This window comes from Sphingomonas sp. CBMAI 2297 (assembly GCF_029870595.1).
Taxonomy (GTDB): Bacteria; Pseudomonadota; Alphaproteobacteria; order Sphingomonadales; family Sphingomonadaceae; genus Sphingomonas.
In genome coordinates, this window is record NZ_JAPDIR010000020.1 from 1 (window position 1) to 57,671 (window position 57,671).

Genomic DNA, 57,671 nt, shown 5'->3' on the forward strand with positions numbered 1-57,671 from the left:
GCCCCGGATGCGCCCGCGGCTCCGGACGCGGCGACGGCTCCCACCCCGCCCGCGCCGCCGGCCCCTCCGGCAGCGGCTCCGGCGCCACCGCCGCCCGAGGCCGCCGCGCCGATGCCTTCGGATCCAAAGAGCTATCCGCGCTGCTCCAAGACCATCAAGGATCATTGCCGCCAGTCGCGGTAAGAGAGGTGGTGCGGCCCTTGCGGCCGCCCCTTTCCATCACCCCGGCCGCCCATTGCCGTCATTCCGGCGCAAGCCGGGATGACGGATGCTGTTGCGAGATGACGGTTATTGTTGCGGCGTGACGGTTGTGGCTAAGGTCGCTCCAGCATCGGGAGAGACCAATGACCATCGACTTCAAGGACCGCGTCGCCATCGTCACCGGCGCGGGGGGCGGCCTGGGCCGCGCCTATGCGCTCGAACTGGCGAAGCGCGGGGCGAAGCTGGTGATCAACGACCTGGGCGGCGCCCGTGACGGCACCGGCCATTCGGATGCGGCGCTCAAGGTAGTCGAGGAAATCGAGGCGCTGGGCGGCGAGGCGATGTCGAACGGCGGCAGCGTGACCGATTACGATCATATGGTCGCGATGGTCGAGGCGGCTAAGGCCAGATGGGGCCGGATCGACATCCTGATCAACAATGCCGGCGTGCTGCGCGACAAGAGCTTCGTCAACATGGAGCCCGCCGATTTCCGCTTCGTGGTCGACGTCCATCTGATCGGCTCGGCCAATTGCACCAAGGCAGTGTGGCAGACGATGCGCGACCAGAATTACGGCCGCATCCTGATGACGGCCTCCTCCACCGGCCTGTTCGGGAACTTCGGCCAGGCGAATTATGGCGCGGCCAAGCTCGGCCTGGCCGGGCTGACCAAGACGCTCTACCTCGAAGGCGCCAAATACGGGATCAAGGTCAACACGATCGCGCCGGTGGCGGGGACGCGGATGACCGAGGACCTGTTCCCCGAGGAAGCCTTCAAGGCCTTCGCTCCCGAGAATGTCGCCCCCGCCGCGCTGTTCCTCGTCTCCGAGGACGCGCCGACCAACCAGATCGTCGGCGCGGGCGGCGGCGTGGTCCAGGCCGCCTATGTGACGCTGACCCAGGGCGCCAGGCTCGAGGCGCTGACGCCCGAGGCGGTGCAGGCGCAATGGGCGCAGATCACCGACCGGACCGGTGAGATCGTGCCGGGCTCGGGCGCGGAGCAGACCATGCTGATCCTGGGGAAGCTGCAGAAATGAGCATGCGGGCCGCGCTCGCCGGGGCGCTCCTGGCGGTCGCGCCGAATGCCGCACCCGCACGGGACATGCGCGCGGGCGAGGCAATGCCGGCTTCGATCCTGTTCCTCGACCTGCACGGTGCCACGCCCTTCCAATTCTGGATCGACGACAGGCTGGTCTTCGATGGGAAATTTCCCGCGGACAGCCCATCCACCGGCCTTACCGCCACGCTCCACCGGGTCGTTGCCGCGGGATCGCATCGCTTCCGGCTGCGCGCGGGCACGCTCGACGTGACGCGGAAGCTCGACATCGACGGCAAGCATCACATTGTGGTGGTCAGCAAAGTGCCTGGCCGCGAGATCGAAGTGACCGACCAGATGATGCTCGACTGATAACTGACTCACCGTGTTGCATCACTAATACACATATGGTAGAACCTCCCCACAGGAGGAAACTGCCATGTACAGCGAAAGCGATCTGGCCAGTGCCGTGGAAGCGGGGGCGCTTTCCCCCGCCGCCGCCAATGCGCTGCGCAACTATGTCGCCGAGCGCCGATCGGCGCCCGCGGTGGACGAAGAGCATTTCAAGCTGCTCACCGGCTTCAACGACATCTTCGTGGCGATCGCCGCCGCGCTGATCCTGGTCGCCGCGGCGCGTATCGGCGCCTATTTCGGAGTGATGCTGATCGGCACGGGGCCGGAGGAGCGCGTCGTCGGCGGCAACATGATCGGCGGGGGCTTCGCCGTCGCCGCGACGAGCTGGATGCTCGCCGAATATTTCACCGCGCGCCGCCGCATGGCGCTCCCCTCGATCCTGCTGCTGCTCGGCTTCACCGGCGGCGTCGCGGCGGGCCTCTCGGGCATCTTCGCCGCCAATATCCCCTGGATCGAGGAGCAGATGCACCTCGCCAGCGACCCGCAGAAGCAGCAGCTGGCCGGCGGCGTCGCCGCGGTGGTGGGCCTGCTCACCGCTGCCGCCACCTGGATCCACTGGAAGCGCTTCATGGTGCCGATCACCGTGGCGGCCGGCGCGCTGGCGCTGGTCGGTGTCGGCGTCTCGCTGGTGCTCGCCTTCGCGCCTCAGGCCAAGGACTGGGTGAACGAGATGCTGCTCGTCGCGGGCGTGGCGATGTTCTTCTTCGCGATGCGCTGGGACATGAGCGACCTGGAGCGCCGCACCCGCCGCTCGGACGTGGCCTTCTGGCTGCACCTCGCCGCCGCACCGCTGATCGCGCACCCGGTGTTCCACATGCTCGGCGTGTTCGATGGCGAGGTGACCGGGCCGACCGCGGCGATCGTGATCGCGCTCTATCTGGTCTTCGCCTTCGTGGCGCTGGCGGTCGACCGCCGCGCGCTGCTCGTCTCCAGCCTCATCTATGTCCTCTGGGCAATGTATGCGCTGTTCCAGGCGACCGGCGCGGTCGAGCTGGCGGCGGCGCTCACCGCGCTGGTGATCGGATCGGCGCTGCTGCTGCTCTCGGCCTTCTGGCAGCCGGTGCGCCGCCGGGTCGTCGGCCTGCTCGGCGGGCTCGAGGAGCGGCTGCCGCCCACCCAGATCGTGACGGCCTGATCCTGACATAGGCCTTCACGCGGAGAGCAAGGTCCCCAGCCCGGCTTTCCAAACCCTGCCCCTCCCGCGCGCCCGGCGCGGGAGGGTTTTTCCCGTCTAGGGCTGCTCGATCGCCGCGCCGGGCCGGGCGCTGATCGCGGTGCCGATCGAGGAGACGACGATCAGAAAGACCGCGAGCCACTGGGTGCCGGTGAGCACTTCGCCCAGCAGCAGCAACCCCATCAGCGCGCCCACCGCGGGCTCGGCGCTGAGCAGGGTGCCGAAACTGTTGGCCGGCAGCCGCGGCAGCGCGATCATCTCGAGCGCATAGGGGATGGCGCTGGAGACGATGCCGACGAGCAGGCCGAGCATCAGCGCCTCGGGCCGCAGCAGCGCCGCGCCGGCATGCGCCACGCCGATGGGGAGAGCCAGGAGCGCCGCGATCAGCATGCCTCCGGCCGCGGCGGCGGGGCCGTGCGCCTGGCCGGCATGGCGGCCGGTGAGGATATAGCCCGCCCAGCAGGCGCCGGCGATCAGCGCGAGCACGACGCCGCGCCAGTCGAGATGCGCCGCGCCCTTCCAGACCGGCAGGAGCAGCAACAGGCCAAATACCGCGATCCCGATCCACAGAAAGTCGATCCGCCGGCGCGAAGTAAGCACCGCGACCGCAAGCGGGCCGGTGAACTCGATCGCGATGGCGATGCCGAGCGGAATATAGGCCAGGGCCTTGTAGAAGCTGAGGTTCATCACCCCGAGCACCAGGCCGTAGCCCAGCAGCGAGCGCCAGCCGGCATCGAGCCGCAATCGCCACGGCCGGAAGATCGCCGAGAGGATCACGGCGGCGACGACCAGGCGCAGCGCGGTGGCCCCTTCCGCGCCGACCAGCGGGAAGAGTTGCTTGGCGAAGGTCGCGCCGATGGTCACCGAGAACATCGACAGAAACAGTGCGCCGATGCCGAATGCATCGAGGCGCGAGGAAATAGGCCGCAGGGCGGCGACGCTGCTCATCGGGCGGTACTCGAACTGGATGTGGAAGGAACGCCCCGAGAGATAGGGGTTTCCGTCGATAAGAGCGGTTTATTTTTGCGGTTATGCGATAAACTTTATCGACCTATGCTGCCGCGATGACGAAGATTGAATCGCTCGATTCGTTCGACCTGAAGCTGCTCGAACTGCTTCAGGTCGATGTGCAGCAGCCGGTGGCGATACTGGCGGAGAAGGTCGGCCTTTCCGCCCCCGCCTGCTATCGCCGCATCCGCCGGCTGCGCGAGACCGGCGTGATCGAGCGCGAGATCGCCGTGGTGCGGCCCAGGACGCTGGGCTGGCCGCTGTCGATGATCGTGCTGGTGACGCTGGAGCGCGAGAATGCCAACACGGTGGCGGAGATGTTCGAGATCTTCCGCGCCGAGCCCGAAGTGATGGAGGCCTGGAACGTCACCGGCGACCATGACTTCGCGGTGCGGGTCATCGCGCGCGACATGGAAAGCTATGACGACCTGGTCCGCCGGCTGTTCTCGGCCGACGAGCGCGTGCGGACCTTCGAGACTCTGGTGGTGATCCGCGAGACCGGAGGCATGAGTCCGATCCCGGCGGCCTGGGAGCGCTGATCCGGGCGATCGCCGAAAGCGCGCGACGTCAGGTGCCGCTGACCCCGGCCTTCGCCATCACCTCGGCTCCGGTCATCCGCTCGCGCTCGCCGGCAAAGTCGTAATAGTCCGGCTTCTCGTCGATGAAGATCTCCTCGGCCAGGTCATGGCCTTGCAGGTCGTCGAACAGGCCGGCCTGGAAGGAATAGCCCGATTGCGGCTTGTAGAAATAGAAGAGATGCGTGCCGCACGTCCGGCAGAAGCCGCGCTCCGCCCAATCGGAGGACGGATAGCGCACGATGTGCTCGGCGCCCTCGATCTCGGGGTCGGGCACCAGCCTGAGCGACAAGGCGGGGCCGCCGCCCCAGCGCCGGCACATCCCGCAATGGCAGGCACCGATATGCGGCTCGGACGGCGCGACCCGCACCTGCACCGCACCGCACAGGCATTGGCCTTCGAGCTTCACGCCATTCGTCACGACAATCCCCTTTCGATTGGCTCGCCGGCATAGCGCGGCGCGGAGGGCCCGGCCATCCCGCAAGTGGGCGTCTGCGACATCCTTATCCGTCACCCCGACCCAGTACCGGGTGAGAGCCCAAACAAGCCCTCGAAGCTACCTCCGTCATCCCCGCGCAGGCGGGGATGACGGAGGAGAAGTGGGGATAACGGAGGAGAATGCGGGAGGACGATGGAGAATATTGGCCCCCGGCCTCCAGCCCCTCACTCCCCGACCAGCTTCATCAGCCGCCGCTCGACCGGGGCGAGCACCGGGCCCAGTTCGTGCCCGCGTTTCAGGATCATGCCGCTCTCGTTGACCAGCGCCCACATGCCCTGGCGGTTGCGCAGCGCGGGGCGCTTCTCGATCCGGTATTCCGGGCGCTCGGCGGCGCGGCGGAAAGCGGCGAAGATCGCGGCATCGGTATCGAAGTTCATCGCATAGTCGCGCCAATGCCCGGCGGCGACCATGCGGCCGTAGAGATCGAGAATGCGCGTGAGTTCCGGGCGCTCGAAGCCGACCTGGCCGGGACGTCCGATAGGGAGCGGGGTTACGGTACCCATCTAGGCGCTGTCGCGCTGCTCCCCTTGCTCGCGGCGCTCGGCCAGCACGGCATCGAGCCGCTTGCGCATCGCCTCCAGCTCGCAGCGCATGATCTCGAGCTTCTGGGTCTGCGGATCGAACAGCTCGCTGCAGGGCGTGCCATAGGGCACGAAATCCTTCTGCCACTTCTGCGCCTCGACCAGCGTGGGCTTGGCCGGAATGCCGACCATCACGGCGCCCTCGGGCACGTCGCGGGTGACCACGGCATTGGCGCCGATGCGGGCGCGTTCCCCCACGATGATCGGCCCCAGCACCTGGGCGCCGGAGCCCAGGATCGCGCCGTTGCGGATGGTCGGGTGGCGCTTGCCGCCCACGCCATTGTCCGGGCTGGTGCCGCCCAGGGTGACGCACTGGTAGATGGTCACGTCGTCGCCGATCTCCGCCGTCTCGCCGATCACGACGAAGCCATGGTCGATGAAGAAGTTGCGGCCGATCTTCGCGCCGGGATGGATGTCGATCGCGGTGACGAAGCGCGACCAGTGGTTGACGACGCGGGCGAGGAAGAACAGGCGGTTGCGGAACAGCGCGTGCGCGATCCGGTGATAGGCGAGCGCCCACACGCCCGGATAGAGCAGGATCTCGGCATGGCTGCGCGGCGCGGGATCGCGGGCGCGGATGGAATCTAGATACGCCTTAAGACGCTGGAACATGGCCGGTTCCCCTTTGCCGCGTCCATTTAGTGCATGATCCCTCCGATTTCCAGAACGGCCCATCCCAGGCTTTGCCGCGCTAAACACTATGTATCTTGTTGGAACGCGTCGCGGCCGTCATCCATTCCGTCCCGGCCCAAACTTCAAGGTGCGAATGATCTTTGGAATCGACCTTTCCGCCCTGCTGCCGTTCATTGCCGTGGGCTTCGCCGCCCAGATGGTGGACGGCGCGCTGGGGATGGCGTTCGGAGTGATCAACTCCACGCTGCTGGTGAGCGTGATGGGCGTCCCGCCCGCCCAGGCATCGGCGATGGTGCACACCGTCGAGACCTTCACCACCGCCGCTTCGGGCGCTAGCCATATCTGGCACAAGAACGTGAACTGGAAGCTGTTCGGCCGGCTGCTGATCCCCGGCGTGATCGGCGGCGTGCTGGGCGCCTATGTGCTGAGCAACATCGACGCGTCGATCGCCCGCCCCTTCGTCATGACCTATCTCGCCTCGATCGGCGTCTACCTGCTCTACCGCGCCTGGCGCGGCAAGGTGGAGCCGCGCGAGCCCAAGATCATCGAGCCGCTGGGCCTGGCCGGCGGCTTCCTCGACGCGGCCGGCGGCGGCGGCTGGGGCCCGGTGGTGACGAGCAACCTGCTCGTCCAGGGCGCCAGCCCGCGCACCACGATCGGCACGGTGAACACAGTGGAGTTCTTCCTCACCGCCACCGTCTCGGCCGCGTTCATCGCCACGCTGGGCTGGGCCGCGTTCTCGCTGCATACCGTGGGCATATTGATCGGCGGACTGATTGCGGCGCCGTTCGGCGGGCTCTTGGCGAAACGCGTCCCCACCCGCGCGCTGATGACGCTGGTGGGCACGCTGCTGACCGTCACCAGCGCCTATTCGGTGTACGTCGCGCTCACCCGCTGAACGGCGCGCGCCGGACTTTACGTGATCCTTATGCCCAAGCGCGCTTTCCCTATCGAAGCTTAATGCCCGGCCAGCCCATATCTCGGCCATGTTGGACCGTAGCAAAGCGCGCCGCCGCGCACGCATCCGGCGCCTGGGCGCCTATGAGGGCCCGTGGCAGCGGCGCTGGACCAGGATCGTCGACTGGCTCGGCGCGCGCCGCCCGCTCGACCTTATCCTGGGATGCATGATCCTGATCACGGTGATCTCGATGATCGCCCGGTCGATCTGATTTCGGGCAGGGCCGTCGCGGCTCGGCTTCCGGCACGCCGCGCAAGGACTGGCCTTCATATCTTGCAGCGCAGCAGGCTTGCCCCTGTAAGCCGCGTTGCCGCCCCGTGTGAAGAACCAGGTGTGGCGGCCATAGCTGCACGGCATTGCAGATAAATTACTCAATCAATCATTAGGTCGCAATTGATCGATTAAAGCGATCATCGCGAACGGGCTTTCCAATTTCACATTGCGCCGCAGCAGCTCTATCTCGCTGTTGCAACAACAACCCCCCGTTCTGGAGGAATACCAAGCAATGGCTCTCATCGGCAGCACCATCAAGCCGTTCACCGCCCAGGCCTATAAGGAAGGCAAGTTCGTGACCGTCACGGACGCGGACACGAAGGGCAAGTGGGCGGTGTTCTTCTTCTACCCGGCGGACTTCACCTTCGTGTGCCCGACCGAGCTCGAGGACCTGGCGGACATCTATCCGCAGCTCCAGAAGATGGGCGTCGAGGTGTATTCGGTGTCGACCGACACCCATTTCAGCCACAAGGCCTGGCACGACACCTCGCCCGCGATCGGCAAGATCAACTATTACATGCTGGGCGACCAGAACCACGTCCTGTCGACCAATTTCGACGTGCTTCGTGAGGGCCAGGGCCTGGCCGATCGCGGCACCTTCGTCGTCGATCCGGAAGGCGTGATCCAGCTGGTCGAGGTCACCAGCGAGGGCGTCGGCCGCAACGCGACCGAGCTGCTCCGCAAGATCAAGGCCGCGCAGTACATCGCCGCGCATCCGGGCGAAGTCTGCCCCGCCAAGTGGGAAGAGGGCGCCGAGACGCTGGCGCCGTCGCTCGACCTGGTCGGCAAGATCTGATCCCCCAGGCGCCTGCCAGCCCCCTTGCGGGCGCCACCATGCGGCCCGGGACGAACACCATCCCTCGTCCCGGGCCGTTTTGTATCCGAATTCTGTGGAGTTTCCGCCATGCTCGACGCCAACCTGACCCAGCAGCTCAAGGGCTATCTCGCGAATATCCGTGAACCCATCGAGCTGGTCGCCTCGCTGGGCGACGATGCCAAGTCGCGCGAGCTGGCGGAGCTGCTGGGCGAGATCGCCGCGCTTTCGGACAAGGTGACGGTGGTCCGCACCGGCGACGATGCGCGCAAGCCCAGCTTCCAGATCCGCCGCACCGGCACCGATGTCGCGGTGGCCTTTGCCGGCATCCCGATGGGGCATGAATTCACGTCGCTGGTGCTCGCATTGCTCCAGGTCGGCGGCCATCCGAGCAAGGCGGCGCAGGAGCTGATCGAGCAGGTGCGGAACCTGGACGGCGACTTCGCCTTCGAGACCTATTTCTCGCTCTCCTGCCAGAACTGCCCGGACGTGGTGCAGGCACTCAACCTGATGGCGGTGCTCAACCCGCGCATCACCCATGTCTCGATCGACGGCGGGCTGTTCCCGGCCGAGGTGGAGGCGCGCAAGGTGATGGCGGTGCCCAGCGTGTTCCTGAACGGCGAGCCCTTTGCCAGCGGCCGGATGGAGCTGGAGCAGATCGTCGCGAAGATCGACACGGGCGCCGCCAGGCGCACCGCGGCGAAGATCGCGGCGAAGGAGCCGTTCGAGGTGCTGGTGGTCGGCGGCGGCCCCGCCGGCGCGGCGGCGGCGATCTATGCCGCGCGCAAGGGCATTCGCACCGGCATCGCCGCCGAGCGTTTCGGCGGCCAGGTGCTCGACACCATGTCGATCGAGAATTTCATCTCGGTACCGCATACCGAGGGGCCGAAGCTCGCCGCGCATCTGGAGCAGCACGTCAAGGACTATGACGTCGATATCATGAACCACCAGCGCGCCGCGAAGCTGGTGCCGGCGCGCCAGGAAGGCGGGCTGCACGAAGTGGTGCTGGAAAGCGGCGCGAGCCTGCATGCCCGCACCGTGATCCTCTCCACCGGCGCGCGCTGGCGGACGATGGGCGTGCCCGGCGAGGAGGAATATCGCAACAAGGGCGTGACTTATTGCCCGCACTGCGACGGCCCGTTGTTCAAGGGCAAGCGCGTGGCGGTGATCGGCGGCGGCAATTCGGGCGTCGAGGCGGCGATCGACCTGGCCGGGCTGGTCGCGCATGTGACGCTGATCGAATATGACAGCCAGCTGCGGGCCGACGCGGTGCTGCAGCGCAAGCTCGGCAGCCTGCCGAACGTGAAGGTGATCACCTCGGCGCTGACCACGGCGGTGGAAGGCGATGGCGAGAAACTCACCAGCCTGACCTACAAGGATCGCAGCCACGGCACCGAGCACCAGATCGAGCTCGAGGGCATCTTCGTGCAGATCGGCCTGGTGCCGAATACCGAGTGGCTGAAGGACGCGATCGCGCTGTCCAACCGCGGCGAGATCGAGATCGATGCGCGCGGCGAGACTTCGCAGCCGGGCATCTTCGCGGCGGGCGACTGCACCACCGTGCCCTACAAGCAGATCGTGATCGCGATGGGCGCGGGCTCGACGGCGGCGCTCTCGGCATTCGACTACATGATCCGCCTGCCGGACGAGCTGAGCGAGGCGGCCTGACCTCTTTCCGTCATCCCCGCGCAGGCGGGGATCCAGGGTTTGCAGCTACTGCGCCCTTGGCTCCGGCCCCCGCTTGCGCGGGGATGACGATTGAGAGGAAATCACTATATAAGCCAGAAATCATCGATACAGGCGATCAATGGCGCAGACCACCTATCTCCCGACGCTCAAGCAGCTCCAGTATCTCGTTGCGCTCAAGGATCATGGCCATTTCGGCCGCGCGGCGGAGAGCTGCTACGTCACCCAGTCGACACTCTCCGCCGGCATCCGCGAGCTGGAGACGCTGATCGGCGTGGTGCTGGTCGAGCGGACGCGGCGCGTGGTGCGCTTCACGCCCCTGGGCGAGCGCATCGTCGAGAAGGCGCGGCGGGTGCTGCGCGAGGCGGACGAGCTGGGCGACCTGGCCCGCGCCGCGGGACGGCCGCTCTCCGGCGAGATGCGGATGAGCGTGATCCCCACCATCGCTCCCTTCCTGCTGCCGCGCATCCTGCCCAAGCTGCGCCGCGACTATCCGGATCTGAAGCTCTATCTGCGCGAGGAGACCAGCGGCCAGGCCTGTGAAGGGCTGCACCATGGCCGGACCGACTGCGTGCTGCTCGCCTTGCCCTATGCGTGCGGGGACGTGGAAACGGCGTCGCTGTTCGACGACCGGCTGTTCGTTGCCTTTCCGGAAGGCGAGATGGATCCCAGCGCCTCGATCCACCCGGCCGAGATCGACGAGACGCGGCTGCTGATGCTCGAGGACGGCCACTGCCTGAAGGAACATGCGCTGGCCGCCTGCAACCGCCCGGAGCTGCGCGCCGAGGCGACGATGCTCGGCACCTCGCTCCACACGATGGTGCAGATGGTCGACAATGGGCTGGGCGTGACGATGCTGCCCGAGATGGCGGTGGATTCCGGCATCCTAGACCATACCCAGGTCACGGCGCGGCCGCTCGAGGCGGAGAATGCGTCGCGGCGGATCGCGCTGGTGTGGCGCAAGGCATCGCCCCGCGAGCGCGACTTCCGGTTGCTGGCGGACGTGCTGGCCGAGGCGCGGCCTTAGGGCGAGAATGCCGCCCGGACCGTGTCCGCCTGTTCCATGCGCTCGTGGAGGACGGTTACAATGCCAACCGTGCCGCCCCCATCGCTCTCCAATAGATGAAATGCCGTTCGTAACGGCAGTAATAGCCTTCGACGCCAAGCCATGCGGGGATTGGCCGCCATGGGAGACCACGCGCGGCAATTGCCTCGAAACGCGCGATCAGTCCGTCCAGATAGATGCCAGCTTGTCGTTCGCCCCATCGCGCATGCGTATAGTCCAATATCTCGTCGATACGCGCATTGGCCTCATCGGAGACCGTATAGGGGTTCATCCCTGCCAGCGGCGACGGGCGCGCGCGAGAACTTCCTCGCGATCGAAGGGCTTGTAGCTGCTATCCGGCTGGGCGAACGCCCGCTGCAGCTCCGCCTTGAGGGCTTCGAGCTTCTCGCGCTCGGCCCGATCCAGATCGCGGCGGATCAGATCCCGAACATATTCGCTGACATTCTCGTAGCTGCCATCCTCGCCGACATTGGCGGCAACGAACTCGCTCAGCCTGCCGCTGACGCGCACGTTCAGGTTCATCGGCTTGGTCATAGCGTAAAGATAAGCTGTAATATCCTGTATATCTATCGCCAGTGCGCCGCCGCCGCCGCGTCGCTTTCCCGCGCCTCCACCCAGCGCGCCGCGTCCCCCTGCCATTCGCGCTTCCAGAAGGGCGCATCGGTCTTGAGCCGGTCGATCAGGAACGCGCAGGCTTCCAGCGCCTCGCGGCGATGCGCGGCGGCGGTGCCGATGAAGACGATGCGCTCGCCCACTTCCATGCGGCCGACACGGTGGAGGATGGTCACGCCGAGCAGGTTCCAGCGCTCCATCGCCGCCTCGGCCAGGGTGCACAGCGCGTCCTCGGTCATGCCGGGATAATGCTCCAGCTCCAGCGCCGTCACGCCGCCATCGCCGCGGACCACGCCGGTGAAGCTCGCCACGCCGCCCGCGCCGCGTTCCTCGAGCGCAGCCAGCTCCAGCGCCAGCTCGATCGGCGCGGGATCGATCGAGACGCGGATCATCCGCCCGTCACCGGCGGGAAGAGCGCGACTTCCCGCGCATCGCCGAGCGGCGCGTCGAGGGGAACGAAGCGCTGGTCGATCGCGGCGCGGAGCCGCGCGGGATCGGCAAGGGCGGCGGCATGGCCGGGGCTGCGGGCGGCCAGCCAGGCGACGAGATCGGTGACGGTGCGGACCGTCTCGGGCGGATCGACGGATTCATGCCCCACGCCCACCGCCTCGCGGACCCAGGCGAAGTAGAGCAGGTCCATCAGCTGTCCATGTGCCGCAGGCCGACACGGAGATAGTCCCAGCCGGTGATCAGCGTGAGCGCGGCGGCGAGCCAGAAGGCGGCGAGCGCGGTGTCCCACAGCCAGGCGAAGGGCAGCGCCCCGGCAAGGATCAGTCCGCCCAGCGCGACGAGCTGGAGCGTGGTCTTCCACTTGGCGAGACGCGAGACGGGCAGCGAGACCTGGATGCCGCCCAGGAACTCGCGCAGGCCCGACACGGCGATCTCGCGCACCAGGATCACCAGCGCGGGGATCAGGTGGAGATCGGTGATCACGCCGCGCCCGGCGAGGATCAACAGCACCGCGGCGACCATGATCTTGTCGGCGATCGGATCGAGGAACACGCCGAGCTTGGAGACCGTCCCCTGCGCCCGGGCGAGATAGCCGTCGAAATAGTCGGTGATGCCCATCAGGCAGTAGAGCGCGAAGGCGATGCCATAGCCAAGCCGCCATTCCGGCCACCAGAGGAACGCTGCGAGGAGCGGAACCGCGAGGATGCGCGAGAGCGTCAGGATATTGGGCAGCGTCAGCATCGGGCATGCTGTACCACCCCACTTACCCTTCCGTCATCCCCGCGCAGGCGGGGATCCAGGGTAACAGAGAGATGCCCTGCCTTTCTCTGGATCCCCGGTTGTGCGGGAACGACGGGAGGATATTGGGCCGGCCGGTGAGACGCTATTTCAGCAGCTTGAAGCGGATCGCCTGCCCGCCCCCCGGCGCAAGATCGAGATCGAGCGTGTCGGCGCTGCTCACCACTCGCTTCTCGATCGCATAGGCGACCGGGTTCTTCACATAATCGGCATCGGAGGCGTCACGATAGATCTGCGCCTCGTATTTCCGCCCCGGCGCGAGGAAATCGAGCTTCACAGGCAGCTTGCGCGCCATCTCGTCGGTGATCGCGCCGAGATACCAGTCGCCGCCGCCGCGCGGCTGGCGGGCGACCACGACATAGTCGCCGATCTCCGACGCCAGCGTCCGCGTCGTCTCCCAGTCGGTCGGCACGTCGAGGATGAACTGGAAGGCGTCGCGATGCTTCTCGTAATTCTCGGGCAGGTCCGCCGCCATGTGGATCGGCGAATAGAGCACGACATATTCGGCCAGCTGCGCCGCGAGCGTCGACTGGTTGCGCTCGGTCAGCAGCGTCTTGCCATGTTCGAGATCGAAGATGCCCGGGGTGAAGTCCATCGGCCCGCCGAGCATGCGAGTGAAGGGCAGGATCGTCAGATGCTCGGGCGGGTTGGTCGGGCGGCCCCAGGCGTTGAATTCCTGGCCGCGCGCGCCTTCGCGGCTCACCCAGTTCGGCCAGGTGCGGCGCAGGCCCGTGTCCTTGACCGGCTCGTGCGTGTCCATGACGATGTGGCGCTTCGCCGCAGCCTCGATCACCTTGAGGTGGTGCCGGACCATGAACTGGCCGGCGAACCACTCCTTGCCGCCTTCGCGATCGAGGATGTCGCCCGAATGGCGGACATAGCCGGTCTTCACCGCCGGCACCCCGACCCTGGCGTAGAGATCGAGCGCGTCGTCGAGCTGGTCCTCATAGTTCACCACCGCGCCGGCGGTCTCGTGATGGCCGATCAGATGGACGCCCTTCGACTTCGCATAGGCCGACAGCATCGGCAGGTCGAAATCGGGATAGGATTTGGTGAAGCTGAACTTTTCGCCGTTATCGATCCATTCGCCGTCCCAGCCCTGGTTCCAGCCTTCGACCAGCACGCCGTCGAACCCGTATTTCGCGGCGAAATCGATGTAGCGCTTCACATTGTCGTTGTTGGCGCCGTGGGTCGGCCCGCTGCCCCAGGTGGTGCGGTTGAGGTGCATCTCCCACCAGACGCCGACATATTTGCCGGGCTTGAACCATTTGCCGATGTCCGGGAGCTTGCTCGGCTCGTTGAGGTTCAGCTCGATGCGGCTGTCCGCCAGCGCGCCCGGCGTGGTGCCGATCAACAGGGTGCGCCAGGGCGTGGTGAAGGGCCCGGTCTTCTTCGCGCCGACGCCGTCCGGCCAGGGCATCAGCCAGGCGGTGAGCCCGCCCGCGCCATCGCCCTGGAGCAGCATGCTCGGGAAATCGACCAGCGCGGCTTCGTGGAACGACAGATAGAGCCCGTTGTCGCCCTTCAGTGTCAGCGGCGTCTCGGCCAGCGTGATCCGGCGCGCGTCGGTCTGGGTATAGAGATATTCGTCACGCTCCTGGCCCAGGCCCTGATACCACCAGGCCTGATACGCGCCCTTCGTCCTGAACTGGGTGCGATCCGCCATGACGCTCACCTGCTGGCCATCGGCGATGCCGGCATAGGCATAGCGAAAGCCGATCCCGTCGTCGAAGATGCGGAAGGTGACCTGCATCGCCCGGTTCAGCGCGGTGTCGCCCGCGATCGTCACGGCGAGCTCGCTATGATGGTCACGGATCAGGCGCTGCTCGCCCCAGGGCTGCTCCCAGCTGGTGTCCGAAGCGGCGCGGCGGGCATCGGTGATCGCCGTATAGCGCGCCTGGGGCTCGCCGGCGAAGCTGAGGCCGAGATTCGAAGGCGCGATTACAAGCTGGTCACCGCGCCTGACTTCGTAGCGCGCCGCCCCATCTTCGACCGAGACACAGACTTCGAGCACCTTGCCCGGCGACTGGGCGCATTCGCGGCTCCCGGCAAAGGCAGTGCCGGGCAGCGCGAGCGCGAGGAGCGTGACGAGGGTGCGAGAGGTCATCCGGTTTCTTTCCTGTGGGGAGATCATGACTTGAGGAATGCGGCGCGCAGGCGCTGGCGGAGCGCGGCGCGTTCGCTCGCGCGCATCTCGCCGAGCGGCCCGCGCTGGGAGGGCGGGATATGCACGGCACCGTCCTCGGCGAAGACATGGGTTTCGAACATCGCCCGCCAATAACCGCGCTCGGCGGGCGGCAGCCGGCGATAGGCCAGCAGCGCGGCGAGAAAGACGTCGTGCGGCTGCTCGACGCCCATGGCATCGTCGCCCCACCAATAGTTCACCATCGCGTTGAACGGGCTCAGCGAGGTGACGTGGTGCCACCAGTAGCGCGGCAGGAAGAGCGCATCGCCGGGATCGAGAAACGCAACCCGCGCCGTGGCCAGCGCATCGGCGAAGCGCGGGAAGCGGGCGAGATCGGGTGCCTCGGGATCGACCAGCGAGAGCGGCGGCGGATTGTCGAGCGGGCCGACATAGAGGTTCGCCACCTGGTCCGGCGGGAAGAGCAGGAAGCGCCGCCGCCCCGCCAGCACGCAGGCGAGGTTGTGGTCGCGATCATTGTGCGTCCGGGTGTGGACCGGGCCACCGACCCACAGGCGCGGCGCGACGTCCACCGGGAGCAGCGGCATCGGATTCTGCGCGACGAAATCGGGCATCTGCACCGCCAGCGGCAGCATCTGGACCGCGACATGGGGCGCATTCTCTTCGCCGGCGAGGCGCAGGATCCGGTCGAGCGCATCGCTCAGCCGGGCGCTGCGGCGCGTGAAGTTGAACTCGCGCAGGTCGATGCCATAGCCGAACTTGCCCAGGGTGCGCGCCGGCGCCTCCATCACCGGCACCGGCGCGCCGCGATCCAGCCCCTTGAGATAGGCGGGCAGTTGCCCCGCCTGCCCGGCGGCCAGCGCCGGCCAATGCGCGAACAGGCCTTTCAGGACGATGGGCACGCCAGCGGCGATCAGGTCGGCCAGCCCGGCAGCCGGCGGCGCGGCGCGGGCCGAGACGCGCGGCAGACCATCGATCAGACCCGGCTCGGCGGCGGCGGCACGGCGGAGCGGCTCAGCCATGGGCAAGCCCGGCGAGATATTCCTCCTGGGTCGGCTGGCGCAGCACCTGCTCGCGCACGAAGCCGAGCATGCGGCGGAACTGGGCCTTCATTTCCTCGGGCGGCACCTGGTCGATCGCGGGCGGCCAGCTTTCGGGCTGCACGCCATGGCCGAGGAAGAGCGCCCGCCAGCTGTCGGGCGGCAGATTCTCCTCCTCGAACGGCGCGAGCTCGGCCCGGGCCCGAAACAGCGCCACGGCGTGGGCAAGATCGGGCGAGACCGTGCCGCCGCGCGCGGCATCCCAAAAGGGGCCGGCATATCGGGCAAGCGCATAATGCGCGGACTGGAAATCGCGGATGCGGTCCAGCGCCGCGGTGGCCACGCGATTATATTCGTCGCGCTCGGCGGCGAAGCCGGTACGGGCAGGGAAGTTGGCGAGCAGTTGCACCAACCCGGCCTGAAAGCCGAGCAGGTCGACGCCGTGCACCGGATCGAAGCTGGCGCCGAGCGTGACGACATTGCCGCGCCAGGGCAGGATCGGGCGGCCCGGAACCACCGGCCGAACCACCGCATCCGCGAGGGGCAGGCCCGATGCCGCAGCGGCAGCCGCGAATGCCTCGGCATCGTCGCCATGGGTGCTCGACCAGCCATGGGTGACGAAAGTCGCCGGCCGGCCGGGGTGCAGCGCCGTCCATCCGGCGGGACCGGCACGGCACTCGGCATAGACCGGGATGCTCGCGAAGGGCCGCGCCACAGCGGCGAGCACGCGATCCACGGGAAAATAGTCCCGCCAGCTCAGGAAATTGTCGCCCTGCGGCAGCGCCCCGCCGGCATCGACCAGGAGATCGGCCGTCAGCCGGCGCCCCCCGTCCAGGTCGAGCGCCGCAACTGCCCCCTCCCCCGACACCGCCGTGACCGAGACGGCCGGATGGACGACCACGCCGTGGCGATCCGCCACGTCGCGCAGCATCCGGGCATAGGGAATGGCCGGCAGGTGATAGCCATAGTCGCAGCGGCCGTAGATCTCGCTCTCTTCGTCGGGCAGCATCAGCCGGCCCTGGCGCGCGGCGGCGGCGGTGAGCGAGAAATCGTCCAGGGGCACGCCCAGGCCATGGGCCCGCGCCTTCACCCAATAAGCGAAGAAGTCCCGCCCGCCGATCTGGGTGCCCGCCGAGCCATAGGCATGGAGGAAGCCGGGCCAGGTACCGGCAATATCCGTGAAGTTCCGGCCGAGCGTGAGGCTGCCGCCCGTCACCCGGAGCAGCATGGCCTCGTCGATGCGAAGCTGGTTGTGCAGCGCCTCCAGTGCCGGGAAGGTCGCATGGGCATCCGCCGGCGCGAGCGCGCTGGGCAGCTCCACTGCCTCCACCCGCACGCCCGAAGCGCCGAGCCCGCGCGCCAGCGCGGCGGCGGCGAGCCAGAGCGGAGCGTCGCGGCCCATGACGATCACGGTGAACGGCCGGCTCATGCCACCACCGCCTTGTCGTCCGCGGAACCGCGCGCGGCGGAGCAATAGCCATGGATGAACTCGGCATGCGCCGGCAGGGCGGCGGCATTGGTGGCGATGCGCTCCCGCAGATCCGCCAGGCGCTCGGCCACTTCGTCGAGCGGCGCGCGATCGGCCAGCCGGTCATGGGCCTGGGGCAGTATCCCCTGCCCCATCAGCACCGCCAACCAGCTGTCGCGCGAGAACAGGCCGAGCTTGTAGTCCGGCGCGCGGCCGCTCGAGCGGAACAGCGCGATCTTGTGCGCCAGGCTGTCCGGCAGCGCCATGTTGCGCACATGATCCCAGAGCGGTTCCCCATGGCGCGCATTGGCCGTGTAGTGCAGCACCAGGAAATCGCGGGTGCGATCGTAATGGATCGCGAACAGCCGGTTGAACTCGGCCGCCAGGCGCGGATCGGGCGGGCCGCCGCCGGGCGCGGGCATCAGATTGGCAAGGTCGGTGACCGCGGCCTGGATCAGGAAGATGCTGGTCGATTCCAGCGGCTCGAGAAAGCCCGACGACAATCCGATCGCGACGACATTCCCTTCCCAGCCCCGCGCCCGGCGGCCGGCCTGGAAGCGGAGCAGCCGGGGATCGGCGAGCGGCGCGCCGTCGATCGCGCCCAGGACCGTCGCGCGCGCCTGCTCCTCCGAACAGAAGCTGCTCGAGAAGACATAGCCGTTGCCGATGCGGTGCTGCAGCGGGATGCGCCAGGTCCAGCCGCCGGCCTGGGCGGTGGAACGGGTGAAAGGCGTGATGCCCGCCACGCTGGCGCAGGGCACGGCCATGGCGCGGTCGCAGGGGAGCCATGCGCTCCAGTCGTGCCAGGCGACGCCCATGGCCTGGCCGAGCAGCAGCGAGCGGAAGCCCGAGCAGTCGATGAACAGGTCGCCTTCGATCCGCGCGCCGGACTGGAGCGCGACGCTCTCCACCAAGCCGCTTTCGGCATGGCGGGCGACGTCGACGATCCTGCCCTCGATCCGCCGCACGCCGCGCCGGGTCGCCCAGCCGCGCAGATATTCGGCATAGAGGCCGGCATCGAAATGATAGGCATAGGAGAAGGTGGAGCGGATCGAGCGCGGGTCCTCGTTGGGAAGGTCGAACACGCCTTCGCGGCACATCGCCACGGCGAAGCTATGGTCGAACCAGTCGCCGACATCATGGCCGGCGGCCCGGGCGCGCAGCCAATGGTGCTGGAAGTCGATGCCGCCCCAACGCTCGCCGAAGCTGCCAAAGGGATGGACATAGCGGCCGCCGGGCCTGTCCCAGCCGACGAACTCGATGCCGAGCTTGAAGCTGCCCTGGGTGGCGCGCATGAACTCGGCCTCGTCGAGCCCGAGCATCGCGTTGAACTCGCGGATATGCGGCAGCGTGGCTTCGCCCACACCAACCGTGCCGATCTCGTCGGACTCGATCAGCGTCAGCGCATAATTGGTCTGCGGCAGCAGGCGCGTAAGGCCGGCCGCGCACATCCAGCCCGCGGTCCCGCCGCCGACGATGACGACGCGCAGCGGCGCCGGGGATGGGTTCGACCTGGGTTGCATGACACCCGCTCGTGAAATGGAAAAACTGGCGCCGCCGGGAATGAAGGGTACCGGCGGCGCCGAGGGGAGTTAGAATTTGAACCGGGCGCCGAACTGGAAGCGCCGGTCGACGCGGCTCCAGTTCGCGTCGCGGAACACCGGCTTGGCGTTGGGCGTAGCGCTCGAGTCGCCGAAGATCTGCTGCTGGAACACCGTGGTGGTGCCGAGCAGGTTCGATCCTTCGATCGACAATTCGACCCATTTGGCCAGCGAGACGCGCAGCGACCCGTCGAGGAAGCCCGCCGCCTTCTGGAACACCGGCAGGCCGATGCAGCAGTCGAGATTGTTGGTGAGGAAGCGCGAGCGCCAGTTATAGGCGAGGCGCATCGCCACCGGGCCCTTTTCGTACAGCGCCACGGCATTGAACGTGTGCTTGGAGATGCCCGCCAGCTGGTGCGAGTCGATCACCACGCCGCGTCCGCCGGAGACGTCGAGGCCCGCGCCGAAGCCGCCGGTCCCGCCCGAGTCGAGCGCGCCTTGCGTCACTAGGTTGGAGTTGCTGATGCCCGACTGGTCGACAAAGGTATAGTTGAGCTGGGTGCCGAAGCCGCTCAGCACGCCGGGCAGGAAGTCGAAGAAGGTCTGGAACGCGACTTCGAAGCCCTTCAGCTCGCCGCCGCCGGCGCCGTTGCGCGGCCCGCGCATCAGCACCGTCTGGGTAGAGCCGTTGTTGGTGAAGCTGCGCAGGAACTCGCCATAGGCGATCGTGCCGTTCAGCTTCTTGTAGAAGCCGTCGATCGTGAACGAGCTGCTGCGGCCGAAATAATGCTCGAAGGTGAGGTCGAACTGGTCGGCCGTGATCGGCTTCAGCGCCGGGAAGCCCGATTCCGCGCGGAACACGAAGTTGTAGCCGGTCACCGTGCCCGCCCCATTCTTCACCAGATAAGGCGAGTCCGGCCTGCCGTTGAGGTCCGGCCCCAGGATCGAGACGAAGTTGCGCAACAGGCCGAAGTCCGGGCGCGACATGCCCCGCGAATAGCCGAAGCGCACGAACGTCTTGTCGTCCAGGCCGAGGCGGAGGTTGAAGCTCGGCAGCCAGTTGTCATAGCTCGCCGTGTAGCTGTTGGGGCTGCCGCCACCGCTGGCGAAGGCCGCCACCGCCGGCGTGACGAAGCACATCGGGTTCACCACCCAGCCCGTCGGCAGCGGGCCGCCGCAAGGGACATAATTGTTGAAGGTGGTGGTGAGCGGATAGCCGACGCTGCCGTCCGAGGCGATCTCGGTGCGGACGAAGCGCAGGCCGATATTGCCGCGCACGTTGAGCCCGCCGATGTTCATGCCGTCCCCGCCGAAGCGGAGCATCGCATAGGCGGCCTTGGTCTTCTCCTTGACGTGCATCACTTCGGACGGGAGATAGCAGCCCTCGATCGTGGCATCGGCGCGGTCGCAGATCGGCTGCCAGCTCATCGGCGAATTGGTGGTCGCGCCGCTGACGCCCTGCACCAGCCGGGTCCGATCCATCAGCGTGGCCCGGTTCATATAGACCAGCGCCGGATTGTCGTAGACGCTGCCATTGTAGAAGCCGTCGCCAAGGGTGACCGACTCCCACATGCCCGCGCCATAGCCCTTGAAGGCCGGGTGACCCGCGTTGCAGCTCGGATAGGCACCGCCGGTAGTGTTGTCGATGTTGAAACCCGGGCCGTTGCAGTTCCACGAAGCGGCGACCGGGCTCCAGTTGAAGGTGGAATAGCGGACGGTCTGGCTGCGATCGGCATAGCGCACGCCGACCTTCAGCGAGTCGAGCCAGCTGCCCTCGTCGAAATCATAGGCGACGTCGCCGCGGAACGCGGTTTCCTTGGCGTCATTATGCTCCATGTGCGCCTGGATGAACGGCATCCAGTAATTGTGCGGGTTGGAGAGGCCGCCAGTGGCGTAGTTGACGTTCGAACCGGGCAGCAGCTTCACCTGCGGGGTGCCGTCGCTGTTCGTGCTGTACTGCATGTTGGCCATCGAGCCGACCGCGACGAGGATGTCGTCATTGGTCGTGTTCGCCCAGATGTGCTGCACGTCGAGATTGATGTGCAGCTTCTCGGTGGGGTCCCAGCTGATGTTGCCCGACAGGTCCTGGGTCCGCTCGCGGTGATCGAAGTTGCGCGCCTCGTTCTGGAAATAGAGGCCGTCCTGCAGCGTCGTGCAGACCGAGGGCGCCGCGCAATTGTTGACGAAGGGCAGGCCCGGCACGGCCGAACCGGTGTTGATCGCGTCCTGGGTGCTGCTCCAGCTGCCCGCCCAGCTGCCATGCGCCTGGGTGAGCGTGCCCGAGCGGAGCATGCCGTCCGCGCCGAAGACGAAGGCCGAGGTGCCCGGCGCGGCGCCGAGGAACGAGCTGGTGCGCGGATAGAAGGACGGCTTGCCATAGGCGTCGCCCTGGAAGATCACATGGCTGGCCCGCTCGAGCCAGGCATTGTGATATTCGCTGTCGTTATATTGCGCGGTCATCCGGAAGTTGCCGGCATTGTTCTCATATTGCGCCGCCGCCGAGATGCCGCGGCGGACACGATCATAATCGACCTGCGAATAGCGGATGCCGTCCGGGATATAGGCCCAGCCCGAGCCGCCGAACGGGTTCGAGGCGCAGGCGACCGATCCATCCGAATTGACGATGCCGCCGCCCGAAGCATTGGTCGAGCCGGTGGTGCAGAAGGTGTCGATCTTGTCCATGATCACGCTTTCCGTGCGCGTGATGACATGGCTGCGGGCGAAATCGGCGAGCAGGCCGAAGCGGCCGATCGCAGTGTCCCAGGTGTTCGAGATCAGGCCCGAGAATTCGCCGGTCCACTCCTTGGAGCGGCTGCCATAGGTTGCCTTGGCATTGCCGGCGACGACGAGGCCCTTCTGGTCGAACGGCAGGCGGGTACGCAGGTTGACCGTGCCGGCCAGCCCGCCCTCGATCATCTCCGCCGTCTGGTTCTTATAGGCGTCGACGCCAGACATAAGCTCGGGCGACACGTCGTTGAAGTTGAGGCCGCGATAGCTGTCGGCCGAGAAGCTGTCGCGCCCGTTGAACTCGGTGCGGACGAAGGTGAGGCCGCGAATCAGCACGCCGGTGGGCTCGCCCGAGGGGTGCGTGGAGTCGTCGGTCGATTGCAGGCGCGACGTGGTGATGCCCGGCACGCGCTGGAGCGCGCCCGACACCGAAGTGTCCGGGAAGGCGCCGATGTCGGTCGCGGTGATCGAATCGACCACCGTGTCGGAATCGCGCTTGATCGTCTGCGCGGTCTCGAGCGCCTTGCGGACGCCGACGACGACGATCGCGGGCGAATTATCGTCTTCCCTGGCCGTTTCGGGCGCGCTGGCCGGTGCCTGGGCGGTTTGCGCCTGGGCGATGCCGGCAAGCCCCATCAGGGCCATGGCGGCGAGCGAGGCGCTGCCCCGCAAGATGGTGGTCTGCTTCATCTTTCCTCCCTCCGTCGCTCCTTTGCGGAGCTGTTGCACGCACGACGCCCCGGAGCCCCCGCCCCGCGGCGCCGCGTCAATTCCCTTGTCGGTGCGTGGAAATGCGATCGCGCGAAATGCGCGCGCGGCAACGCCCGGCGCTGCTGCGCGTGATCGCAAGCCGGCTATGCCGCGCTTCCCCCAAGACACCCTCCATACGTGCCGGCGGCGCTCTACGGCGCCGCCATCCACCCCGAGCCGCCCGATCCGAAGGCATGGAAACGCCGACGGCCCTGCCGGGAAGCTCTTTGCGTAACTTTGCGTAAATTGAGCATAACCGCAAGAGGGAAATTATCGAACAGCAAACTTGTGATATATCATTATAAAATAACGTCTTATATGATTATATCGCCAAAATAGATCCAAATTCCTCGCCTGCACATGAGTCGCACAGTGCAATTTTGCCTTGCAATCAATGCAAGTTTTGCACAACCTGACGATGCAATGCAAAGCAGCGCAATCTCGCGCGCGGCCCTGCCGGCGCTATGGCCGGGCGCCGGTATCGGCGCCGGAAGGAAGCGCGAGCGCGAAGCCCGCCGCGATCAGCAGCGCGGCGGCGGCGAGGACCAGCGCATATTCGGCCTGGCCGTGGAAGATGCGGCCGACCAGCGGCCCGAGCATCGTCGAGGCGACGAGCTGCGGGATCACCAGGAACATGTTGTGGATGCCCATGTACACGCCGGCCTTGCCCGGCGGGACGCTGCCGGCGAGCATGGCATAGGGCATGGACAGGATCGCCGCCCAGGCGAGCCCCACGCCGATCGTCGGCAGCCAGAGCGCCACCGGATCCGCGACGAGCAGGAAGCCGAGCAGCCCCGCCGCGCCGAACACCAGGCACAAGGCATGCGTGGCGCGGCGGCCGAGCCGCTCGCCGATACCGGGCAGCAGCAGCGCGCCCAGCGCCGCGACGCCGTTATAGCCGGCGAAGAGCACCCCCACCCAGTCGGCGGCGGCATTGTAGCCCGGCGAAGCGGGATCCGCGGTGCCATAATGGCGCAGCGCCAGCGCGGGCACAGTATAGATCCACATCGCGAACAGCCCGTACCAGGTGAAGAACTGGACGATGGCGAGCCGCTTGAGGAGCAGCGGCATCGAGCGGATGTCCTCGACGATCTCGAGCATGCCGATCGAGCTGCGACCGAGCCGGCGCAGGCGGACCACCACTGCCTGAAGCAGCCCGAACAGGAAGCAGATGCCGGCGACGACATAGATCTCGCGCTTCCAGCCGGCGAGCGCGGCGGTGCCGGCGATGCCGAGGCCCGCGAGCATCCATGCCATGCCATGGCGGACCAGCGAGGCGGCGCGTTCGGGCGACAGGGCGTGCGGCGGCATCGCCGCTTCGGGCAGCCGCGCCGGCGCGGGGCATTCGCGGGTGGTGGCGATCGTCCAGCCCACTGCCGCCAGCAGGCAGAATCCTCCGATATAGAAGGCCGTGCGCACCGATTGCGGGAGCATGCCCGGCTCGGGCCGGCCGCTCAGCCCCGCCCAATGGACGAGCATCCAGGGCAAGGCCGATGCGAACACCGCGCCAATGCCAATGAAGAACACCTGCATCGCGAAGCCGGCGGTGCGCTGGCTCTCGGGCACCCGATCCGCCACCAGCGCCCGGAACGGCTCCATCGCGATGTTGATCGAGGCGGTGAGCACCCACAGCATCAGGCTGGCGACCCAGAGGCTGGCGGCATTGGGCATCAGGAACAGGGCGAGCGCCGTGCACAGCGCCCCCGCCAGGATATAGGGCCGCCGCCGGCCGAGCGGGCCCCGGGTGCGGTCGCTCAGATGGCCGATGATCGGCTGGACGAGCAGCCCCGTCGCGGGGCCGGCGATCCACAGGATGGCGAGATCGTCGAGCTCGGCGCCCAGCGTCTGGAAGATGCGGCTGGTATTGACGTTCTGCAGGCCCCAGACGATCTGGATGCCCAGCAGACCGAAGCACATGTTCCAGATCTGCAGCAGGCTGAGCCGCGTCACGCGCGGCGCATCGCTCGCGTCGCCAGCTTGCAATGCTCCCCCCTCACCGTTTTAAACTGGCCGTATTCGGCTTTCCTCAAGCTTGGGCACAATGGGCAGCAGTAGCAACAACAATACGACGCTGCAGGACCTCGCGCAGCTGGCCGGCGTATCGATCTCGACCGTCTCGCGGGCGCTCAACGATCATCCGCTGATCAGCGCGCGGACGAAGCAGAAGATCTGGGCGCTGGCGCGCGACCATGATTATCCCTTCCGGCCCTATATGCCGGCGGCGCCGGTGGGGGCCGAGGGGACGATCGTGATCGTCACGCCCTTCATGCGCGGCCGGCCGCTGCCGCTCTCGCACCCCTTCTTCCTCGAGCTGCTCGCCAGCATCGGCGAGGCGGCGCGCGCGCGCGATTGCGACTTCACGGTGAGCCACACCACGCCGGCGAACTATGAGGACCTCGTCGCCACCACCACCACCAGCCGGGCGAGCGGCGTGATCTTCCTCGGCCAGTCCATGCTCCACGACGCGTTCAACCAGCTGACCGAATCCAACGCCAATTTCGTGGTGTGGGGCGCGCAGATGGCAGGGCAGCTCTACTGCTCGATCGGCTCGGATAATCAGCTTGGCGGCCGCCGCGCCACCGCGCACCTCGCCCGGCTGGGTCGCAAGGCGATCCTGTTTTTAGGCGGCACCGATCCGGAATCGATGCAGCGCAAGCGCGGCTACAACGAGGCGCTCAAGGAAGCCGGGCTGGAAATGGACCCCAAGTTGGTGGTGCCGGTGGATTTCGAGCTGGAATCGGCCGATGCGGCGATCAGCCGGCTGTTGCGGCGTCACCTCCATTTCGACGGGATCGTCGCCTCGTCGGACCTCATCGCGCTGGGCGCGATCCGCGCCCTGCGCCGGGCGGGCGTATCGGTGCCGAGCGACGTATCGGTGGTCGGCTATGACGACATGCTGCTCGCGCGGCTTTCCACCCCCGCGCTCAGCACCATCCGGCAAGACACGTTCGAGGCCGGCCGCCAGCTCGTCTCGCGCATCCTCGATCCCTCCCCCGATCCCAGCGCCGAGCGGCTGCCGACGGACCTGATCGTGCGGGAGTCGTGCGGGGGATGAGGCGCTACGCCCTGCTCGCGGCGATCCTGCTCACCGCCTGCTCCCCGCAACCGAAGCGGGAGGCATTGGCCGTGGTGGTCAGCATCGCGCCGGATGCGAACCCCAAATAGAACCCCAACGAGGTCATGATCACCGCCCGCACGCCGGAAGGCGCCTTTGGGTCGAAGCGAGTCCTGATCGCGCGCCTCAGCTGCCGCGTGGGCGACACGGTCCACGGGGCGGCACGGGGCCTGGCCCTGACACTCGACGAGCGCGCCTGCGAACGCCGATGACGGCGATGGCCATTAACCGATTGCCGCCATGCATGCCGCTCGGCTATGCCCACGCGTCAATCGGCGGGAAAACCCGCGTTCAGAGGTGAAGGTCAGCTTATGCACGGTGCGCTCGGTTTGATGCGGGAGCGCCGATTCCTGCCGCTGTTCGTCACCCAGTTCCTCGGCGCGTTCAACGACAATCTGTTCAAGAACGCGATGATCTTCTTCGCGACCTACCAGATCTTCAACTCGGTGGAGGATGAGACCCGGTTCAGCGCGATCGCGACCGGCATTTTCATCCTGCCCTATTTCCTCTTCTCCGCGCTCGCCGGCCAGCTCGCCGATACGTACGACAAGGCGAAGATCATGCGGATCATCAAGGCCGCCGAGGTCGGCATCATGCTGGTCGGCGCCGCGGGCATCTTCCTCAAGCATCTCGAGCTGATGCTCGTCGCGCTGCTCGGCATGGGGATCCACTCGGCCTTTTTCGGCCCGATCAAATACGCGATCCTGCCCCAGCACCTGGAAGAAGACGAAGTGCTGGGCGGCACCGGCATGGTCGAGGCCGGCACCTATATCGCGATCCTGTGCGGCACGATCGCCGGCGGCGTGATCAGCGCGAAGGCCGCCGCCTTTGCGGTGATCGGCGTCGCGGCGGTCGGCTGGTTCGCCTCGCTGCGCATCCCGGCCGCGCCGCCGATGACCAAGCTCAAGATCGACTTCAACATCTTCCGCGCCTCGTGGCGGCTGATCTCGGCCACCATGCACATCCGCCGCCTCTACCTGGCGATCATCGCGATCAGCGTGTTCTGGACGATCGCGGCCGTGCTCGGCGTGCTCTTCCCCCCGCTCGTCAAGAACGTGTTCCACGCCCAGAAGGACGTGGCGAGCGTGTTTCTCGGCATCTTCTCGGTGGGCATCGCGATCGGATCGGTGATCATCAACCGGCTGCTCAAGGGGCATGTCTCGGCGAAATATGCCGTCCGCTCGGTACTGACGATGATGGTGTTCGTGATCGGCTTCTATGTCGTCGCGCGCTTCTGGCCGGTGCATGACGGGCCGCTGATCAAGACCGCGGAGTTCGTGATGATGCCGCTGGGCTGGGCGGTGCTCGGCTTGCTGATCGCGATCGCGATCACCGGCGGCATGTTCGTGGTGCCGCTCTACGCCTTCCTGACCACCACCGTCGAGAAATCGCAGACCGCGCGCACCGTGGCGGCGAACAACATCGTCAATTCGGGTTTCATGGTGTTCGGATCGGTCGGGATCTTCGGGGTGAGCAAGATCCCCGGCATGGGCGTGGCCGAATGCATTCTGGTGGTGGTGGCGCTCTGCCTGGCCTCGGCCTGGTGCGCGAACCGGCTCTACAAGGCCGAGGATGCGCCGCACGCGCCCGACGTGCTGCCTTGAAGCAGCTCAGCCGACGCTGAACCCGGGCGGCACCGGGCCGTGCCGCCGCCGTCAGGCAATGAACGTGAAGAAGCAGACGAAGAAGGCAGTGAAGCTCAGCGCGAAGAGCTTCACGTCGCTGTCGTCCCGCAGCTTGCGCTGCTGCGCCACGGCGCGGCGGACATGGCGGCGGAACGGGTGGCGGCGGGGCGCGTAGCCCTCGATGACGAGCTGGCGTTGCATGGCCAGCAGTTAACGACTTCTTAACCTTTGCCGCCAGCACTACCTATGGTTAACCACTGTCCGGCGGCGGGACAGCCCTTGGTTACCGCGCGGCTGGCCCCGTGCTCGCCCGCACCACCAGCTGATGGTCGAGCGTGACCCGCGGCTGGGGCGCATTGCCGCCCAGGATCAGCTCGGCCGCGGCGGAAGCGAGCTCCTGCACCGGCTGGCGAATGGTGGTGAGCGGCGGCCACACCGCCCGCGCCAGATCCGAATCGTCGAACCCCGCGATCGAGAGCTGGCCCGGCACGTCGATATCGCTCTCATGCGCGACGGCGAGCGCGCCGGCCGCCATGTCGTCATTGCCGGCGAAGATCGCCGTGGGCCGCTCCCTGCGCGCCAGCAGCTCGCGCGCGGCCGCGGCACCCGAGGCGAAGTCATTCTCCGCGGCGACGACGAGCGACGGATCGAAGGCGATCCCATGCGCCGCGAGCTCGGCCTTGTAGCCGGCGAGGCGATCCGCCGAGGAGGCATGGCTGTCGAGGCCGCGGATCATCGCGATGCGGCGATGCCCGAGTCCGATCAGATGCCCGACCAGTTCGCGCGCGGCGGCGATATCGTCCATCGATGCCGACATGCCGGCATCCTTGCGCGCACCCGGCGCGATCCGGACATAGGGCAGCCCGCGCCGGTCGAGCTCGTCAAGCAATGCCGCGACCTCGGTCACTGGCGGCGAGAGGATCAGGCCGTCGAGATGCGTCTCGTCGATCAGCGCGAGCACGTTGGAGACGAGATCGGGCGATTGGCTGTCGATCGGCTGGAGCAGCAGGCGATAGCCCAGCTCGGTGCAGCGCTGCTGCGCCCCGGTCTGCACGTGATAGATGTAATAGGGACTGGGATTGTCGTAGAGCAGGCCAACCTGGAACGACTTGCGCCCGGCAAGCGTGCGCGCGGCATGGCTCGGGCGGAAGTTGAGCCGCGCGACGACTTCCTCGACACGGCGGCGCGTCTCTTCGCTGACATGCTTCTCGTTGTTGAGCACGCGGCTGACGGTCTTGAACGACACGCCGGCGATCTTCGATACTTCCTTGATCGTGGGACGGCTGGACATCACTTTCCCCGCCGGGAGGCAGCCCCGGCCTGTGCAAGCCATATTTGACAGCGCTGGCAGTGCGCAAGCTAAGAAGCAGATCGATGGACATCGCGCAGCCTCCCTCCGCCGCGGCCGAGATCATCGCCGCACGGCTCCGACCCGGCGCGCGGAGCCCCTTCGTGCTCGGCATCGCCGGGGCGCAGGGCAGCGGCAAGTCGACGGTCGCGCGCGCCCTTGCCGCCCGTTTCGGCTGCCCGGTGTTGTCGCTCGACGACCTTTATCTCGACGGGGCCGCCCGGCAACGGCTCGCCGAGACCGTGCACCCGCTGCTGCGCACGCGCGGCGTGCCGGGCACCCATGACGTCGCCGCCGGGCTGGCGGCGATCGAAGCGCTGGCGCACGGCCCCACCCTGCTCCCCCGTTTCGACAAGGCACGCGACGAGCCCGGCAGCCCCGAACCCGTGGCCGGGCCGGCCGAGATGCTGATCCTGGAGGGCTGGTGCCTGGGCGCGCGGCCGCAGGTCGCAGCGGAACTCGCCGCGCCGATCAACGATCTGGAGCGCATGCACGATGCGGACGGCCGCTGGCGGCGCTGGGTGAACGCGCAGCTGGCCGGCCCCTATCAGGCGCTCTGGGCCCGGATCGACCAGCTCGTCTTCCTCGAGGCGCCCGGCTTCGAAGTGGTGGCCGATTGGCGGATCGAGCAGGAACGCGCCGCACGCGGGCCGATGTCAGATGCCGAGGTCCGGCGCTTCGTCCAGCATTATGAGCGGCTGACCCGGCACATGCTGCGCCACGGCCATGGCTGGGCCGATCTGACGCTGCGCCTGGACGCCGATCGGCGACCGAGGGATTGATCCAAGTTAATCGGCGCCCGCATGCGCCGGGCCGGTTTTCGTTGGGCGCCGCGGCTCGCGCGGCGCCCGCCCCCCGAAAAGGGCCGAGAGCCCGCGCGGCCGGGCCGCGCGGACTCTCTTGCTACTTGTCGCCGTCGCCCGCGCCCTCACGCTCGCCATCGCCCTCGAGATTCCGGGAAGGGTTCTGGTTGAGCGAGAAGCCGCCGCCGACACCGAGTCGCAGCATTCTGAGGGCGTCGCTGGCATCGGCGCCCGATTGGGTGAAGCTGATCACGAGCGTGCCCGGGATCACGGTGAGCAGATAATTGGCCGACAGCGCGAGCGTCCCCTGCCCGATCGCATAGCTGCCCACCTGCTCGCCGGCGATACGGGCCAGCGCGCCGGTGAAGCCGTCGCCGTTCACCAGCGAGCCGGCGGAGACGGTATAGCCGAACACCGGATCGGGCTGGCCGAACAGCTTGGTCGCATCCTGCGCGGTCACGCTCACCGCGCGGCGCGTGATGTCGGCGATCACCGGCGCACCGGACAGGCTGACGGCATAGTTCCCCGCATCCGCGCCCGTCAGCGCCAGCCCGCTCACCTGCACCGCACGGCCGGTGCCGGCATTGGCATCGGCGAAGCGATAGGTGGCGGTGCCCGTCACCGTGTCGCCCGAGATCACGCCGGCGAGCGCGATCCGGCCGGTGGTGCCGGTGGTGCCGTCATAGGCGCGGCTGTCCGCCGTCGCCGTGGCGGTGATCGCGCGCTGGGCGATCGTCGCGGTGCCGGTGGCGGTGCCGCTGATCGTGTAGTTCGCCGCATCGGCGCCGTTCAGCGCAAGGCCGCTCGCGGTGGCGGTGCGGTTGCCGGCATTCTTGCTGTCGAAGGCGATGCCGCTGGCAGTCACCCCGACCTGATCGCCCAGGACGACGCCGCTCAGGCCCAGCGTGCCGGTGGCGGCGGTGGTGCCGTCATAGACGCGGCCATTGGCGGTCAGCGTCGCGGTGATCGCCTTGGCCAGGATGTCCGCCAGGTCGGTCGCCGTCGCGGCGACGACATAATTGCCCGCGTCCGTGCCCGAGAGGCTGATGCCGCTCGCCGTGACCGTCCGGGTGCCGGCGTTCTTGCTGTCGAAGGCCATGCCCGTGCTGTTCACCGACACCGCGTCGCCCGCGATCACGCCGTTCAGGCCCAGCGTGCCGGTGGCGCTGGTGGTGCCGTCATAAGTGCGGTCGTTCGCGGTCAGCGTGGCGGTGATCGTCCTGGCGATGATGTCCGCCAGCGCGGTCGCGGTGGAGCCCACGGTGTAGTTGCCCGCATCCGCGCCCGAAAGGGTGATGCCGCTCGCCGTGACGGTGTGGCCGGTGCCCGCATTCTTGTTGTCGAAGGCGTAGCTGCCGTTCACGCTCACCTGGTCACCGCCGACCACGCCGTTGAGCGCCAGGCTGCCGGTGGCGTTGGTGGTGCCGTCATAGGTGCGGCCATTGGCGGTCAGCGTGGCGGTGATCGCCTTGGCGAGGATGTCCGCCAGCGCGGTCGCCGAGCCGCTGACGACATAATTGCCCGCATCCGCGCCCGAGAGAGTGATGCCGCTCGCCGTGACGGTGCGGGTGCCGGCGTTCTTGCTGTCGAAGGCCAGCGTGCCGTTCGCCGCCACCTGGTCGTTGCCGATCAGGCCGTTCAGCGCCAGCGTGCCGGTGGCGCTGGTGGTGCCGTCATAGGTGCGGCCATTGGCGGTCAGCGTGGCGGTGATCGTTCTGGCGATGATATCCGCCAGCGCGGTCGTGCTGGTGCTGGAGATCACGTAATTGGCCGCGTCCGTGCCCGAGAGGGTGATGCCGCTCGCCGTGGCCGTGCGAGTGCCCGCATTCTTGCTGTCGAAGGCCAGGACGCCGCTCGCCGCCACCTGGTCGCCGCTTACCAGGCCGGTCAGCGTCAGGCTGCCGGTGGCGTTGGTGGTGCCGTCATAGACGCGGTTGTCGGCGGTGAGGATCGCGCTGATCACCCGGGGATCGACCACGACCGTGCCCGCGCCAAAGGCGAAGGCATAGTTCATCTCCGAGGCCAGCGTACCGAGCGCCGCATAGACCGCATAGGTGCCGGCATTGCGGCCCGCCCCGCTGAGCGCGGCTGCCCCCGACCAGGCCCCGCCCGCGCTGTCGCCGTTCACCAGCCCGGTGATCGTCGCGGTGAGGACCGGGACGGCGCCGTTATAGGTCACGTGGAAGCTGTCCGGCGTGACCGTCAGCAGCGGGCGATAGCCATAGACGAAGCGGTTGCCCGCATTCGGCGCGGTGGCGAAGGTGCCGGCATTGAAATCATAGAAGTCGCCATAATAGCTGGTGCCCGCCAGCCCGCCGAAATTGTTGTTCGGATCGGAATGGCCGAAATTGCCGCCGGTCTGGGTGTAGATCAGCCAGCGGCCGTTCGCGGCGGCCAGCGCATCGGCACCCCGCGCATTGGTGAACAGCCCGTCCGAGGCGAGCGTGATCGCGTCCCCAGCCGCCGACGACAGGATCCGGCCATTGGCCGAGATCGTCATGCCGCCATGCGAGGCGATGGTCACCGCGCCGCCATTGCCCTGGACGGTGCCGTCGATCGTCAGGCCGATATTGCTGGTGAGCTTCAGCCCGTTGCTGGCGAACTGGCCGAGCTCGGCGATGCTGTTGCCGCCCGTCAGCAGCGCCGCGCCGGTGGCACCGCCCTGCAGGCGATCGGCGATGATGTAGTAATTGTTCTGGGTCAGCGCGCCGGCGACCTGGAGGTCGAGCGTGCCGTGCACCTCTACCACGCCGTCCAGGCCCAGGTCCTGCAGGTTGCGCAGCTTGAAGCCGCCATTGTTGACGGTCACCATGCCCAGGCTGGCGACATGCGAACCGCTGCCGCCCTGGTCGAGGTCGACGCCGCCGTTCACCGCCACCACGCCGAGCGTGCTGGCCGAAACGCCGGCGCCGGTGATCCCGCCCGCGACCGCGAGCGCAACGTCGCCGCCGGCGAGATTGCCGAAGCGCAGGCTGCCCGTGCTCGCGCCGACGTTCACGACGAAGCGGCCCGAGATGTCGCCGGTGGTCACGTCGCCCTGGCCGGCGATGTTGATGTGCCCGGCACTGGTGGTCACGTCGCCGAGCGTGAGCGTGCCCGACGGTCCGGCGATCGCGATCGCCCCGACCGCGTTGATATCGCCCATGGCGAGATTGCCGGTGAGCACCCTGGCCTGCACCGTGCCGCCATCGACCGCACCGAGCGCGTCGGCCCGGTACAGATTGATCGCGAGATCGCCATCGGCATCCAGGCTCTTGCCCGCCAGCAACGTGCCGGCATTGGAGAAGGCGTTGCCGCTGGTGATCGACGCGGCATCGGCGGCGCCGAACGTCAGGTTGCCGCCCGCGCTCAGCGAGAACGCATTGGCGCCAGTGCCGGTCAGCGCGGCTCCGGCCAGCGTCAGGTCGCCGCCCGCGGCCAGGCTGATCGCGTTGCCCGCCTGGGCGTTGCGGACATGCAGCTGGCCCTGCGCGGCACGGATCGAGACCGAACCTGCGGCTGCGAAGTCCGTCGAACCAAAGTCGAAGTCGCCGGCCGTGTCGGTGATGCTGAGCGAGCCGCCCAGCGTGCCGAGCGATGCGAAGCTGTTGCCCGCGAAATGGCCGGCGGTGAGCGTATAGTCATGCGCCACGACCGGCGCCAGGTTCAGCTCGATCGTGCCGGTGCCGGCGTCGAGCGTGACATCATGGCCCTGGAGGAAGTTGATCCCCAGATTGCCGGACCGGATGGTGACGCTGCTGTTGCCGTCGGACTGGATCGTGTCGAACACGCCGGTCAGCCCGAGCAGGTTGATCGTGACGTCGCCGCCCAGCGAGACGACCGTGCCGCCGCCGGTGCCGCAGCCGCAACCGCCAAGGGTGCCGCCGGTGACGACCGAGTTCGCGACGTCGATCGCCGCCGCCGTATCGGCGCCGAGCGTGACATTGCCCTGGGCGACGAGCGCGAAGCCGTCGACCGCGGTCAGGCTGCGCACCGTGGCGCTGCCATTCGCGGCGAACTGGCCCCCGCCCGCGAGCGCGACCTGGTTGATCGCGAGATCGCCGGCAGAGAGGACCGACGCGTCCTGGGCGGCGTTCAGTTCGTCGATGGTGATCCCGCCAACGGAACTGTTCACGACCAGGTCGCCGCCCGAGCCGAGCGAGGCCGCCCGCACTTCGCCGCCGTTGATCCGGAGATAGCGGTCGGCCGTCAGGTTGGAGACGGCGCTGGTGTCGACCAGGCTATCGCTGGTCAGATAGAGATCGTTGGCCGATACGGTGCCGCCGCCCAGGGTCAGATTGCCGCCCCGGGCCTCGAGGTCGACCGTGTCGCCCGAGACCCTGGTCACGGTAAGCGCGCCGGCGTTCAGATAGGCACTGGCATTGCCGGTGGTGGCGTTCAGTTCGCCGATCGTCAGGTTGCCGTTCCGGACGTTCACCTCTGCTTCCGCCCCAGTTACCTGGGTAAGCATCGCCGAGTGGTGCAAGTTCGCATAGGCGCCGGTGTCGCCAAGAACCTTGGCCGTACCGGCGGAACCCGAAGCGCGCTCGAAATAAATGTCGTTGCCGATGCCGGAGTAATCGTTCGCGCCCAATATCGCGTCGCCGGTGGTGCTCTGCACCATCAGGTCGCCGGCCGTGCCCGTGAGCTTCGCCTGGCGCAGGATCGCGTCCCCGCCCCGCGCGTAGAGCGTGATGTTGCCGCCCGCGCTGGCATAGCCGGCGGTGATGCCGCCGCTGCCGGTGGTGGACAGGTGCACATCGCCGCCGGCTTCGATGCTGCCGGTCAGGTTCAGGGTGCCCGCGCTCGCGACACGGGCGTCGCCGGTGCCGCCATCGATATGGAAGGCCTCGAAGTTGCCGGCCGTGGTGGACACGTCGACACCCGTCGCGCCGAGCAGCTCGCTCGCCTGGATCGCGATGGCGGAGCCGGTCACCGAGCCGGAAAGCGAGCGGATCGTGCCGTTGCCGAGCAGGCCGGAGACCAGGAAGGAGATGTCGCCACCATATTCCAGCGTGCGGCCGCCCATGTCGACGGCGCCCAGGCTCGTCAGCGTCCAGGTGCCCGCCCGGGCGCCGCCCGGTGCCAGCGCGCCGTTCAGGAGCGACCCGCCGCTCAGCCTATAATCGCCCGCGACATAGACGGTGCCGATATCGACGGTGCCGATGCCCGCGTTGAGCTCGACGTCGCCGAAGCTGCTGCTCGCCCGGCCGAGCGCGATGCCCGTGCCGGTGATCGAGAGCGTGCCCGTGCCGACATCCACCTGCCCGCCGGTGATGTCGCCGACCGCCGAGATGGTGAGGCTCCGCCTTGCGCCGAACGTGGCCGGCAGGGCCAGATTGCCCTGGGTGTCGGTGATGAAGGCATCGAGCGGGACGACATCGAGCGGGTTGCCGCTCGCGAAGGTCAGCGCGCCAAGGCCGATGTCGCTGCCGGTGACCGAATAGGTGCCCGGCGTGGCGATCGAGCTCGCCTGGACATCGGCATCCGCGACCAGCGTGACGTTTGCGCCCGCTACGGTGCCGAGCAGCAGCCGGCCGAGCGACCGCGCATCGACATCGCCGGCTGCGGAGATGGCGACCGCCGCGTTGTACATGGCATCGACGCCCAGCGTCGCGTTGCCGGTGGCCTGGATCTTGACCGAGCCCGGCGTGGCGCCGACGCCGTAGTCGATGACGTTCGCACTGCCGATCGCGCCAGTCGCCCCGCCCAGCGTGACGTTGCCGCCCGAGATCAGCGCGTTGAAGCCGTCGCCCGCGGCGTCGTTGTTGTTGTTTAGATAGAGCGAGCCGACCGTGACGTTGCCGGTGCCGGTCACCGAGACATCGTCGCTGGTGGTGATGGCGCCGATGCTCAGGTCGTTCGCACCGCCATTGAAGGTGACATTGTTGCCCCAGAGCCCGCGCACATAGCCGCCTTTGGCAGTGATCAGGATGTCGCCAGAGGTATAGATGCCGGCAGTGGCGGTCAGATTTCCGTCGATGTTCAGCGTGACGTCGCCGGAGCCGAGGTTGCCGATGAGCCGCAGGTCCTGGGCGTTGGTGAAGCTGAATGCGGTGCCGCTATTGGCGGCGCCCTGCAGCCTCTGGACCTGGTTCTGCCGGTTGGCCGCGACGCCATAGCCGTAGAGCGCCAGCAGATCGACCGTCAGCGCACCCGCCGACTGGGTGATCTGGCCGGTCGCATCGATCACCGCCCCCATGGTCACGACGATATCGCCGGCGAGGTCGATCGCGCCGTCATTGTACAGCTGGAAATTGCTGGCGCTCACGTCACCGAGCGCGCTGAAGCGGATGGTGCGCGGGGACATCGGCGTATTGTAGAAATTCGCCCAATGCCCCGGCGTGGATATGTTCAACGTGCCGCCGGTGATCGGATCGGCGCCGGCGACGTTGATGTCCCCGCCCGCGATCAGCGTCATGGTCGAGCTGGTGCCGGCGGTGAGCGCGCCGGCGATGTCGAGGGCACCGCTGGTCTTGAAGGTCAGGTCGCCGCCCGCGCTCAGCGCGTTGATCCTGCCGATCGTGTTGCTGCCGCCGAGCAGCATGTCGCCGGTCGCCGAACCCGTAATGCTCGCGGCGCTGATGAGCGAGCCGGCGGACTGAGTGACCGAGCCGTTGGTCGCGGCCACGCTGAAGGCGCCCGCCGCGATGACGTTGCCGGTCAGGCTGACATTCGCGGCACTGATCGAGACGGTGCCGCTCCCCGCCGAGAGATTGCCGAACTGGCCGACGCGATCGGTGCCGAACAACAGGCTGATATTGCCCGCAAGGGCGGTGGCGCCGAGCGTGCCGCTGATATCGGCACCGGCACCGCTATCGGTGACGCTGGTGCCGCGGACGAACAAATTGCCGTCCACGGTCGCGTTGTTCAGGGTGACCGCGCTGCCGGTCGCCGAGACCGTCGCATTGCCGTTGAAGTTGAAGTTCAGCTCGAGCGGCCCAGCCCCGGAGATGTTGTTCAGCGTTGCCGTGCCGGCGGTGCCGGTGTTGCTCAGGCTGATCATCGGCGTGGTGATCACGCCGCCGCTGGCCATGGTCAGCGCGAAGTCGGTCGCCAGCGCCGAGCGGACAAAGGCGACGCTGCCGGTGCCGTTCAGCCAGCCGGTGATGTCGGTCGTGCCCACCGCCAGCGAGATATTGACGCCGGAGAGATTGCCGAGATGGGCGATGACGTTGTCGCCGGTCAGCTCGATATCGCCGCCGGTGGCGTCGATATTGAGCAGGTTCGCCTTGACCGAGTTGGCGGTGATGCGGCCGACGGTCAGGTCCACCGTGCCGTTCCCGGCGGCGATCCGGCCGGCATTGAAGATATTGGAGCTGGTGGTGAGCGTGATGTCGCCGTTCTGCGAGGTCAGGCTGTCGATATAATTGAAGCTGCCGCCGAGCAGCTCGACGCTCCCCGCAGCAGTGACGTCGAGGATGTTGGCGGTGAACAGACCGCCCGGGTTGGTGACGCTGCCGGTATCCGAATAGAGGCCGAGCGTGCTGCCGGCATGGACGGTGCCCCACAGCGCGACGTCACCGACATTGCGGAAGAGGAAGTCGCCACTGGTGGTGACCGTGCCGAGCCGGCCGACCGCATTGGCCTGCTGCAGGTCGGCGCTGTCCGCGTCGACGCTCAGCGTCTGCCCGGTGATCGTGCCGCCGGTCTGGTTGATGCCCGCGGCGCCGTTCAGCGTGACGCTGGTTCCGGCGGTGATGGCGCCGGTCAGGTCATAGGCGGCCGCGCCGTTATAGGTCAGCTCGGTGCCGGCACTGAGCGCGCCGACGGTGCCGATCGCATTGGCCTTGTCGAGCGAGAGCGAGCCATGCGCCGAGGCGGTGATCGAGCCGCCGGTCATCGCGCCCGACTGCCAGATATTGCCGTTGATCGAACGGACGTCGATCGCCCCGCCATTCGCCGCGGTGATGCCGGCGATCGTGAAGGTGCCGGTGTTGACGAAGGTGACGTCGTCGCCCGCCAGGATCACGTCGCTGCCGGCGTCGATCTGGTTGGCCGCGCCCAGATCGATATCGCCCGCCGCGCTCACCCTGAGCCAGCCGGTGTTGATCCGGCCGCCCGTCTGGCGGACCGCGCCGCCGGCATTCAGCGTGAAGGTGTCGTCCGCATCGACATCGGCGGTCAGCGTGACCGCATCCAGGCTGGCGATCTTGACATAGCCATTGGGGCTGCTCAGCGCGCCGAGCGAGGCGATGTGGTTGGTCGCGCCGTTCAGGTCGACAAAGGCATAGCCGGTGGCGATCAGCTTGTTCGCGGTGATCGAGCCGGAGGTCTGGCGGACATAGCCGCCATTCGCCGTGCCGCCGAGCGTGACGGTGTCGCCGCTGATATCGCCCTGGATATCCAGCAGGGTGGAGAGGATCGAGACGTCGCCCGTCGTGGCGGTCGCGCCATAGACATAGCTCATATTGCCGGTGAGCGAGATGCCGGTCGCCGCCTGGGCGGTGATCCCGCCGCTGTTGACCGCCCCGCCCGCCATCGAGATCGAGCCGCTCTGGCTGGTCAGGATGCTCTGGTACATCCCGTTCTGGATCGCGCCCGAGATGGTGAAGCTGCCGGCATTGGTGAAGGAGAGCTGCCCCCCGCTGAACCCGCCGAGCGAAGCGACATGGTTGGCGGTGGTCAGGTCGACATAGCCGCCGGCGAGGTTCAGCGTCAGCGTGCCGGCGGTGATGTTGCCGCCAGTGAGATTGTCGCCATTGTTGATCGTGACGTTGTGGCTGCCGGCGTCGATCGCGTCGATCTGCAGCGCCGTCCCGTTGCGCAGGTTGAGATTCGAGCCGGTGGAGATCAGGCCGATGCGGCTGATCTGGTTGCCGCTATTGTCGAGCACGACATTGGTGCCGGTGGCCGAGAAGATGCCGGCGACGATCGAAGTGCCGGCCTGCTGGGTGACGGCGCCGCCGTCCGAGATCATCTCGACGATATGGCCGGCCGCGCTGATGTTGCCGAGCGCGAAATCGCCGGTGTTGCGGAAGCGCAGGTCCTTGCCGTTCGAGTTCAGCGTCGCCAACGCGACGTCGTTGCGGTTGAGCAGGCTGATGCCGTTGGTCGCGCCCGTGCCGCTCGTCGCCTGAAGCTCGCTCGAGCGGATCACGCCGGTGCCGGTCTGGGTGAGGTTTCCGGCGGCGATGAGCCTCACCAGGCCCGGCGCCGAGATCTCGCCGTCGAGCGTCAGGTTGCCGCTGGCGTTCAGCGTGAAGCGGCCGTTCGTGGTGACGTCATTCACCGTGCCGATCGCATTGGCCTGGCCGAGCAGGATGTCGCCGCCGAGCGAAGTGACGGTCAGGGCGCCGGCGGAGATGGCGGCGATCTGGTTGATCCCGCCGGTGTCCGAGGTGAGCGAGAGCAGGCCGGGCGTGCTGACGGTGCCGAGTCTGATCGAGTCCACCGAACGGAAGCGGATGTCGCCGGTGGTCGATACGAGCTCGATGCTGCCGAAGGGGTTGGTATTGTTGGCCGCGCCAAGGGTGATCGCGCCATCCGCATGCGCGATCAGGTTGTCGCCGGTCAGCGTCCCGCCCTGCTGCAGGATCGCGCCGCTGTTCGAATAGAGCGCCAGCTGCTGGCCGAACGCGCCGACATTGTCGGTCAGGATCAGGTCGCCGGCATTGGCAAGCGTGATGTCGCCGCTGGAGCCGAGGTTGCGGACCGCGCCGAAACGGGTGACCGCGTTGGCGTTGCTGTCCAGGCGGATGCCGCCATCCGCGGTGAGTGTGGCCGTGTCGCCCACAGTCAGGATGGTGCCGACATTCTGGCGGATCGCGCCGCTATCCGAGACCAGCGTGAGGTTGCCGCCCACCGTCATATTGGTCAGCGCGATATCGCTACTGTTGCGGAAGCGCAGATCGCCGCTGGTGGTGCCGAGCCCGCCCAGCGCGGTCACGTTGTTGGCATGGAACAGGTCGAGCCCGGTGCTGGCGTAAGCCGAGAGGCTGGCGGCGGTGATCGCGCCGCTCGTCTGGCTGATCGCGCCGTCGATGGAAATGAGCGTGACGGCGTTGCTCAGGATGCTGCCGACCAGCGTCAGATCGTCGCGCACCGTGAAACTGGCCGCATTGGCCGCAGTCAGGCTGCCGAGCTGCCCGACCTGGTTCGCCCGGGTCAGCACGATCTGGTTGCCCGCGCTCGCGTCCAGCCGGGCCGCGGTGATGATGCCGGCATTCTGGTTGATCGAGCCCAGGGTGGCGTTCAGCGAGACGGCATTGCCGCCGCCGGCCGTGATGTCGCCGCCCAGCGCGAAGCCGCTGTTGCTGGAATAGGAGATGCCGCCATTCTGCGTCGCCAGGCCATAGATCGTCCCGACATCGTTGTTGGCGTTCATGGTGATCGCACCGGCGGCGGTGACGTCGAGCCCGCCCGCCGTGATCGCGCCGCCGAGCTGGGAAAGCGTGCCGCCCGTGCCGAGCGACAGGCGCCCGGTGCCGAGGTTGATCGTGCCGTTGACGCTGAGGCTCGAGCTGGACCGGAAGGATGCGTCGCCGCCCGCGGTGACGTTGCCCAGCGTGCCGATCCGGCCGCCCAGGTTGATGGTGCCGGAAGCCGCTGCGTTCAGCGTGTCGACATTCACATAGTCGCCAAGGTTGCCGATGCTGCCATTGGTGACGGTGAGCGAGGCGGTTCCGCCCTCCACGGCGCCGAACCGGGTATTGCCGTCCGAGACGACGGTGATGCCGCCACCATTATAGGCGATCAGTGCGTCTACGCTGCCCAGCTGGTTGGTGGCGCTGGTCAGCGAGATGCCGCTCGCGCGCAGGTCGAGGAAATTGCCCGGAGCGTAGAGGATCTGGCCGGCGCTCTGCGTGATGTTGCCGCCCTGGCTCCAGAGCTCGAAATAGGGCGAGCTGATCGTACCGGTCAGCGCGACATTGCCGCTGGTGTAGATCTGCGCGGCGGTGTTGACGTTGCCGACCCCGGCGATGCTGTTCCAGATCCCGCCCGAACCGCGCAGGCTGAAGCTCTGGCCACCGCTCAGATTGATCGCGCCCGAAGTGATCAGGCCGCCATTCTGCCGGACATTGGCGTTGGCAGCGATCGTAGTGAGCGAGAGCGACTGGCCGTTCAGCGCGTTGATGTCGCCGGTGATGTCGAAGCTGTCGGCATCGGTATAGGCGATGCCGCCAGAGGCAGCGTTGGTCAGTCCGGCGATGTTGGCGACATTGTTGGTCGCGCTGGTGAGCGAAAGGCCGGTGGACGCGGTGGCACGCAGCGTGCCGGCGACGATCCCGCCGCTGCTCTGCGTCATCGCATGGCCGATGCTGACCAGCAGCACTTCCTGGCCCGCCGCCGAGATGTTGCCCGCCAGGTCCAGGTTCGTGAAGGTGGAGAAGAGGATGCCGCCGCTGGTGCTGTTGGTCAGCCCGGCGATGGTGCCGATGGCATTGCCGGCATGGCCGAAGGCGATGCCCGTCGCCGCCTTCGCGAAGAGGCTGTTCGCGGCGATCGGGCCACCCTGGCTGATCGCGCCGGTATCGGAGGTCAGCGAGAGCGCATTGATGGCATAGCCCGGTATCCCGGCGAAATCGATGCTTCCCAGATTGCGGAGCGTGACATTGCTGCCGTCGCCATAGGCGAAGCTGGAGCTGGCGCCAGTGAAGTCGTTCGCGCCGCCGAGGATCAGGTCGCCGCCCGCAGTCACGCTCAGGCTCGGCGCCACGATCTTGGCATTGCCGCTCTGCACCACCGAACCGCCGGCAGCGCTCAGCGTCGCGCTGGCCGCCGAGATCGTGCCGGCCGTCTGGGCGATCCCGCCGCTCGTCGCGGTGAGCGTCGCGCCGTTGGTGGCCGTCACGTTGCCGTCGAGCGTGAATCCGGTGCTGGCGAAATCGATGCTGGTGCCGCTCAGGCCGTGCACCGTCGCGACCTGGTTGCTGCTGCTCGTCGCCGAAAGCTGGCCGCCGGCATTGACGGTGAGCGAGCTGGCCTGGAGGCCGAAATTGTTGACGGTGATGTCGCCCGCCGCGCTCAGGGTGACGTCGCCCGCGGGGTTCATGAACTGCAGGTACAGCGCGTCGCCGTTCAGTCGCACGGTGCCGCCAGCACGGACCACGGTGGGCGTCGCGGCGCCGAAGCTGTTGCTGCCCATCAGGTCGAGATTGGCGCCGGTCAGGATCGATGCATTGGCATCGATGCGTCCCGTGCCGCTCTGCACGATGTCGCCGCTGCCGCGCAGGGTGACGTCATTGGCCGAGATCGTGCCCGCCGTCTGCGAGATGCCGCCGCCATTGGCCAGCAGGTTGACCGAGCGCAGCCCCACCTTGCTGGCGCTGACGTCGCCCGCGACGGCGAAGCTGCCGGCATTGGAGACGAGGACGTCGCCATAGGTGGCGACCAGCTTGCTGAAGCTGTTCACGTCGACGCTGTTGGTCAGGTCGATATGGCCGGCGGTCATCGACAGGCCGTCGACATTGATCCCGCTCGAGGCGAGATTGCCCCCGGCGGTCACCACGGCATTGCCGGTGGTGTTGAGCCCCACGACGATCCCACCCGAACCGCCATTGTTGAGGGTGATGGTGCCGCCGCCGGTCGAGGTGCCGATGAAGTTGGTGAAGCGGTTGTCGCCGCCGAGCGTGATGTTGCTCGCCGCTGCCATGGCGCCGGTGGTGACGTTGACGGTCCCACCGCTCTGGGTGATCGCGCCGGCCGTGGCGATCAGGCTCGTCGCGATGGCCGTGAAGGTGCCGGTCAGATCGATATTGTTGTCGGCGACCAGGGTGAAGCCGCTGTTGACGCCGATGCCGTCGAGCTTGATGTCACCCGCGGCGTAGATGGTGGCGTTGATGGCAACCACGCTGAGCTTGTCCGCATCGACCTTGCCATGCGGGGTGGTCACCACGCCGACGGTGGTGGTGCCCGTGGTGATGTTGCCGGTGGTGCTGAGGAACACGGTGCCGGGCGCGGTGATGTCGCCTTCGATCGCCAGGCCGCCGGTGTCGCGGATGCGGATGTCGCCGACATCGGTGGTGAGACCCGCCAGTGTCGTGAAGTTGTTCGAACTGCTGTTGAAGCCGATGCCGGTCGCGGCATGCGCGATGAGCGTGTTCGCGGTCAGGGCGCTGGTCTGGCTGATCGTGCCCGTGTCCGAGGTCAGGTTCAGCGTGCCGATCGCCGTGCCGTTGCTCGGCAGCAGCAGGTTGCCCTGATTCCGGATGGTAACGTCCGCGCCCACGCCATGGCCCATGTCCGTCAGCGTGCCGAAATTGTTCGCGCCGCCGATCAGCAGGCTGGTGCCCGCGCCGATCGCCAGCCGGTCGGCAGTGATCCCGCCCGCGCCCTGGGTGATCGCGCCGCCGCCGGCGTAGATCTGGACGCCGCCGCCGGAGATGTTGCCGCTCAGGCCGAGCGCGGTGGCGGTGTAGATGTTGATGTCGGTGCCGCTCGTGCTCTTGGCAGTCAGGTCGCCGAGCCCGCGGATCTTGTTGTTGCCATAGGTGAAGACGATGCTGCCGTTGGTGGCGGTGGCGGTCAGCTTGTTGGTCTCGACATAGACGCCGGTGATATTGCCGGTATCCGAGGTCAGCGTGAGGTTGCCGTTGTTCGCGACCTGGTTGCCCGCCCCGCCCAGGTCGAGCGTGCCGACCGTGCGCAGCGTGAAGTCGCGGCTGATCGAATAGGCGTCGAGCGCGCCGATCTCGTTCGCCCCGCCCAGCGAGACGTCGATGCCGGTGAGCGCCAGGGTGTTCGCCACCACCTTGGCGCCGCTTGACTGGGTGATATTGCCCACGGCCTGGAGCTGGACATTGTCGCCGGAGATCGTGCCGCTGTTCTGCAGGATCGAGTTCTGGCTCGAATAGAGGCGGATATACTGGCCGGGGGCGTTGGCGGTGACGTTGCCGTCGAGCTTGATGTCGCCCTTGTTCTCGATGTCGATCGCACCGGCCGACGAGGTGAGATAGCGATAGCTGCCGACATTGATGGCGACGGTCTGGTCGTTCAGATAGATTCCGCCGGCCGCGTTGATACCCACCGAGCGCGCGATCACGCTGTCGTTGTTGCCGGCCGCGCCGCCGGCATCGACGGTCAGGTCGCCGGTGGTGTCGATCTTGAAGAAGATATTCGCATTGCCGGTGAGATTGATGTCGCCGCCATTGCTCGAGCTCGCCCAGATGATCGCGTTGCCGGTGCTATCGAGCGTGATGCTGTCACGGGCGGTGGCGGCAACCGAGTTGGCCGAGATTGAGCCGCTGGCGCCGCGCCCGATCGTGCCGAAATTCGCTTTCAGCGTCGCGTCGCCGCCATTGGTGTTGAGCAGGCCGGCAACGGTGAGATTGCCGTCGGTGTCGATCGCGAAATTGCCGTTGGTGGTGACGGCGCCGAGCTGGACGTTGCCGCCGGCGATCAGATTTGCACTGGTCCCCGACACGTTGAGCAGGCCGCCCGCGACGACCAGCCCGCCATTGGTGGTGATCGCGCCGCCCGAAGTGAGCGAGAGCGCGCCGGCTGCGCGCACCTGGCCGGTCAGGTCGAAGGCATCGCTATCGACGATGGTGACGTTGCCGCCGGTGCTGCGGATCGCGCCGAGATGGTCGAAGTCGTTGCCCTGATCGAGCACGATATCGCCGGCCGCATTGGCCTTGAGCGTGCCCGCGGTGATGAAGCCGCCATTGGTGCTGGTCTGGCTGATCCCGCCAGTGTCCGAGGTCAGGTCGACGGTCGCCCCGCCGGCCTGCACCAGATAATCGAGCACGATGCCACCGACATTGCGGATCGTGATGTCGTGATAGGCGCCGAGAGAGTCCTTGTTGGTATTGAGCCCGCCGAACACATCGACCTGGTTCGCGCCGGTCAGCGAAATGGTGCCGTCGGTGGTGACGTTGAGCCGGCCCGCGTCGATGATGCCGCCGGTCTGGTTGACGGAGCCCTGTTCGGCGCCAAGGCTCACATTGCTAGCGGTGATGTTCCCGGTCAGCGTCATGTTCCCGTAGTAGGTCCACAGGAAAACCGAGTTGGCGCTGACATTGCCCACCGACGCGATCGTGCCGGAGAGATTGACGCTGCCCACTGCCGAAGCGGTCAGGAGCGAGGTGCTGATCCCGGTATTGGTGCTGAGGATGCTGCTCGTATCCGAGATCAGCGTGAGCGCGCCGCCGCCGCGATAGGAGTAGCTGGCGAAGCCCGGGCTGAGATCGATGAGCCCCAGATTGCGCAGCGTCAGGTCGCCGCCCACGTTCAGGCCGGTGATCCTGGTGAAGTCGTTGGCCCCGCCCAGCGTCGTGGTGCCGCCGCTGGTCAGCGACAGGTCGGTGCTGTGCAGGCTCGCGCCCGCTCCCTGGCTGATCGTGGTGCCGGCATTGAGCGCCATCGTGTCGGCGGTGAGCGTCGTGCCCGCATTCTGGGTGATCGCGCCGCTGGTCGAGGTCAGCGCCAGGCTGTTGCCGGCCGCATTGATCGACTGGCTAATGTTGAAGCTGCCGGCATTGGTGAAGGCGCTCGCCCCGCCCGCGCTCAGCGTGCCGAGATTGGTGACGGCGTTGGCGCGGGTCGCGTTTACCCCGGCGGTCGCCGACAGGTTCAGCGTATCGGCGGTGATCACGCCGCCGGTCTGGTTGAGCGCGCCTAGTTCGTCGGAAATCGTCACCGTCTGGCCGATGGCGCTGATATTGCCGGCCAGCGTGGCGCCGTAGCCACCGTTGTTGGTGGCGATGCGGATGCCGCCACTCGTGGTGTTGGTGAGGGTACCCAGATTGATGATGTTGTTCGCGCCAAAGGCACCGCCCGACAGGTCGATGCCGGTGACCGCGCTCAGGTTGAGCGTATTGTACGCATTGACATAGCTCGTTCCGCTCTGCTGGGTGATCGCGCCGCCCGAGGTCAGCGAGATCGTGTCGCCCGAGAGGCCTTGTATAATGGCGAGGTCGCCCACGGTGTTGATCGTGACGCTGGTGCTGCCCTGCGTCTGGAGCAGCTTCGCGAACTGGTTCGCGCGGGTGAAGGTGACCGTGCCGGCCTGAGCGCCGAAAGCGTCGGCGCTGATGATGCCCGCGCTCTGCGTAATCGCGCCGTTGTTGCCGGCGCGCAATATGATGGACCCGGCGCCAGCGGTGAGGTTGCCCGCGACGTCGAAGCCGTCGGCATCCTGATACAGGGTGCTCCAGCCGAGATTGGTGATCCCGCCGATCGTCGTGACATTGTTGTTGGTACTGCCCAGCGCGGTATAGCCAGCAGCGTTCAGAATGAGCTGGTTCGCGCGGACATAGATGCCGGCGCCGTTGTTCTGGGTGATGCCGCCGGTGTTCGAGGTCAGCGTGAGCGTGCCGCCCGTGGCGTCGATCCGGCTGTCAAGAATGATGTTGCCGTCGTTGCGGAACGTGATGTTGTGGCCACTGGTGAACAGATTGGCGATGAGGCTGCCCACCGTGGTGACTGCATTCGCCTGGTCGAGCGTGATGTTGTTGTTGGCGGCGACATAGAGCGTGCCGGCGGTGATCTTGGTGCCGGCGTTCTGGGTGATCCCGCCATTCATGGCGAGCAGAGTCACAGTCGTGGCGGTGATGTCGCCGGTCAGGGTGAATCCGGGAACATCGGTGCCGATCTGGATGTCGCCGGCCGCCGTCAACGTGCCGAGCGAACCGATCAGATGAGAGCCCCCGCCAATCAGGATCGAGCCGTTCAGCGCCGTGGCGGTTAGCTTCGAGGTGGTGAGCACATTGCCGGCACTGATGTCGCCGGTGTCCGAGGTCACGGTCAGCGCGCCGCCCAGGGTGGCGCCGCCGCCGGTCGTCGGATCGAGATCGATGCTGCCCAGGTTGCGCAGCGTCAGATCGCCACCGATCGAGAGAGCGGCGATGCTGGTGAAGTCATTGGCCTGCCCAAGCGCCACATTGCCGCTGCTGGTGAGCGACAGGGCACCGCCGTGCAGCGTCGCGCCGCTGGCCTGGGTGATCGCGGAGGCGCCATTCAGCTTGATGATGTCGCCGGTGATCGTGCCCGAATTCTGCAGGATGCTCCCGCCCGAGGTCAGGCTGACGGTGTTGCCCGTACCGCCGGCGGTGACGTTGCCGGCGAGCTTGATATCTCCCTGGAGGTCGACGCTGACCAGGCCGTCGTCGGTGGAGAGGTGGCTGAAGCTGCCGACATCGACCGTAAAGCCCGTGTTGATCAGGCCGATTCCGGTGCCGGCGGTGATCGACACCGAATGCGCGCCCAGATCGCCGGTGTTGTACGCCTGCCCACTCGTCTCGACGGTGAGGGCGCCGGTGGTGGTGGCCGCGAAGCCGAGATCATTGTCGCTGCTGAGATGGATGTCGCCGCCACCCGTCGAGGTCGCCCAGAAATTGGCGAAGCCCGAACCGACAAGCGTGATCGCCCCCGTTGCATAGGCATTGGTCGCCCAGGCCGAGATCGTGCCGCCATTGCTGGTGATCGCGCCATTGGTGGTGGACAGGATCAGGGTGCTGGTGCCGGTATTGATCGCGCCGGTCAGATCGATGTTGCCGTCGCTGCTCAGGTAGAAATTGCCGCCGCCAGAAGTGCTCACTGCGCCCAGCTTGATGGCCCCGGCCCCGGTCAGCGATGCGCCGCCGCCGGCGGTTACCGCCAGCGTGCCGCCGAGCGAAAGCGCGCCCGAATAGGTTTCGATCGCCCCGTCGGACCTGAGGGTGATGTTGCCCGCCGCCGCGCTGATATCGCCATTGATGTCGAAGCCATTGTCTTCTCTAAGGCTGATATTGCCCGTCGCGCTCGTCAGGCCGGTGACGCTGCCGACCTTGTTCACGATGTAAGTCGCATCGTCGAGCAGGATGTCGCCATGCGCCTGGACGTTCAGCGTGTCGGCGATGAAGCCGCCGTACACGCCGACGGAACCCTCGTCCGAGATCAGCTTGAGCGTGTGGAAGGGAACGAGCCACATGCCCAAATTACTAGTATCGAAGTACAGATTGCCGACCGAGCGTATCGTGACGTCGGCGTTGGTGCCCCAGCTGAAATAGGGGAAAGCGCCTAACTGGTTCGCGCCGATTAACAGCAGGTCGGTACCGGCAATTGCCCCAAAATTACCATTGCTTCCCTGAATGCTCGCGCCGCTGTCCTGGTTGATCGCGTAGGTGGCGCGGAGTGAAATGTCGGCGCCGAAGATCGTGCCGGCGGCCTGGGTCAGCGTGCCGTTCGGCGCGACCAGCTCCACCCGACCGACGTCCGCTCGGCCGACATCCCCGTCGACCGTGAAGTCGCCGTTGTTATAGACAGAGACGTTCGTGCCGATCAGCCGATGATAGGTGCCGACAGCGACGGTGTTGCCATTGCTGCCGATCTGGATGTCGTGAGCGGCCTCGGCGGTCAGCGAACTGGCGGTGAGGCCGGGCCCCACGACGACATCGCCACTCTCGCCATACAGGCTGACATTGCCGAGCGCGCCGTGGAGGTAGAGTTTCATCGCGTCGCCGCGAATCCGCACATTGCTGCCGTTGCCGCTGGTGACGTCCGAAACAAGGCTCTGGTCGCCCAGATGGTTGCCCGTCTGGTTCAGGTCGATCCCGGTGACGGCGTTGAGGGTGAAGCTGGTGCCCAGGCTGATCGTGCCGCTGGTCTGCCGGATCGCGCCGCCGCGCGAAGTGAGCGACATCGCGCCGCCCGCATGGATGACGCCGCCGAGAACGAGATTACCGTCCATCGCAAGCGTGATGTTGCCGCCCGCGCTCAGATCCCCGAACTCGGTGTAGCCGCCATCGGAGCTGAGGTTGATCGCGCCGCCCGCGGTCACGAACAGCCCGCCGGAGATCAGCGCGTTCGTGCCCGAAGACGTCGCATCGCCCCCGACGGTGAAGTGCGCGCCCGAGAAGGTGTTCACCTTGAAATCGAGATTGCCCGTCGCGTTGACCGTGATGCGCTCGCCATCGGTGGAATTGGCGATGAGGCTGGTGAAGCTGTTGGCCTTGCCGAGATCGATCTCACCAAGGGCGTTGGCGACCACGCTGCCGACCAGCCCGGCGCCGCCCGTCTGGCGGATCGCGCCGTTCGCGGCGTTGAGGATGACTTTATAGCCGAGGTCGTTCGCGCTGCCGCTCAGGTTCAGCGTCAGGTCGCCGGTGCTGTTGACCGTGAGATCATTGGTGATCGCATAGACATATTCGAGCGTGGCGGCGCTATCGAGGTTGTAGGCGCCGCCGCCGGACAGCATGGCGCTGCCGGCCCGGATGAGGCCGCTGCCGCTGGCCTGGCCGATGTTCAGGTTGGCGCGGCCGGACGAGACGATGTCGCCGGCGATCTCCGTGCTGCCGAGGCCGTTGTAGAAGGTGATGTCGCCGCCGGCGGTGATGCCGTTGATCTTGGCGATCTGGTTGGAGCCGCCGAACTGCATCGAACCGCCGGACCGGGCCGTCAGCGTGCCGGTGGTGATTGCGCCGATATTGCTCCAGAGCACCCCCTCGGCGGCAAGGTCGACCGTACCCCCGGCGGCGTTCATGTTGGTGCCGACAGTGATCGAGCCGCTGGACAGCATCGAGATCGCAGGCGCGGTGAAATCCATGAAGTTGCCGCTGGCGATATCCGCACCGCCATTGCCGGCGACGGCAGCCGCATCCGCCGCGCCGTTCACGATATTGTGCCCGGTGGTGAGGACGATCGCGCCGGTCTCGTCGAGCGCCGCAGTCGTCGCGGTCAGGTTGCCCGTGAGCAGCAGGCGGGACATGACGCCGGTCTTCGAGACGAGCGCGGCGAACACGCGGTTGCCGCTGGTCGCGCCGCCGAGCGTGAGGGCGTCGGCATCGCCGGTGCCGTCGGCCCCGCTGGCCACTTCGAAGCTGAGCAGGTCGAGATCGTCCGCGCCGGTCTGGCGGAAGCTGATCTGGTATTTGGCCGCCGCGCCATAGAGCACGTTGCCGCCGTCCTGCGCCGAGATGCTCGATCCCGCCTCGGTGGTGATCACCGGCGCCACCAGCGCGATCGCGCCGCCATGGCTGGTGATCTGGGCGCCGTTCTGCACGGTGATGCCGGTGCCGCTCGCCGCGCCGGTGAAGCCGAAGCTGGTCGCGGTATCGTCGAGGAAGCCGCCTGGGCTCGAATCGGTCGCGCGGTCCACCGCCGCGGTGGTGACGAGCAGGCCGCCGGTGCTGATCCGGGCATTGGCCCCGATCACCACGCCATTGGCGTTGTAGATCCAGATATTGCCGCCGGCCGCTCCGCCGGCGCCGATCGTGCCGTTGAGGTTGCCGTTGATCGTGCTCGAAGTCGCGCTGTTGACGCGGTTGAGTACGATGTCGTTGCGATTGGCGAAGACGAAATTGGCGGTGTCGCCGCTGTTTATGTCGAACCGGCTCCAGTCGATCACCGTGCGCGAGCCGTTCAGCGTCACATTGGTGGTGTTGGCGTTCGGCTGGTCGATCACGGGGGCGCCGCCATTGCCGGTCGCGCCGGTCTGGACGAGCTGCGCGTGCGCGGGCGCCGCCCAGAGCGCGGCGAACGCGAGCGCGCCGAAGGCCGAGGTGGTGAAGAGGCGGCTGCGGCGGCGGGGGGCGGACATGAGCATATCCCTCAGAAGATCGAGGCGGAGAGGCTGACGAGGATGCGGTCGGCGGGCTTGGGCGCCTTGGGCGCGACCCGGTCGAACGGATGCGCCCAGGCGAGATCGAGCGAGAACCACGGGCCGATCTGCGCGCGGACGCCATAGCCGGCCGATCGCAGCGTCACCTGGTCGGCGCCCGGGCCGATATTGGTGAGCCGCACCGCATCGAGGAACGCATAGGGCCGGAAGGCCGAGCGCTTGGCGAAGGCGAAGGGCGCGGTGCTGATCTCGAGGGTCGAGCCCAGCGCCCGATCGCCCGAGGCAGCCGAGGGATCATAGCCCCGGCCGATCGAGAGGTTGCCGGCGGCGAACTCCTCGTACGAGAGCAGCGGCGTGTCGGTATATTGCCAGCTGGCGGAGACGCTGGCGGTCACCGGACCGATGACGCGACCGCCGACCGAGAGATCGGCGCGGACCACCGTCGCATCCGGACGCCCGCCGAAGCGCGAGGCGACCCGGTTGCCATAGGGCGTGGCGCCCAGCCCGTTGAGGCCCTTGCGCAGCTCGAGCGAGCCGGTGGCCGCCACCGAGTGCGAGGCCAGCTCGCGCGGCGCGAGATGGCCGTCGAGCCGGGCGAAGAGCACCCGCAGCTTGTCCTCGGTCAGCGTGGCGACGCCGCCGCCGAACTCGACCTTCTGGTCGATCCATTCCAGCCCGCCCGAGAGGTTCAGGTTGTAGCGGCGGTGGCGCAGCAGCGGATAGGTGAGCCGGGCATTGCCGGCGAAGCTGTTGCCGAGCAGATCGAGCGGCTTGAGCGCGGCGCCCGGCCGGGTCCGCGCGAAGGAGCCCGACAGGTCGAGCTGAAGGCCCTCCCCGCCCAGCTTGACGCTCTCGGTCAGCTGGATGACCCGCTGCTCGGGGCTGGAGATCGTGCCATAGCCGACGATGGTGGTGCGCTCGCCGAAGGGCGTGAAGCTGTTATAGTCGACGCGCGCGGTGGCCAGGTCGCGGCCGATCGAGTCCGAACCATAGTCGTTCACCGCGAAGGTGGCGGTGACCGGCGTGCGCGAGACGGCGATGTCGAGATCGACCGCGCCGTTGCCGCCCGGCGACTGCCTGAGCGAGGCCTGGACGATCACGCCCGGAACGTCCGAAGCGAGCAGCAGATAGCGCTGCGCCACGTTGAGATCGAAGGGAGTCATCCCCTTCAGCTTGTCGAGATAGCGCTCGACCTGGCGCTGCCCCGGGCCGACATCGCCGTGATAGCTCACCGACGCGACATGCGCCTCGGTGACCGAAAGGATCAGCTTGCCGTCGGCGATGCGCTGCTGGGGGATCTCCACCGCCGCCAGCACGCCGCGGCGCAGGTAGAGCGCCGCCACCCGGTCGCGGATCGTGCAGATCGTGGCGATGGGCACTTCCCTGCCGAGCAGGTCGGCATAGGCGAGGCGGAGCTTGTCCTCGCCCAGCGCGAGGGCGCCGTTGTTGCCCTGGAACGCGACGTCGGTCAGCGTGACCTTCAGGTCGCTGCCGGCGAAGGGGCATGGCCCCGCTTCCATGTCGCGGAACAGCTCGCCGCGCGGCGCGGCGGGGATCGGCGTCTGCTGGGCGGGATTGAGCTGCTGGCGGTTGGGCAGCACCTGCGCGGCCGCGGGCAAGGCCAGCGTGGTGCCCCCGAGGAGCAGGAACATGGCAAGCGTCTTCCGCCCGCTCGGGAGATGCTGCACGGCAACCTTCGGCATCGCTCGGCCTTTTTTTGTCTGGAACTGGGAAACCCGGAGGCCGCTTCGCCCCACGACCCGGGCGAGCGATCCTGCCTGCCGATCGTACCGCAGGCGGAATTTTGCGTCTGTCGCTACTAATAGTGACAGGCGAATGACGTTGCGAAACCGCGGCATCGCCGCCCCATGTTCCCCCATTCGCCCCTGTCCCACACGCAAGTCACGACAGGAAAACACCAGCTTCATCGACACAGGCCCCCGACCGCGATCGTGCGGACACGATCCGGAATGGAGGTGCCTAGGCAGGCGTACCGGGAGCGAATAGCTCCCATATGGTAGTGGTTTAGGCGCGGTTCATCTTCGCGGGGAAGCCGACCGGCGCGCGCCCTACCCGAGTCGGACGGTAGGCACCGACATGGCCAGGCGCACGAGATCGAGCTGGCGGTGGCAACCGGTCTTGGCCTGGATCGTCTTGAGCCGGGTGCGCGCGGTCGAGAGCTGGATGCCGAGCTTCTCCGCCGCTTCATTCAGCGGCACGCCGGCGATCACCGCGTCGGCGAGCTTCTCTTCCGCCGGGGACAAGGCGAAGCGCCGCGCGATCCAGGCGACCGCGCCGGGCGGCGTGTCGTCCGGGTCGGATATGACCAGCAGCACCTGGCCGGGCAGGCTCGGCAGGCCGAACTCGGCCGCGGTGGCGATGGGCCAGAGCATCGCGTGCAGCGGTACCCCGCCGCTGCGGCGCGGCAGCATCACGCCGGAAAGCTCGCCGCTCGCCTCCATCGGCGCGTCCGCGCTGGCGCGGCAGGCGGCAAAGGCCAGGTCGAGCGCGCGGCTGCACTTGTCGTCGAAGCTGCGCGGCTGGCCGAAGCGATTGAGCATGACGCCCTCGCCGCGCGCGACCAGCGCTTCGGCGCGGCGGTTCATCGTCATCACCCGGCCCTCGCGATCGAGCACGAGGGCGGCGTGCATCCAGCCGTCGAACACCGCCTGCGCGGCCATCCCCGCCATGCGCGCGTCCATCAGCGTGCGGCGCAGCTTGAACGCGCGGCCGAAATGCGGAGCGAGCAGCCGGAGCAGCTGCATCTGGTGCTCGCGCCGCGCCGTGTCGTTCCGCCGGTCGGCGAAGGAGAGCGAGGCCCAGCCGCCCGGCTCGCGCTCGAGCACCATGCCGGTGCCGTGATGGCCGATCCGGTGGACGCGCATGAAGTCGTTGTAATGCTCGGTGCGGAACAGCTCCTCCTCGCGGATGATCGCCTCGGTCCGCACCGGCTGGCCGATGCCGTTGCGCGGCACGAAATCGACATAGGGGCTGTTGGAGAAATAATGGGCTGCATAGTCGCGCATCGCGGCGTCGGAATAATTGGCCGTCACCGTCAGCGCGGCCGCAGGGAGATGGCTCTCATGGCTGAACAGCGCGACGGTGATTTCGGGGTAGATTTCCTCGACGCGATCGACCAGCCGCTGCCACAGGCACGGGTCGAGCGCGGCTTCGTAGATACCGCCGACCAGCTCCGCCACCAGCAGGGGCGTCAGGGGTTCCGGGCTTGGCATGACGCGACTCTCGTTTGTGCCCGACCTGGGAAATGTCACATTAACCGGGGCAGGGCTCCGGAACAAATTGTAACGAGCATGAAATATTGCGTATGTCGCTATTTCTAGGGACAAGCCCGGGGCGGTTCGAATGGTAAGAGCGCGAAAACCGGGCGCCGCCGCGCGCCCATCCGATCGCCGCCACGGCCACGCCCCGGGAAGCGGGCCGCTCCAGGATGTCCCGATGCCCGATGCCGCCTCGCCACTGCTCAAGGTCGCGCTGGTGGAGGACGATATCGCCTTCCAGAACAGCTTCGCCGCGGCAGTGCGCAGCTCGACCGACATGCAGCTGATCGGCATGGCGCACAATGTTGCCCAGGCGCGCAGGATGCTGGCCGGCGATCCGCTCGACGTGCTGGTGGTCGATCTCGGCCTGCCCGACGGATCGGGGATCGACGTGATCCGCGCCGCCCATGCCAGCTGGCCCGACTGCGGGATCATGGTGAGCACCACCTTCGCCGACGAGAAGCACGTGATCGCCTCGATCGAGGCGGGGGCGGCGGGCTATCTGCTGAAGGACAGCTCGGCCGAGAAGATCGCGGACGAGATCCGCGCCCTCCACGCCGGGGGCAGCCCGATCAGCCCGCGCATCGCCCGTCAGATCCTGCTGCGCTTCCGCCCGGCCGAGCCCGTGCCCCAGATCCCCACCGCCGCCGCGCTGGCGGCGGCGACCCCGATCGCCTCCCCGCTCTCGCCGCGCGAGCGCGAGGCGCTCGAGCTTATCACCAAGGGCTTCAGCTATGACGAGATCGCCGAGCTGATGCTGGTCTCGCGCAACACGGTGATGACCTTCGTCCGGCGAATCTACCAGAAGCTCGAGGTCACCTCGAAGGCGGAAGCGATCTTCGAGGCCCGCAACCATGGTATTCTCTAGGTCGCTGCGGACCTTCCTCGCCTATGCGGGACTGGCGACGCTGGTCCTCGTCGCCCTCTATCTCGGATCCCGGCCGCAGGGCATTCACCTGACCCGCGCGCAGCTGCTGGTCCAATATACCCAGGGCTATCCCCCACCGTCGCGCACCGCTGACTGGCGCGCGCTGCCGGGCCGGTGGCAGGACGTCGCCCTGCCCCATGCGCTCCGGCCGCGCATGCTGCCGGGTGCCGGCGACGCCGGGCTGCTGCCCACCCAGACGACCTGGTATCATTTCACGCTCGACTCCGCGCAGTCTGCGCCGAGCGGCGCCTATCTCTACATCCCGCGCTGGAAGACGGATGGCGAGCTGGCCATCTATGTCGACGGGCGGCTCTTCTACCAGACGCACGCCAATCTCCAGTGGAACGGTTCGAACCGGCCGCTGTGGATACCGCTGGAAGAAGCCGCCGAAAGCGCCCCGCCCAGGGACCTGCTGATCCGCATCCGCCACGTCCGGGGCATCGGCGGCGCGCTTTCCACGCTGTGGATCGGCGACTATCGCCAGCTCGCCGCAGCTTACTACACCCGCGCCTTCTTCCAGGCCGAGCTGCCCTATATCAGCTCGGCGATGTTCCTGGCGACGGGCGCGTTCGCCTTTCTCGTCTGGCTGCGGTCCCGGCGCGAGACGCTCTACCTCCTCTATGCGCTGATGACCGTCGCGACGTTCCTGCGGGTGATGCACGCCTATATGGGCGCGGATCGCCTGCCCATATCGGACGCATGGTTCGGCTGGATCACGGTCAATTCGGTGGGCTGGACCGTCCTGATCGCCCATCTCTTCCTCACCGCGCTGCACCACCATCATGCGCGCTGGCTGACCGCGGCCATCACCGTCATGTGCCTGGGCTTCGGCGGAATCACCCTGCCACTGTTCGAGGGCACGGCCGACGCCACCATCGTCTCCCCGCTGATGTACATCACCATGGTGAGCATGGGCACCTTCACCTTCATCGTGCACATCATCTGGAGCCGCCGGGCGGGCACCATGGAGGGTATCGGGCTGGCGATCTGCGGCCTGCTCTCGTTCATCCTGGGCGGGCGCGACATGCTGCTGCAGAACAACATCATCGACATCGAGAGCCTGTTCGTCTCCTTCTACGCGCAGATCGCGCTGATCATCGCCTTCTGCCAGATCATGCTGAGCCGCTATATCCGGGCAATGCACGCGGTGGCCGAATCCAACCTGGTGCTCGCCAGCCGGCTGGCCGAGCGCGAGGCCGAGCTCAACGCCAGCCACCAGAAGCTGCGCGAGATCGAGCGGCGCGAAGTGCTCTTCCAGGAACGCCAGCGCCTGATGCAGGACATGCACGACGGGCTCGGCTCCTCGCTGGTGAGCACGCTGCGCATGGTCGAGCACGGCCATATCGACGAGGCGGACATCGCCCAGCTGCTCAAGGGCTGCATCGACGACCTGAAGCTCACCATCGATTCGATGGAGCCGGTGGAGACCGACCTGCTGCTGCTGCTCGGCACCCTGCGCTTCCGCCTGCAGCCGCGGCTCGAAGCGACGGGCATCCGCCTGCGCTGGGACGTGCGCGACGTGCCGCCGCTCGCATGGCTCGACCAGCGCCATTCGCTCCACATCCTGCGCATCCTGCAGGAGGCCTTTACCAATGTGATCAAGCATGCGGGCGCCAGCGAGATCATGGTCACCACCGGCGTGCGCGACGGCCAGGTCTGCGTGGGCGTGGAGGACAATGGCCGGGGCTTCGACGCGACCATGGCGGCGCAGGGCCGCGGCCTTGGCAACCAGGCCCGCCGCGCCGAAGTGATCGGCGGCAAGGTCGCGCTGGAGTCGACCGCCGAGGGGACCTGTTTCACCCTGTTGCTGCCGATCGAGAGCGCCCGCACCCAGCCCGCCTGACCTCGGCCCCGGGATTTCGCGCGGGCCAATATTTCCTTTGCTGAAACTCCCATCGGATTAGGGGATGTTGAACGCACGCAGCACGAGGCAGCTTCCATGCGTTCGACATCCCCCGCCCCAACCGCTCCCGCCTTCGCGACCGAGATCGCGGACACCGTCTCGGCGCTCAACGCCGCGCGATCGGCCTGGCGGACGCGGCAGCCGAGCCGCGGGAGCGTGGCTCGCTTCCCTTCCCCCTCCGGCCTGGCGCGGGTCGTCGAGCATCTCTCGGCGGCACTTTTCCCCGCCCGGCTGGGCGGCTTTCGCGGTGACGTGGCACGCGAGGACGATTTCGTCGCGGAGCAGCTGGGCAGCGCCCTGACGCTGCTGCGCGAGGAAGTGGCGAGCGAGCTCGATTATTGGCAAGCCGAGTCCGACCAGCTCTTCGAGCCCGATCAGCCCGACGCCATCACCCGCCTCTTCGCCGCGACGCTCGCGGACATTCGCGCCCTGGTCGATGCCGATGTCGAGGCCGCCTTTGTCGGCGATCCCGCCGCGCGCAGCGCCGACGAGATCCTGATCAGCTATCCGGGCGCGCTCGCCATCCTCCATCACCGGATCGCGCACCAGCTCCACACGCTGGGCGCCGTCATCGTCGCGCGCGTGATCTCGGAACTGGCCAATGCGCGCACCGGCATCGACATCCATCCCGGGGCGACGATCGGCCCCAGCTTCTTCATCGACCACGGCACCGGCGTGGTGATCGGCGAGACCGCGATCATCGGGCGGGGCGTGCGCCTCTACCAGCACGTCACCTTGGGCGCGCGCAGCCCGCTCGGCCTGGCGCCCACCGGGCCGCGCACCCGGCACGCGCGCCATCCGATCGTCGAGGACGACGTCACCATCTATGCCGGCGCCACCATCCTGGGCCGGGTGACGATCGGGCGCGGCAGCGTGATCGGCGGCAATGTGTGGCTGCTCGACGACGTACCGCCCGAAAGCGTGGTGGCACAGCCCGAGGCGATCCGGCTCGCCCCCGCCGCGCGCGCCGCGCTATCCGAGCGGCTGGCGGAGCATGGCGCATGAGCCCGCTCATCGGCGTCCTTTGCTGCAACGAGATTGCCGACCGGCCGATCCAGGCGGTCGCGACGCGGTTCATCCGCCCGCTGGCCGAGATATCCGGCGCCACCGTGCTGTTGGTGCCCGCGATTGCCGGCGCGTTCGACGCGGCGTCGCTCGCCGCGCGGCTCGATGGTCTGCTGCTCACCGGTTCGCGTTCGAACATCGCGGCGCGCCGCTATGGCGGCGGCGGCATCGCCACGGGGCCCCTCGACGAGGAGCGCGACGAAGCGGCGCTCGCGCTGGCCGGCCGCATGATCGATGCGGGTCGTCCGGTGTTCGGCATCTGCCGCGGCCTGCAGGAGCTCAACGTGCTGTTCGGCGGCACGCTGACCGACGATCTCGCCGCGCATCACCGCGAGGGCGACCATCTGCCCTATGAAGCGCTGTTCGACCATGATCACGACGTGGAGCTGCGACCCGATGGCCTTCTCGCCGCCATGACCGGCGCGCGGCGCATCCGGGTGAATTCGGTGCACCGGCAGGGGATCGACCGCCTCGGCCATGGACTGGAAGCCGAAGCCCATGCCGCGGGCGACGGCCTGGTGGAGGCGTTCTCGGCCCGCCCCGCCGGCGCGGCGGTGCTGGCCGTGCAATGGCATCCGGAATGGGACGCGGCGCGCCGGCCCGAAAGCCGCGCCTTCTTCCGCTTCGTCGGCGAGGCGATCGCCGCCTGAGCCTGCCGGACTCAGCCTCCGCGCAGGCTATCGGGCACCACGCCGCCATTCTCG

The 57,671-nt window shown here is 67.5% G+C and carries 37 protein-coding genes (1 of these 37 running past the window's edge); 16 read left to right on the forward strand and 21 right to left on the reverse strand.

The genetic code is table 11. The features are described 5' to 3' along the window. Positions 1-344 precede the first annotated feature (344 nt). The 3 genes from OMP43_RS20410 to OMP43_RS20420 all read left to right on the forward strand — a co-directional run bounded on the left by OMP43_RS20410 (position 345) and on the right by OMP43_RS20420 (position 2,783). The gene (locus OMP43_RS20410; RefSeq protein WP_280281391.1) at positions 345-1,235 is read left to right on the forward strand and encodes an SDR family NAD(P)-dependent oxidoreductase; all 891 of its coding nucleotides are present in this window, start codon (positions 345-347) and stop codon (positions 1,233-1,235) included. Beyond that, entirely contained in the window at positions 1,232-1,606 is a 375-nt protein-coding gene (locus OMP43_RS20415; RefSeq protein ID WP_280281392.1) for a hypothetical protein, read from the forward strand. Before OMP43_RS20410 ends, OMP43_RS20415 begins: the two co-directional genes overlap by 4 nt. Positions 1,607-1,673: 67 nt before the next feature. Beyond that, on the forward strand, positions 1,674-2,783 hold the full coding sequence (locus tag OMP43_RS20420) for a hypothetical protein (RefSeq protein ID WP_280281393.1): 1,110 nt from the start codon (positions 1,674-1,676) through the stop codon (positions 2,781-2,783). A gap of 96 nt (positions 2,784-2,879) precedes the next feature. Here OMP43_RS20420 and OMP43_RS20425 read toward each other — a convergent pair whose 3' ends face one another. Next, positions 2,880-3,770, reverse strand: a complete 891-nt coding sequence (locus OMP43_RS20425) for an EamA family transporter (protein ID WP_280281394.1) — start codon at positions 3,768-3,770, stop codon at positions 2,880-2,882. A gap of 116 nt (positions 3,771-3,886) precedes the next feature. Between OMP43_RS20425 and OMP43_RS20430 the strand changes: the two genes are divergently transcribed. After that, a complete protein-coding gene (locus tag OMP43_RS20430; protein WP_280281395.1) occupies positions 3,887-4,369 on the forward strand; it encodes an Lrp/AsnC family transcriptional regulator in 483 nt (160 codons plus the stop codon). Positions 4,370-4,397: 28 nt separating this feature from the next. Here OMP43_RS20430 and OMP43_RS20435 read toward each other — a convergent pair whose 3' ends face one another. From OMP43_RS20435 to epsC (OMP43_RS20445), 3 genes are all read right to left on the reverse strand, one after another. Beyond that, the gene (locus OMP43_RS20435; RefSeq protein ID WP_280281396.1) at positions 4,398-4,826 is read right to left on the reverse strand and encodes a GFA family protein; all 429 of its coding nucleotides are present in this window, start codon (positions 4,824-4,826) and stop codon (positions 4,398-4,400) included. A gap of 242 nt (positions 4,827-5,068) precedes the next feature. Beyond that, positions 5,069-5,407: a DUF2794 domain-containing protein gene (locus OMP43_RS20440; protein ID WP_280281397.1), complete on the reverse strand. Its 339-nt coding sequence runs from the start codon at positions 5,405-5,407 to the stop codon at positions 5,069-5,071. Beyond that, on the reverse strand, positions 5,408-6,097 hold the full coding sequence (gene epsC / locus OMP43_RS20445; protein ID WP_280281398.1) for a serine O-acetyltransferase EpsC: 690 nt from the start codon (positions 6,095-6,097) through the stop codon (positions 5,408-5,410). It abuts the gene before it with no gap. Positions 6,098-6,251: 154 nt separating this feature from the next. Here epsC (OMP43_RS20445) and OMP43_RS20450 point away from each other — a divergent pair, with 154 nt between their 5' ends. The 5 genes from OMP43_RS20450 (at position 6,252) to OMP43_RS20470 (ending at position 10,876) form a co-directional block, all read left to right on the forward strand. Beyond that, on the forward strand, positions 6,252-7,016 hold the full coding sequence (locus tag OMP43_RS20450) for a sulfite exporter TauE/SafE family protein (protein ID WP_280281399.1): 765 nt from the start codon (positions 6,252-6,254) through the stop codon (positions 7,014-7,016). An 88-nt stretch (positions 7,017-7,104) separates the two neighbouring features. Continuing rightward, a complete protein-coding gene (locus tag OMP43_RS20455; protein ID WP_280281400.1) occupies positions 7,105-7,287 on the forward strand; it encodes a hypothetical protein in 183 nt (60 codons plus the stop codon). Positions 7,288-7,581: 294 nt separating this feature from the next. Continuing rightward, positions 7,582-8,145, forward strand: a complete 564-nt coding sequence (gene ahpC, locus OMP43_RS20460) for an alkyl hydroperoxide reductase subunit C (RefSeq protein ID WP_280281401.1) — start codon at positions 7,582-7,584, stop codon at positions 8,143-8,145. Between the two features lie 108 nt (positions 8,146-8,253). Beyond that, positions 8,254-9,831, forward strand: coding sequence for an alkyl hydroperoxide reductase subunit F (ahpF, locus tag OMP43_RS20465; protein WP_280281402.1), 1,578 nt, complete (start codon positions 8,254-8,256; stop codon positions 9,829-9,831). A 139-nt stretch (positions 9,832-9,970) separates the two neighbouring features. Continuing rightward, the gene (locus OMP43_RS20470; RefSeq protein ID WP_280281403.1) at positions 9,971-10,876 is read left to right on the forward strand and encodes a hydrogen peroxide-inducible genes activator; all 906 of its coding nucleotides are present in this window, start codon (positions 9,971-9,973) and stop codon (positions 10,874-10,876) included. Between the two features lie 55 nt (positions 10,877-10,931). Here the strand turns inward: OMP43_RS20470 and OMP43_RS20475 are convergent, their stop codons facing one another. The 11 genes from OMP43_RS20475 to OMP43_RS20525 all read right to left on the reverse strand — a co-directional run bounded on the left by OMP43_RS20475 (position 10,932) and on the right by OMP43_RS20525 (position 24,427). Further along, positions 10,932-11,186 (reverse strand): type II toxin-antitoxin system RelE/ParE family toxin, encoded by a 255-nt coding sequence (locus tag OMP43_RS20475; RefSeq protein ID WP_348538620.1) that lies wholly within the window; start codon positions 11,184-11,186, stop codon positions 10,932-10,934. Continuing rightward, positions 11,183-11,449 (reverse strand): addiction module antitoxin, encoded by a 267-nt coding sequence (locus OMP43_RS20480; RefSeq protein ID WP_280281404.1) that lies wholly within the window; start codon positions 11,447-11,449, stop codon positions 11,183-11,185. The genes OMP43_RS20475 and OMP43_RS20480 overlap by 4 nt, the downstream gene beginning before the upstream one ends. A gap of 32 nt (positions 11,450-11,481) precedes the next feature. Beyond that, positions 11,482-11,919, reverse strand: a complete 438-nt coding sequence (locus tag OMP43_RS20485; protein ID WP_280281405.1) for a molybdenum cofactor biosynthesis protein MoaE — start codon at positions 11,917-11,919, stop codon at positions 11,482-11,484. Beyond that, the gene (gene moaD / locus OMP43_RS20490; protein WP_280281406.1) at positions 11,916-12,167 is read right to left on the reverse strand and encodes a molybdopterin converting factor subunit 1; all 252 of its coding nucleotides are present in this window, start codon (positions 12,165-12,167) and stop codon (positions 11,916-11,918) included. Before moaD ends, OMP43_RS20485 begins: the two co-directional genes overlap by 4 nt. Next, positions 12,167-12,718: a CDP-diacylglycerol--glycerol-3-phosphate 3-phosphatidyltransferase gene (pgsA, locus tag OMP43_RS20495; RefSeq protein WP_280281407.1), complete on the reverse strand. Its 552-nt coding sequence runs from the start codon at positions 12,716-12,718 to the stop codon at positions 12,167-12,169. Before pgsA ends, moaD begins: the two co-directional genes overlap by 1 nt. A gap of 142 nt (positions 12,719-12,860) precedes the next feature. Continuing rightward, positions 12,861-14,882, reverse strand: coding sequence for a glycoside hydrolase family 97 protein (locus OMP43_RS20500; protein WP_280281408.1), 2,022 nt, complete (start codon positions 14,880-14,882; stop codon positions 12,861-12,863). A 23-nt stretch (positions 14,883-14,905) separates the two neighbouring features. Continuing rightward, the gene (locus tag OMP43_RS20505) at positions 14,906-15,940 is read right to left on the reverse strand and encodes a cupin-like domain-containing protein (protein WP_280281409.1); all 1,035 of its coding nucleotides are present in this window, start codon (positions 15,938-15,940) and stop codon (positions 14,906-14,908) included. Next, positions 15,933-17,387, reverse strand: coding sequence for a tryptophan 7-halogenase (locus OMP43_RS20510; protein WP_280281410.1), 1,455 nt, complete (start codon positions 17,385-17,387; stop codon positions 15,933-15,935). Before OMP43_RS20510 ends, OMP43_RS20505 begins: the two co-directional genes overlap by 8 nt. Further along, positions 17,384-18,949 carry a tryptophan 7-halogenase gene (locus OMP43_RS20515; protein WP_280281411.1) on the reverse strand — a complete coding sequence of 522 codons (1,566 nt, stop codon included), beginning with the start codon at positions 18,947-18,949 and terminating at the stop codon, positions 17,384-17,386. Before OMP43_RS20515 ends, OMP43_RS20510 begins: the two co-directional genes overlap by 4 nt. A gap of 69 nt (positions 18,950-19,018) precedes the next feature. Continuing rightward, the gene (locus tag OMP43_RS20520) at positions 19,019-22,384 is read right to left on the reverse strand and encodes a TonB-dependent receptor (protein WP_280281412.1); all 3,366 of its coding nucleotides are present in this window, start codon (positions 22,382-22,384) and stop codon (positions 19,019-19,021) included. Between the two features lie 522 nt (positions 22,385-22,906). Beyond that, positions 22,907-24,427 (reverse strand): MFS transporter, encoded by a 1,521-nt coding sequence (locus OMP43_RS20525; RefSeq protein ID WP_280281413.1) that lies wholly within the window; start codon positions 24,425-24,427, stop codon positions 22,907-22,909. Positions 24,428-24,485: 58 nt separating this feature from the next. On the opposite strand from OMP43_RS20525, the gene OMP43_RS20530 reads away from it, so the two are divergent. Then, positions 24,486-25,499, forward strand: a complete 1,014-nt coding sequence (locus OMP43_RS20530) for a LacI family DNA-binding transcriptional regulator (RefSeq protein ID WP_280281414.1) — start codon at positions 24,486-24,488, stop codon at positions 25,497-25,499. 371 nt (positions 25,500-25,870) lie between these two features. Continuing rightward, positions 25,871-27,163, forward strand: a complete 1,293-nt coding sequence (locus tag OMP43_RS20535; RefSeq protein ID WP_280281415.1) for an MFS transporter — start codon at positions 25,871-25,873, stop codon at positions 27,161-27,163. A gap of 51 nt (positions 27,164-27,214) precedes the next feature. Here OMP43_RS20535 and OMP43_RS20540 read toward each other — a convergent pair whose 3' ends face one another. Together OMP43_RS20540 and OMP43_RS20545 are read right to left on the reverse strand one after the other, a co-directional pair. Next, complete coding sequence (locus OMP43_RS20540; protein WP_167298047.1) at positions 27,215-27,385, reverse strand: hypothetical protein; 171 nt, start codon at positions 27,383-27,385, stop codon at positions 27,215-27,217. A gap of 82 nt (positions 27,386-27,467) precedes the next feature. Further along, positions 27,468-28,475 carry a LacI family DNA-binding transcriptional regulator gene (locus tag OMP43_RS20545; RefSeq protein WP_280281416.1) on the reverse strand — a complete coding sequence of 336 codons (1,008 nt, stop codon included), beginning with the start codon at positions 28,473-28,475 and terminating at the stop codon, positions 27,468-27,470. Between the two features lie 83 nt (positions 28,476-28,558). Between OMP43_RS20545 and OMP43_RS20550 the strand changes: the two genes are divergently transcribed. Beyond that, complete coding sequence (locus OMP43_RS20550; protein WP_280281417.1) at positions 28,559-29,314, forward strand: kinase; 756 nt, start codon at positions 28,559-28,561, stop codon at positions 29,312-29,314. Positions 29,315-29,435: 121 nt separating this feature from the next. On the opposite strand, the gene OMP43_RS20555 is transcribed toward OMP43_RS20550, so the two are convergent. The 3 genes from OMP43_RS20555 to OMP43_RS20565 all read right to left on the reverse strand — a co-directional run bounded on the left by OMP43_RS20555 (position 29,436) and on the right by OMP43_RS20565 (position 53,026). Further along, on the reverse strand, positions 29,436-49,772 hold the full coding sequence (locus tag OMP43_RS20555) for a YDG domain-containing protein (RefSeq protein WP_280281418.1): 20,337 nt from the start codon (positions 49,770-49,772) through the stop codon (positions 29,436-29,438). A gap of 11 nt (positions 49,773-49,783) precedes the next feature. Continuing rightward, positions 49,784-51,496 (reverse strand): ShlB/FhaC/HecB family hemolysin secretion/activation protein, encoded by a 1,713-nt coding sequence (locus tag OMP43_RS20560; RefSeq protein WP_280281419.1) that lies wholly within the window; start codon positions 51,494-51,496, stop codon positions 49,784-49,786. Positions 51,497-51,862: 366 nt separating this feature from the next. Continuing rightward, a complete protein-coding gene (locus OMP43_RS20565) occupies positions 51,863-53,026 on the reverse strand; it encodes a hypothetical protein (RefSeq protein WP_280281420.1) in 1,164 nt (387 codons plus the stop codon). Positions 53,027-53,249: 223 nt separating this feature from the next. On the opposite strand from OMP43_RS20565, the gene OMP43_RS20570 reads away from it, so the two are divergent. From OMP43_RS20570 to OMP43_RS20585, 4 genes are all read left to right on the forward strand, one after another. Next, positions 53,250-53,939, forward strand: a complete 690-nt coding sequence (locus OMP43_RS20570) for a response regulator transcription factor (protein ID WP_280281421.1) — start codon at positions 53,250-53,252, stop codon at positions 53,937-53,939. Beyond that, the gene (locus tag OMP43_RS20575) at positions 53,926-55,842 is read left to right on the forward strand and encodes an ATP-binding protein (protein WP_280281422.1); all 1,917 of its coding nucleotides are present in this window, start codon (positions 53,926-53,928) and stop codon (positions 55,840-55,842) included. Before OMP43_RS20570 ends, OMP43_RS20575 begins: the two co-directional genes overlap by 14 nt. Positions 55,843-55,938: 96 nt before the next feature. Further along, the gene (epsC, locus tag OMP43_RS20580) at positions 55,939-56,907 is read left to right on the forward strand and encodes a serine O-acetyltransferase EpsC (protein WP_280281423.1); all 969 of its coding nucleotides are present in this window, start codon (positions 55,939-55,941) and stop codon (positions 56,905-56,907) included. Then, positions 56,904-57,617 carry a gamma-glutamyl-gamma-aminobutyrate hydrolase family protein gene (locus OMP43_RS20585; protein WP_280281424.1) on the forward strand — a complete coding sequence of 238 codons (714 nt, stop codon included), beginning with the start codon at positions 56,904-56,906 and terminating at the stop codon, positions 57,615-57,617. Before epsC (OMP43_RS20580) ends, OMP43_RS20585 begins: the two co-directional genes overlap by 4 nt. Positions 57,618-57,628: 11 nt before the next feature. Here OMP43_RS20585 and OMP43_RS20590 read toward each other — a convergent pair whose 3' ends face one another. Next, positions 57,629-57,671: the 3' portion of a DUF3597 domain-containing protein gene (locus OMP43_RS20590; protein ID WP_280281425.1), read on the reverse strand. 341 nt of this gene lie beyond the right edge of the window; only the last 43 of its 384 coding nucleotides appear in the window; the start codon falls outside the window, past its right edge — the gene reads right to left on this strand; its stop codon occupies positions 57,629-57,631.

Bases quoted from the DNA above. Each gene is read 5' to 3' on its own strand.
- OMP43_RS20420 (WP_280281393.1), top strand. From the start codon at position 1,674: ATGTACAGCGAAAGCGATCTGGCCAGTGCCGTGGAAGCGGGGGCGCTT.
- OMP43_RS20440 (WP_280281397.1), bottom strand. From the start codon at position 5,407: ATGGGTACCGTAACCCCGCTCCCTATCGGACGTCCCGGCCAGGTCGGC.
- OMP43_RS20450 (WP_280281399.1), top strand. From the start codon at position 6,252: ATGATCTTTGGAATCGACCTTTCCGCCCTGCTGCCGTTCATTGCCGTG.
- ahpC (WP_280281401.1), top strand. From the start codon at position 7,582: ATGGCTCTCATCGGCAGCACCATCAAGCCGTTCACCGCCCAGGCCTAT.
- OMP43_RS20455 (WP_280281400.1), top strand. From the start codon at position 7,105: ATGTTGGACCGTAGCAAAGCGCGCCGCCGCGCACGCATCCGGCGCCTG.
- OMP43_RS20530 (WP_280281414.1), top strand. From the start codon at position 24,486: ATGGGCAGCAGTAGCAACAACAATACGACGCTGCAGGACCTCGCGCAG.
- OMP43_RS20555 (WP_280281418.1), bottom strand. From the start codon at position 49,772: ATGTCCGCCCCCCGCCGCCGCAGCCGCCTCTTCACCACCTCGGCCTTC.
- OMP43_RS20415 (WP_280281392.1), top strand. From the start codon at position 1,232: ATGAGCATGCGGGCCGCGCTCGCCGGGGCGCTCCTGGCGGTCGCGCCG.
- epsC (WP_280281398.1), bottom strand. From the start codon at position 6,097: ATGTTCCAGCGTCTTAAGGCGTATCTAGATTCCATCCGCGCCCGCGAT.
- OMP43_RS20410 (WP_280281391.1), top strand. From the start codon at position 345: ATGACCATCGACTTCAAGGACCGCGTCGCCATCGTCACCGGCGCGGGG.
- OMP43_RS20485 (WP_280281405.1), bottom strand. From the start codon at position 11,919: ATGATCCGCGTCTCGATCGATCCCGCGCCGATCGAGCTGGCGCTGGAG.
- epsC (WP_280281423.1), top strand. From the start codon at position 55,939: ATGCGTTCGACATCCCCCGCCCCAACCGCTCCCGCCTTCGCGACCGAG.
- OMP43_RS20575 (WP_280281422.1), top strand. From the start codon at position 53,926: ATGGTATTCTCTAGGTCGCTGCGGACCTTCCTCGCCTATGCGGGACTG.
- OMP43_RS20560 (WP_280281419.1), bottom strand. From the start codon at position 51,496: ATGCCGAAGGTTGCCGTGCAGCATCTCCCGAGCGGGCGGAAGACGCTT.
- OMP43_RS20550 (WP_280281417.1), top strand. From the start codon at position 28,559: ATGGACATCGCGCAGCCTCCCTCCGCCGCGGCCGAGATCATCGCCGCA.
- OMP43_RS20505 (WP_280281409.1), bottom strand. From the start codon at position 15,940: ATGGCTGAGCCGCTCCGCCGTGCCGCCGCCGCCGAGCCGGGTCTGATC.
- OMP43_RS20430 (WP_280281395.1), top strand. From the start codon at position 3,887: ATGACGAAGATTGAATCGCTCGATTCGTTCGACCTGAAGCTGCTCGAA.
- OMP43_RS20565 (WP_280281420.1), bottom strand. From the start codon at position 53,026: ATGCCAAGCCCGGAACCCCTGACGCCCCTGCTGGTGGCGGAGCTGGTC.
- ahpF (WP_280281402.1), top strand. From the start codon at position 8,254: ATGCTCGACGCCAACCTGACCCAGCAGCTCAAGGGCTATCTCGCGAAT.
- OMP43_RS20535 (WP_280281415.1), top strand. From the start codon at position 25,871: ATGCACGGTGCGCTCGGTTTGATGCGGGAGCGCCGATTCCTGCCGCTG.
- OMP43_RS20470 (WP_280281403.1), top strand. From the start codon at position 9,971: ATGGCGCAGACCACCTATCTCCCGACGCTCAAGCAGCTCCAGTATCTC.
- OMP43_RS20510 (WP_280281410.1), bottom strand. From the start codon at position 17,387: ATGAGCCGGCCGTTCACCGTGATCGTCATGGGCCGCGACGCTCCGCTC.
- OMP43_RS20545 (WP_280281416.1), bottom strand. From the start codon at position 28,475: ATGTCCAGCCGTCCCACGATCAAGGAAGTATCGAAGATCGCCGGCGTG.
- OMP43_RS20425 (WP_280281394.1), bottom strand. From the start codon at position 3,770: ATGAGCAGCGTCGCCGCCCTGCGGCCTATTTCCTCGCGCCTCGATGCA.
- pgsA (WP_280281407.1), bottom strand. From the start codon at position 12,718: ATGCTGACGCTGCCCAATATCCTGACGCTCTCGCGCATCCTCGCGGTT.
- OMP43_RS20475 (WP_348538620.1), bottom strand. From the start codon at position 11,186: ATGAACCCCTATACGGTCTCCGATGAGGCCAATGCGCGTATCGACGAG.
- OMP43_RS20540 (WP_167298047.1), bottom strand. From the start codon at position 27,385: ATGCAACGCCAGCTCGTCATCGAGGGCTACGCGCCCCGCCGCCACCCG.
- OMP43_RS20500 (WP_280281408.1), bottom strand. From the start codon at position 14,882: ATGACCTCTCGCACCCTCGTCACGCTCCTCGCGCTCGCGCTGCCCGGC.
- OMP43_RS20520 (WP_280281412.1), bottom strand. From the start codon at position 22,384: ATGAAGCAGACCACCATCTTGCGGGGCAGCGCCTCGCTCGCCGCCATG.
- OMP43_RS20480 (WP_280281404.1), bottom strand. From the start codon at position 11,449: ATGACCAAGCCGATGAACCTGAACGTGCGCGTCAGCGGCAGGCTGAGC.
- OMP43_RS20515 (WP_280281411.1), bottom strand. From the start codon at position 18,949: ATGCAACCCAGGTCGAACCCATCCCCGGCGCCGCTGCGCGTCGTCATC.
- moaD (WP_280281406.1), bottom strand. From the start codon at position 12,167: ATGGACCTGCTCTACTTCGCCTGGGTCCGCGAGGCGGTGGGCGTGGGG.
- OMP43_RS20585 (WP_280281424.1), top strand. From the start codon at position 56,904: ATGAGCCCGCTCATCGGCGTCCTTTGCTGCAACGAGATTGCCGACCGG.
- OMP43_RS20570 (WP_280281421.1), top strand. From the start codon at position 53,250: ATGCCCGATGCCGCCTCGCCACTGCTCAAGGTCGCGCTGGTGGAGGAC.